Raw genomic sequence first — 56,156 nt, 5'->3', positions numbered from 1 at the left:
AGCGCCGCGCGGGCGGCGCTCGATATCCGCCCCACCACAACACCCAAGCCATACCCCGCCTCTCCCCTCCCTTGCACCCCCTCCGAACAGAACTAAGCTTGTTGCCACAGTGGGCTTCACTCCCGAAGGAGCGAAGCAGACGCGGCGCATAGCCTGGTGCCGTCCCGAAAAAAAGCTTGACCGATCGATCAGAAAAAGGCGAAAAACGGTACACATTACAAATATTTATTTGTGTACAATCGTCCAGACCCGATCACTACGGGACACCAGTGGACGGGCTCGGACACGGGTCGGCGTACCAAAGTTGCGTTGCGGTAACCACGGTGGTTATCAATACTGGCGCCGATTTTTCGACCAACAAGAACATCAAAACCGTGGAACCTTTAGCATGAGCACAGCAATCAGTCCGACTGCTTATAACTACAAGGTCGTCCGCCAGTTCGCCATCATGACGGTGGTCTGGGGGATCCTTGGCATGGGCCTCGGCGTCTTCATCGCCTCGCAGCTGGTATGGCCGCAACTGAACCTGGACCTGCCCTGGACCAGCTTCGGCCGCCTGCGCCCGCTGCACACCAACCTGGTGATCTTCGCCTTCGGGGGCTGTGCGCTGTTCGGCACCAGCTACTACGTGGTGCAGCGCACCTGCCAGACCCGGCTGATCTCCGACAGCATGGCCGCCTTCACCTTCTGGGGTTGGCAGGCAGTGATCGTCGGCGCGCTGATCACCCTGCCGATGGGCTACACCACCACCAAGGAATACGCCGAGCTCGAGTGGCCGCTGGCGATCCTGCTGGCCATCGTCTGGGTCACCTACGGGCTGGTGTTCTTCGGCACCATCGTCAAGCGCAAGACCAAGCACATCTATGTCGGCAACTGGTTCTACGGCGCCTTCATCGTGGTCACGGCGATGCTGCACATCGTCAACCACATCTCGCTGCCGGTTAGCCTGTTCAAGTCGTACTCGGCCTACTCCGGCGCCACCGACGCGATGATCCAGTGGTGGTACGGCCACAACGCCGTGGGCTTCTTCCTCACCACCGGTTTCCTGGGCATGATGTACTACTTCGTGCCCAAGCAGGCCGAGCGGCCGATCTACTCGTATCGTCTGTCGATCGTGCACTTCTGGGCACTGATCACCCTGTACATCTGGGCCGGCCCGCACCACCTGCACTACACCGCCCTGCCCGACTGGGCACAGTCGCTGGGCATGGTGATGTCGATCATCCTGCTGGCGCCAAGCTGGGGCGGCATGATCAACGGCATGATGACCCTGTCCGGTGCCTGGCACAAACTGCGTACCGACCCGATCCTGCGCTTCCTGGTCGTTTCGCTGGCGTTCTACGGCATGTCCACCTTCGAAGGCCCGATGATGGCCATCAAGACCGTGAACTCACTGTCGCACTATACCGACTGGACCATCGGCCACGTCCACGCCGGCGCCCTCGGCTGGGTGGCGATGATCTCGATCGGTGCCGTGTACCACATGATCCCGCGCCTGTATGGCCGCGAGCAGATGCACAGCGTCGGCCTGATCAACGCGCACTTCTGGCTGGCCACCATCGGTACCGTGCTGTACATCGCCTCGATGTGGGTCAACGGCATCACCCAGGGCCTGATGTGGCGCGCCATCAACGATGACGGCACGCTCACCTACTCCTTCGTCGAAGCCCTGCAGGCCAGCCACCCTGGCTATATCGTCCGCGCCCTGGGCGGTGCGTTCTTCGCCACCGGCATGCTGCTGATGGCCTACAACACGCTGCGTACCATACGTGCCGCCAACCCGGCACAGGCTGAGGAAGCCGCCAAGATCGTCGTCGTGGGAGCGCACTGATGAAGCATGAAGCCGTCGAGAAGAACATAGGCCTGCTGGCCTTCTTCATGGTCATCGCCGTGAGCGTCGGTGGCCTGACCCAGATCGTCCCGCTGTTTTTCCAGGACGTCACCAACAAACCGGTCGAAGGCATGAAGCCGCGCACCGCGCTGGAACTGGAAGGCCGCGACATCTACATCCGTGAAGGCTGCGTGGGCTGCCACTCGCAGATGATCCGCCCGTTCCGCGCCGAAACCGAGCGCTACGGCCACTACTCGGTGGCTGGTGAAAGCGTGTGGGACCACCCGTTCCTGTGGGGCTCCAAGCGTACCGGGCCGGATCTGGCCCGGGTCGGTGGCCGCTACTCCGATGACTGGCACCGTGCGCACCTGTACAACCCGCGCAACGTGGTACCGGAGTCGAAGATGCCGTCCTACCCATGGCTGGTCGAGAACAAGCTCGACGGCAAGGACACCGCGAAGAAGATGGAAGTGCTGCGCACACTCGGCACCCCGTACACCGATGCCGACATCGCCGGCGCGCGCGACGCGGTCAAGGGCAAGACCGAAATGGACGCCATCGTCGCGTACCTGCAGGGTCTTGGCACCATCATCAAGAGCAAACGGTGACGCTGATGGATATCGGGATGATTCGCGGCCTGGGCACCGTCGTGGTGATGGTGGCCTTCGTGGGCCTGGCGCTGTGGGTGTTCAACCCACGGCGTAAAAAGGACTTCGACGAAGCGACCCAACTGCCCTTCGCGGATGATCCCGAGGCCAGCAAGCACGTCGAGCAAGCAAAAGCTTCTGGGAGCAAACAACAATGACAACCTTCTGGAGTCTGTACGTTACCGTCCTGACCCTGGGCACCATCTTCTCGTTGACCTGGCTGTTGCTGTCGACCCGCAAGGGCCAGCACGAAGAGGTCACCGACGAAACCGTCGGGCATGCCTTCGATGGCATCGAGGAATACGACAACCCGCTGCCGAAATGGTGGTTCTGGCTGTTCGTCGGCACCATCGTCTTCGCCCTCGGCTACCTGGTGCTGTACCCGGGCCTGGGCAACTGGAAAGGCATCCTGCCGGGCTACTCGTACCTGGATAACGACAAGCAGACCGAGTTCTCCAACGGCCAGCCGGGTTGGACCGGCGTGCACGAGTGGGAAAAGGAAATGGCCAAGGCCGACGCCCGCTTCGGGCCGATCTTCGCCAAGTTCGCCGCCATGCCTATCATCGATGTGGCCAAGGACCCACAGGCGCTGAAAATGGGTGCACGGCTGTTCGCCTCCAACTGCTCGGTGTGCCACGGCTCCGACGCCAAGGGTGCCTTCGGCTTCCCCAACCTGACCGACAACGACTGGCGCTGGGGTGGCGAGCCGGACACCATCAAGGCCACCATCATGGGCGGCCGCCACGGCGTGATGCCGGCCTGGGCCGAGGTGATCGGTGACCAGGGCGTGGCTGACGTGGCGGCGTTCGTGATCAGCAAGCTGGATGGCCGCACACTGCCGGAAGGCGCCAAGGCCGATGCCGAGAACGGCCAGAAAATCTTCGCCGCCAACTGCGTGGCCTGCCACGGGCCGGAGGGCAAGGGTACGCCGGCCATGGGCGCGCCGAACCTGACCCACCCGCAGGCGTTCATCTACGGTTCGAGCTTTGCCCAGCTGCAGCAGACCATCCGTTATGGCCGCCAGGGGCAGATGCCGGCCCAGGAGCAAATGCAGGGTAATGACAAGGTGCATTTGCTGGCGGCTTATGTTTACAGCCTGTCGCATCAGGCTGAGCCGGCCAAGGCCGAGTAAGCAGGCCTGGCCCTTTCGCGGCTAAAGCCGCTCCTACGACGATTGCGATCAATTGTAGGAGCGGCTTTAGCCGCGAAGAGGCCGGCACAGGCACTGCATTTCTCGCAGGCAAATGACCTGGATCAATTGACACCCGCCATAACACGATTCACACCACGAACCCAACGCGACTAAAGGTCGCAGTGCGGTCCCATACTGCCATCAGCGGCGTATCATGGACCGCAGAGCGCTAGCAGATTGCGCGAGACTGCGGCCGGCACGCACTGGCCGCGGCATTTCTCCACTGCCGTGGGACTTGATGATGAGCAAGCAAATTCCGGTACATGACGTCACCCCGCCTGCCAACAAAGGGAAGGATTCCGTCGACCTCTACGCCTCCCGCGAGAAAATCTATACCCGTGCCTTCACCGGCCTGTTCCGGCGCTTGCGCATGGTCGGCGGGGCGATACTGTTCCTGCTGTACTTCGGCACCGTATGGCTGAACTGGGGCGGGCACCAGGCCGTGTGGTGGAACCTGCCCGAACGCAAGTTCTACATCTTCGGCGCCACCATCTGGCCGCAGGACTTCATCCTGCTCTCGGGCATTCTCATCGTTGCCGCCTTCGGCCTGTTCTTCATCACCGTGTTCGCCGGCCGGGTGTGGTGCGGCTACACCTGCCCGCAAAGTGTGTGGACATGGATCTTCATGTGGTGCGAAAAGGTCACCGAGGGTGACCGCAACCAGCGCATGAAGCTGGACAAGGCGCCCATGAGCGGCAACAAGTTCCTGCGCAAGTTCGCCAAGCACAGCCTGTGGCTACTGATCGGTTTCGTCACCGGCATGACCTTCGTCGGCTATTTCTCGCCGATCCGTGAACTAGCCATCGAATTCTTCACAGGCCAGGCCGACGGCTGGGCCTACTTCTGGGTCGGCTTCTTCACCCTCGCCACCTACGGCAACGCCGGCTGGCTGCGCGAGCAGGTGTGCGTGTACATGTGCCCCTATGCGCGCTTCCAGAGCGTGATGTTCGACAAGGACACGCTGATCGTTTCCTACGACCCGCGCCGTGGCGAAACCCGTGGCCCGCGCAAGAAGGACCTGGACTACAAGGCCAAGGGCCTGGGTGACTGCATCGACTGCACCATGTGCGTGCAGGTATGCCCCACCGGCATCGACATCCGTGACGGCCTGCAGATCGAGTGCATCGGCTGCGCCGCCTGCATCGACGCCTGCGACAACATCATGGACAAGATGAACTATCCCAAAGGGCTGATCAGCTACACCACCGAGCACAATCTGTCCGGGCAGAAGACCCACATGCTGCGCCCACGCCTGATCGGTTATGCCGTGGTACTGCTGGTGATGATCATCGGCCTGGCCACCGCCTTCGCCACCCGCTCGCTGGTCGGCTTCGACGTCAGCAAGGACCGCGTGCTGTACCGCGAGAACGCCCAGGGCCGGATCGAGAACGTGTACAGCCTGAAGGTGATGAACAAGGACCAGCGCGACCACGTCTATGTGCTGGATGCCGCCGGCCTGCCGGACCTGAAGCTCGAAGGCCAACGCGAGATCCGCGTGGCAGCCGGTGATATCGTCAGCCTGCCGGTGCAGCTGTCGGTCGCCCCCGAGAAACTGCCATCGACCACCAACGAAATCACCTTCATCCTCAAGAGCGCCGACGACAGCGACGCCCAGGTTGAAGCCAAGAGCCGCTTCATTGGCCCACAGATCCGCTAAGAGAGATAACCAACAATGCCTGCCACCGCCGCCAGCCCCTGGTACAAGCACCTCTGGCCCTGGATCATCATCGGCATCCTCACCACCTCGGTGTGCCTGAGCCTGACCATGGTCAGCATTGCCGTGCACAACCCGGACAACCTGGTGAACGACAACTACTACGAGGCTGGCAAGGGTATCAACCGCTCGCTGGACCGTGAATTGCTGGCGCAGAACCTGGGCCTGAAGGCCAATGTGCACCTGGACGAGCTGACCGGCGAAGTGGACCTGCGCCTGACCGGCAACAGTGACCCGCAGAGCCTGGAGCTGAACCTGATTTCGCCGACCCAGCCGGAGAAAGACCGCAAGGTGCTGCTGAGCCGGGTCGAGGCAGGGCGCTATGTGGGGCAGTTGGAGGACAAGGTCGACGGGCGCCGCTTCGTCGAGCTGCTGGGCAGCGAGGCTGGGCAGGTGTGGCGGTTGTTCGAAGAGGAGAAGGTCGAGCATGGTGTGACCTTGCAACTGGGTGATGAAGCCCTGCAAGGTGCCGAACACCAATAACCGCACCACCTCTCCCTGTGTAGGAGCGGGCTTGCCCGCGAATGCGATAGCTCAGGCAACGTTGTTTCCAGGCCTTACGCATTCGCGGGCAAGCCCGCTCCTACACAGGGTTTGATTCAGGCCGATCGATGTGCAAGGCAATGATGTGATGACCCAACCCACCCCCTGCTACCACTGCGCCCTGCCCATCCCGACTGGCAGCCGCTTCACCGCCGTGGTTCTCGGCGAGCCCCGGCAGTTCTGCTGCCCCGGCTGCCAGGCGGTGGCCGAGTCGATCGTCGCCGGTGGCCTGGAGCACTACTACCAACATCGCAGTGACAACAGCGCCAACCCCGAAGCCCTGCCCAAGCAGCTGCAAGACGAGCTGGCCCTGTACGACCGCAGCGATGTACAGCAAAACTTCGTCCACCATGCTGGCGACTTGGCCGAAACTACCCTGCTGGTCGAAGGCATCAGCTGCGCCGCCTGCGGCTGGCTGATCGAAAAGCACCTGCGCAACCTGCCCGGCGTCGCCGAGGCACGCCTGAACCTGTCCAACCACCGCCTGCTGCTGAGCTGGGACGACCGCCAACTGCCGCTCTCACGCCTGCTCGCCGAACTGCGCCGGATCGGCTACGCCGCCCATCCGTACCAGCCCGACCAGGCCGCCGAGCAGCTGGCCCGCGAGAACCGCAGCGCCCTGCGCCGCCTGGGCGTGGCCGGGTTGCTGTGGTTCCAGGCGATGATGGCGACCATGGCCACCTGGCCGGAATTCAACATCGACCTGTCGCCCGAGCTGCACACCATCCTGCGCTGGGTGGCGCTGTTCCTCACCATCCCCATCGTGTTCTACAGCTGCGCGCCATTCTTCAAGGGCGCGGCACGCGACCTGCGTACCCGCCACCTGACCATGGACGTTTCGGTGTCGCTGGCCATCGCCCTGGCCTTCGGCGCCGGTATCTGGACCGCGATCACCGGCAGCGGCGAGCTGTATTTCGACACCGTGGGCATGTTCGCCCTGTTCCTGCTCACCGGCCGTTACCTGGAGCGCCGCGCCCGCGAACGCACCGCAGCAGCCACTGCGCAGCTGGTCAACCTGCTGCCGGCCTCGTGCCTGCGCCTGGACGCCCTCGGCCGCAGCGAGCGCATCCTGCTCAGCGAGCTGCAGCGCGGTGATACGGTGCAAGTGCTGCCAGGCGCGATCATCCCCGCCGACGGGCGCATCGTCGAAGGCCGCTCCAGCGTCGATGAGTCGCTGCTGACCGGGGAATACCTGCCACAACCACGCCGGGTTGGCGAGCGGGTCACCGGTGGCACCCTGAATGTCGAAAGCACCCTGAACGTGGAAGTAGAAGCCCTTGGCCACGATTCGCGGCTATCGGCCATCGTCCGCCTACTGGAACGCGCCCAGACCGAAAAACCGCGCCTGGCGGAAATCGCCGACCGGGCCTCGCAGTGGTTCCTGTTGTTCTCGCTGCTGGCCGCCGTGGCCATCGGCCTGTGGTGGTGGCACCTGGACCCTACACGGGCATTCTGGATCGTGCTGGCCATGCTGGTGGCGACCTGCCCTTGCGCGCTGTCCCTGGCCACGCCGACAGCGTTGACCGCCGCCACCGGCACCCTGCACAAGCTGGGCCTGCTGGTGACCCGCGGCCATGTGCTGGAAGGTTTGAACCAGATCGACACGGTGATCTTCGACAAGACCGGCACACTGACCGAGGGGCGCCTGACCTTGCGCAACATCCGGCCGCTCGGCAGCCTGCCCGCCGACCGCTGCCTGGCCCTGGCCGCGGCCCTGGAAAACCGCTCAGAACACCCCATCGCCCGCGCCTTTGGGCGTACCGCCACACCAGCGGACGATGTACAAACCGTGCCTGGCCTGGGCCTGGAAGGGCTGGTCGACGGCCACCGCCTGCGCATTGGCCAGGCCACCTTCGTCTGCGCCTTGAGCGGCGCGGAAATCCCCGCCGTACCAGAACCGCGTGGCCAGTGGCTGCTGCTGGGCGACCGCCAAGGGCCACTGGCCTGGTTCGGCCTGGACGACCGCCTGCGCGACGATGCCCCGGCCCTGCTTGCCGCCTGCAAGGCGCGGGGCTGGCGCACGCTGCTGCTGTCGGGCGACAGCTCGCCGATGGTCGCCGAAGTGGCCGCACAGCTGGGCATCGACCAAGCCATTGGTGGCCTGCGCCCGGACGACAAGCTGGACCGGCTCAAGGCGCTGCAGACGGCTGGGCGCAAGGTGCTGATGCTGGGCGATGGTGTCAACGACGTGCCGGTGCTGGCTGCCGCCGACATCAGCATCGCCATGGGCAGCGCCACCGACCTGGCCAAGACCAGCGCCGACGCCGTACTGCTGTCCAACCGCCTGCAGGCGCTGGTGCAAGCCTTCGACCTGGCCCGCCGCACCCGCCGCAACATCCTCGAGAACCTGCTGTGGGCGACCCTGTATAATGGCCTGATGTTGCCGTTCGCCGCGCTTGGCTGGATCACCCCGGTATGGGCGGCCATCGGCATGTCGGTCAGTTCGCTGATCGTGGTGCTCAATGCCCTGCGCCTGACCCGCATGCCTGTAGCGGGCTTGCCCGCGATCGACGCAGCGCAACACGCAAGGAGAACGCCATGCCCGCCCTCTATGTCATGATCCCCGCAGCCCTGCTGCTGGTCGGCGTGGCCGTGTACATCTTCTTCTGGGCGGTGGACAGCGGCCAGTACGACGACCTTGAAAGCCCCGCCCACAGTATCCTGTTCGACGACCAGGACCCGCGCCACCAGGCGGCGGTAAAACCTGACGAAGCCGCGGCCGACGCCGACAAGGAACCACCACCCCGTGCCTGACGTGCTTCCCCTGCTTGGCTCGGCGTTGATCCTTGGCCTGCTCGGCGGTGGCCACTGCCTGGGCATGTGCGGCGGCCTGATGGGCGCGCTGACCCTGGCCATCCCACCCGAACAGCGTGGCCGGCGCTTGCGCCTGCTGCTGGCGTACAACCTTGGGCGCATTCTCAGTTATGCCTGCGCCGGGCTGTTGCTGGGGCTGGCCGGCTGGGCCGTGGCCAGCAGCCCGGCGGCACTGGCACTACGGGTGGTGGCGGCGCTGTTGTTAATCGCCATGGGGCTGTACCTGGCCGGTTGGTGGAGCGGGCTGACTCGTATCGAGGCGCTGGGCCGCGGGTTGTGGCGGCATATCCAGCCAGTGGCGTCGCGCTTGTTGCCAGTGTCCAGCCTGCCCCGGGCGTTGTTGCTGGGGGCCTTGTGGGGGTGGCTGCCGTGCGGGTTGGTGTACAGCACCTTGCTGTGGGCGGCCAGCCAGGGCAATGCCGGGTACAGCGCGGCGTTGATGCTGGCATTCGGGGTAGGCACCTGGCCGGTGTTGCTGGCTACCGGGCTGGCGGCGGAGCGGGTAAACGCTTTGTTGAGACGGCGCAGCGTGCGGGTGGCTGGCGGGGTGCTGGTGATGCTGTTTGGGGTGTGGACCCTGCCGGGGCCGCACCAGCATTGGTTGATGGGGCATTGATGGGGGCCGCTTTGCGGCCCTTCGCGGGCAAGCCCGCTCCTACAGGCGTTCGCGATTCCCTTGTAGGAGCGGGCTTGCCCGCGAAGGGCTGCAGAGCAGCCCCAATGCCCTTGATACAAATCAACACGGCTTCCTACAGACGCCCATAGACTCCGGAACACTGCTGCTCTTTCCGGGGACCGCCCTCATGCTCGACGACCTACGTTGGGATACCGACTTGATCCGCCGTTACGATCTGGCCGGGCCACGCTACACCTCCTACCCGACCGCCGTGCAACTGCACAGCGAGGTGGGCTCGTTCGACCTGCTCCACGCCCTGCGCGAGAGCCGTCGGGCCGTGCGCCCGCTGTCGCTGTATGTGCACGTGCCGTTCTGCGCCAACATTTGCTACTACTGCGCCTGCAACAAGGTCATTACCAAGGACCGTGCCCGCGCCGCGCCCTACCTGCAGCGCCTGGAGCAGGAAATCCAGCTGATCGCCTGCCACCTGGACCCTAAACAGCGTGTTGAACAACTGCATTTCGGCGGCGGCACGCCAACCTTCCTCAGCCATGTGGAACTGCGCCAACTGATGGCCACCTTGCGCCAGCACTTCCACCTGCCGGACGACGATTCTGGCGACTATGGCATCGAGATCGACCCCCGCGAAGCCGACTGGTCGACCATGGGCCTGCTGCGCGAACTGGGCTTCAACCGCGTCAGCCTGGGCGTGCAGGACCTCGACCCGGCCGTGCAGCGCGCGGTCAACCGCCTGCAGAGCCTGGAGCAGACCCGCACCCTGATCGAGGCCGCGCGTACCCTGCAGTTTCGCTCGGTCAACCTCGACCTGATCTACGGCCTGCCCAAGCAAACCCCGGAAGGCTTTGCCCGCACGGTCGAGGAAGTGATCCGCCTGCAGCCCGACCGCCTGTCGGTGTTCAACTACGCCCATCTGCCCGAGCGCTTCATGCCCCAGCGGCGCATCGACAGCAACGACCTGCCCAGCCCGGCCGCCAAGCTGGAGATGCTGCACGCCACCATCGACCAGCTGACCGCGGCTGGCTACCGCTACATCGGCATGGACCACTTCGCCCTACCCGACGACGAACTGGCCATCGCCCAGGAAGAAGGCACCCTGCAACGCAACTTCCAGGGCTACACCACCCACGGGCACTGCGACCTGATCGGCCTGGGCGTATCGGCCATCAGCCAGATCGGCGACCTGTACTGCCAGAACAGCAGCGACCTCAACACCTACCAGGACAGCCTGTCCAACGCTCAGCTGGCCACCCAGCGTGGCTTGCTGTGCAACCACGACGACCGTGTGCGACGGGCGGTGATCCAGCAGCTGATCTGCCATTTCGAGCTGGACTTCGAGCCGATCGAACAGGCCTTCACCATCGATTTTCGCGGCTACTTCAACGACCTCTGGCCAGAGCTGCTGACCTTGCAGCGCGACGGCCTGATCCGCCTGGACGACAAGGGCATCCGCATCCTGCCAGCCGGCCGCCTGCTGGCGCGCTCGGTGTGCATGGTGTTCGACGCCTACCTGGCGATGCACAACCGCCAGCGTTTCTCGCGGGTTATCTGAAAACCGAGTCGTTCAACCGCATGGACAAGTTTCCTTGTCAGGCACACTATGGGCACAGCGAAAGCCCCGGCGCGCACCCGCCTGGGCCTGGCCAGCTCGCACCACAATAGCGCACGCTGGCCTACAACCTACGCCGTGAGTTACCCTTACGTCTTATGTGTGCTTTCCCACAAGGATCGAATGAAAATGTCCGAGCCAGTCAAACTGCGCCCACACAACCAGGCCCATTGCAAGGATTGCAGCCTGGCCCCCCTGTGCCTGCCTCTTTCGCTGAACCTGGAAGACATGGATGCACTGGATGAAATCGTCAAACGTGGACGGCCGCTGAAAAAAGGCGAGTTCCTGTTCCGCCAGGGTGACAATTTCGGCTCGGTCTACGCAGTACGTTCCGGCGCCCTGAAAACCTTCAGCCTCAGCGACAGCGGCGAAGAGCAGATCACCGGCTTCCACCTGCCCAGCGAACTGGTCGGCCTGTCGGGCATGGACACCGAGGCCTACCCGGTTTCGGCCCAGGCTCAGGAAACCACCTCGGTGTGCGAAATCCCCTTCGAGCGCCTCGACGAGCTGTCGGTGCAGTTGCCGCAGCTACGACGCCAACTGATGCGGGTGATGAGCCGGGAAATCCGCGACGACCAGCAAATGATGCTGCTGTTGTCGAAAAAAACCGCAGACGAGCGCATTGCCACCTTCCTGGTCAACCTGTCGGCGCGCTTCCGTGCCCGCGGCTATTCGGCCAACCAGTTCCGCCTGAGCATGTCGCGCAACGAAATTGGCAACTACCTGGGCCTGGCGGTGGAAACCGTGTCCCGGGTGTTCACCCGCTTCCAGCAGAACGGCCTGATTCGCGCCGAAGGCAAAGAGGTGCACATCCTCGACCCGATTCAGCTCTGCGCGCTGGCCGGTGGTGCAATCGAGGCCTGAGGCCGGCGATTAGCGGGTATACTTGGGCATTCGTTTTCCCAGGATACCCGCAACGATGCACAGCGACGCCTTCGACCTCAAAGCCCTGATCCGCCCGGTAGTGGACTTCCCCAAACCGGGTGTGATCTTCCGCGACATCACCCCGCTGTTCCAGTCGCCGCGCGGGCTGCGCTATGTGGCCGACCAGTTCATCGAGCGCTATGTCGAGGCCGAGTTCAGCCACATCGGTGCCATGGACGCACGGGGCTTCTTGATCGGCTCGATCATCGCCCACCAATTGAACAAGCCGCTGATCCTGTTCCGCAAGCAAGGCAAGCTACCGGCTGACGTACTGAGCGAGGGTTACCAGACCGAGTACGGCGAAGCCTTCCTGGAAGTACATGCTGACAGCTTGTGCGAAGGGGATTCGGTGCTGATTTTCGATGACCTGATTGCCACTGGCGGCACCCTGCTGGCGGCGGCCAACCTGGTGCGCCGGACGGGTGCGCAGGTGTTCGAGGCAGCAGCGATCATTGACCTGCCGGAACTGGATGGGTCGCGCCGGCTGCAGGCGGCGGGGGTCCCGACGTTCTGCCTGACCGAGTTTTCTCTCAGCGAATACTGAGTTGGATTTTGGGGCTGCTTTGCAGCCCATCGCCGGCAAGCCAGCTCCCACAGGGACAGCGCTGCCTTCAGGACTGCAGCGATCCTGTGGGAGCAACTGTCTTGTATTGCCTGGGCTGGCCTCATCGCCGGCAAGCCGGCTCCCACAGGTACTGCACAGGGCTTGAGGCCTATGCGGTCGAGGTGGGAGCTGGCTTGCCGGCGATGGGCCGCAAAGCGGCCCCCTGCAATTTCAAATCAGAGCGAAATCGGCCGACGCCCAGCAAAGGCATGGGCCAAGGTCCCGCCATCCACCAGCTCCAGCTCGCCGCCCAGCGGCACGCCATGGGCAATCCGCGATGCCACCAACCCCTTCTCGCTCAACAATTGGGCGATGTAATGCGCCGTCGCCTCCCCCTCCACCGTCGGGTTGGTCGCCAGGATCACCTCGGTAAAGGTGCCCTGCTCCTCGATCCGCGCCATCAGCTGCGGAATCCCGATCGCCTCAGGCCCCAGGCCGTCCAGCGGCGACAGGTGGCCCTTGAGCACGAAGTAGCGGCCACGGTAGCCGGTCTGCTCCACCGCATACACATCGGTCGGCCCCTCGACCACACACAGCTGGGTATCGTCGCGGCGCGGGTCGGCGCATTGCGGGCACAGCTCCTGCTCGGTCAAGGTGCGGCACTGCCGGCAATGCCCAACGCCTTCCATGGCCTGGGTCAAGGCCTGGGCCAGGCGCAGGCCACCGCTGCGGTCACGCTCGAGCAGTTGCAGGGCCATGCGCTGGGCGGTTTTCTGGCCGACACCTGGCAGGATGCGCAGGCCGTCGATCAGTTGGCGGATAAGGGGGCTGAAGCTCATGGGAAAGGCCTGACAATTCAATGAGAGGCGGTTTATACCCAGCGGGGGCAGTGGCGTCAAATCAGCAGGCCCTATCGCCGGCAAGCCAGCTCCCACAGGTATCGCGCTGTATTGGAATTTTACACATGACCTGTGGGAGCCGGCTTGCCGGCGATGGGGCCGGACCTGCTTTCACAAGGTAAAAAAAAACCGCCGCTGTTGTCAGCGGCGGTTTTTTCGCTATCGCAATGCCCTTAGAAAGGCATCTTGAAGCCCGGTGGCAGTTGCATGCCGGCGGTCATGCTGCCCATCTTCTCCTGGCTGTTCTGCTCGACCTTGCGCACGGCGTCATTCAACGCAGCGGCGATCAGGTCTTCCAGCACTTCCTTGTCGTCTTCATCTGTCGACATCAGGCTCTGGTCGATGCTGACGCGCTTCACGTCGTGACGACCGGTCATCACCACGCTCACCAGGCCGCCACCGGCCTGGCCGGTGACTTCGGCGTTGGCCAGCTCTTCCTGCATCTTCTGCATCTTTTCCTGCATCTGCTGGGCCTGCTTCATCAGGCCGGCCATGCCACCTTTCATCATGGGGGTATACCTCGATTGGGTCATGTGATGCGGCCTGGCACCGGGCCGGCCGCATGGTTATCCATTACTGGCCCTGATTGGCCAGGGCTTCTACAGGCTCAATAGTATCCTGCCGGACCTTGGCGCCGAACAGCTTGATCATCTGCTGGATCAACGGATCCTGCTCGATCGAGGTGACGGCATCCTGCTGACGCTCGGCACGCTTGCGCGCGGCGGCCTGGGCCGGGGTTTCCTGCTCGGGCAGGACCAGTTCGATGCGCAGGTTCAGCGTGCGCCCCAGGTGCTGGTTGAGCGCTTCGTTCAGGCGCCGCTGCTGGGTGCTGTTGAACAGCGCGCCCTGGCCAGGGTCCAGGTGCAACAGCCAGTCATCGCCCTCGGCGGCAATCAGCGTACAGTTTGCCGCGATGTTGCCTGTCATCCCGGACACAGGCAACTGTGGGAATAATTCCAGCCATTGCAGGGCCAGGCCAGTGGCCGGCTTGGCCGCTGGCAGCGGTTGCGTTACAGGCTTGGGCGCTTCTTCCTGGACGTGTTCGGCCAGTTCGTCCAGGTAGCTGAAACCGACCGGGTCGCTTTCGCCGCCATAGTAATCCTCGTCCAGCGGCGGCTCATCGTCGCGGTCCATGCCCACGGCTGCATAGGCGGACGGGTCGAAGGGCGGCTCGTCATCGTGCGCCGGGGCGGCCTGCGGGGCTGGGGCTGTCGCTACTGGCGCAGGCGCTGGTACCGGCACAGGCTCGGGTTCAGCCATAACCGGCGCAGGCGCTGGAGCAGGCTCTTCCCAGGGCAGGTCGATCACCTCTGCAGCCGGCTCTGGTTGTGGCTCCGGCTCGGCCTCGATCACTGGGGCAGGCTCAACGACCGGTTGCGGCTCGACAACCGGCTGCGGCGCTGGCTCGACCGGCGCAGGCGCCTGGGCCGGTGGCGCGGCAACCGGTGCAACAGCTTCCACGGCAGCAACGGCTGGCGGCGCCACGGCAACCGCTGGCGCTGCCACCGGTGTTGCAGGATCAGCTGTGGCCTGGCTGATCCCCACCGGCTTTAGTACCGGCTTCGGCGCGTCGTCGGTGTCGGCCGGGCGGAACGCCAGCATGCGCAGCAGGACCATTTCAAAGCCGCCACGCGGGTCCGGCGCCAAGGGCAGGTCACGGCGGCCGATCAGGCCCATTTGGTAATAAAACTGCACGTCCTCGGCCGGCAGCGCCTGGGCCAGCGCCAGTACCCGGTCTCGGTCGCCCTGGCCATTGTCCACCGCCTCTGGCAGTGCCTGGGCAATGGCCACGCGGTGCAGCACATTGAGCATCTCGGCCAGCACGCCAGCCCAGTCCGGCCCCTGCTCGGCGAGATTGCGCACGGCCTCCAGCAAGGCCCGGGCATCGCCTTCGAGCAGCGCCTGCAACACACCGTAGACCTGGCCATGGTCGAGGCTGCCGAGCATGGCCCGCACATCGGCAGCCAGCACCTTGCCTTCGCCAAAGGCGATGGCCTGGTCGGTCAGGCTCATGGCGTCACGCATCGAGCCGTCGGCCGCGCGGCCCAACAGCCACAGGGCATCCGGTTCGAACGGTACGTTTTCGGCGGTCAGCACGTGGCTGAGGTGCTCGACCACCCGCTCCGGGCTCATGTTCTTCAGCGAGAACTGCAGGCAGCGCGACAGGATGGTCGCCGGCAGCTTCTGCGGGTCGGTGGTGGCGAGGATGAACTTGACGTAGGGCGGCGGCTCCTCCAGCGTCTTGAGCAAGGCGTTGAACGAGTGCGTCGAGAGCATGTGCACTTCGTCGATCAGGTAGACCTTGAAGCGCCCACGGCTGGGGGCGTACTGCACGTTGTCGAGCAGTTCGCGAGTGTCCTCGACCTTGGTGCGGCTGGCGGCGTCGATCTCGATCAGGTCGACGAAGCGGCCCTCGTCGATCTCCCGGCACACCGAACAGGTGCCACAGGGCGTGGAGGTGATGCCGGTCTCGCAGTTAAGGCATTTGGCGATGATCCGCGCGATGGTAGTCTTGCCCACGCCACGGGTACCGGTGAACAGGTAGGCGTGGTGCAGGCGCTGGTTGTCCAAGGCATTGATCAAGGCCTTGAGCACATGGGCCTGGCCGACCATTTCGCGGAACGAGCGCGGACGCCATTTACGTGCAAGAACCTGATAACTCATCGAAAAACCATCGTAGCCTGATCGAGCGGAAGATCGCTAATGCTAGCGGAGCGGGGGCAAAATTGCACCCTGCGCGGCTCGTCTAAGCTATGAAACGGGTGCGTATTGTCCAGGGAGGATATGCCTTTGCGAAGACTGCTGGCCTTGCTGTTGGTCTGGGCTACCCAGAGTGTGGCGGAGCAGCCGGTGCTGCGCTTTTCCGTGACCGAAAGCTGGAGCATGCCGCTGGTGCGCATCGAAGGTGACCAGCCGGTGGAAGGCCTGCTGTATGACTTGATGCAGGCGCTGGCCAAGGAAGTGGGCGTATACCCCCAGTACCACGTGATGCCCCGCCTGCGCCTGCAGGAGGCAATGGACAACGGTGATATCGATGTGCGCTGCCATGTCAGCACCCAGTGGTTCAATGACCGCCCGGGGGATTTTGTCTGGAGCATCCCACTGATTCGCCAGCGTGATGTGCTGGTGGGCCGCGTCGGCGACAGCACGCCGAAGCCCCCGGAGCAACTGCCACCCCAGGCTATCGGCACAGTGCTGGGCTACACCTATTCGACCCTGCAACCACTGCTGGACCAAGGCCGCTTGCGCCGCGAAGACAGCCGCAACCAGTTGCTGGTGCTGCAGAAACTGCAAGCCGGGCGCTACCGGCATGCGGTAAGCAACCAGCTGTCGCTGCAGTGGTTCAACCAGGGCCTGCCGGCGCAGCAGCAACTGCAGGCGCTGGCAGTGCTGGAGGAACAGGACTTGGGGTGCATGGTACGCAATGACCCAGCGATACCGACACAAGGGCTGCTGCGGGCGCTGGTACGGATGAAGCAGTCAGGGGAGCTCGAACGGATTTTGCAGCGGTATGGGGGGATGGGCTTTTCGGACCCTATGTCTGTGGCTCGCCCCTGACCCTTGGAATACCGGCAGGCACATCACAGTGGATACAACTACCTGAATCAAATTCAAAGACGGCTCGGTCACTGTGGAAGCAACAGTCTTACTCACTTCTTGAAAGCATACAGCCCAGCCCCCCGTGGGAGCGGGCAAGCCCGCGAACACCGGCAAAGCCGGTGCCATCCACCGAGTTGCCTTCTTCGCGGGCACGCCCGCTCCCACAGGATTGCGCAGTGTATTCATAATCTCTATTGCAAGCTCAACATCACTGGCCTTTGCGCTCAAACGCCAGACTGACAGCATCCGCCTGCCCCACACAATCGGGCACTCCCCACGGCACATTCGCCGCTACTCAATAAGACAGCCCGATGCTTCAGGACGATCGTGAATACCTCGAACTTGAACAGTTGCAAATCGAGAACCGCAAACTCAGAGCCGAGACGCACAAACTCGTCGCAGAAACGCGTAAGCTCGGACGGGAGATGTTTTGGTATCCGCTGGGGGTTGGGGCAGCGATTGTCACGACCATCGCCGGGGTCATGGCTTTGGCCAATAAGCTCTGAGCCTTCATTAATCCGAGATTTAGGACCTGCATATGCCCCGTGCCATTCAAGGTCGCAATGAGCACTTGAAAAGCGAAGCTGAACTGCTCGACGAAGAGTTACGCAAGCTCAGAGCCTTCTCCCCTTGGGAGGCTTTGATCCCGTTCAGCATAGGTGCAGGGTTTGCTCTGGTGCTGCTGATAGCAGGCATGTTGATTGTGCGCTCGCTTTAACCCAGCCCCACCCTCACAGCAACGCTAAAATACCCGCACTCAGAAACAACCCCACGCCAAACACAAAATGCGTGGCCAGGCTCTTCAAGCAGTTACGCGCAGGTGTCGGCGTCTTCGACGCAAAGAACCCCGCCCCCATCACCGGCTGCATGAAGCACAATGGAGCCACGACAGTCACCACACCAACCACCACCGCAGGCACCAAGGTAGGCGCCAGCAACCAGTTCTCCCCCAAAACCCCAACCAACAGCATCGCGAACAGTACGCCGATGGCGTAATGAATCCCCCATCCCAACGCCAGTTCATGCCGCACCGGCTCTGACCTGGCAATCGCCTGATGCCGCACACGTCCTTTCAGCAAATGCCCCGCCCAACGCCCGAGCATGGCGAAGTTCAGCGTGGCAATACCCAGCCGCCTCAGCAGCAGTCCCCACAAATCCATCACCACCGTGGCACCGATGCCAATTGGCAAGGCAGCTGAAAACATCGCAGTTAACGTCATTGAAAAGCCCTCGAAGATTGACGGTAATCACCATACCGCGCAGCATAGAAGTTAAAGTCAACTTCAAGTCAAGGGCCCGAAATGGACATTGCCGACGTCGCCAGACACACAGGCGTACCCGCTTCGACACTGCGCTACTACGAGAAGAAAGGCTTGCTCAAATCACTCGCCGGGCATGGCCAGCGGCGGCAGTTTGCAGCTGATGTGGCAGACAGGCTGGCGCTGATCGCCCTAGGCCAGGCTGCGGGGTTCTCGCTGGATGAGGTGGGGGCGATGCTGGTGGACCTGCAGGTCGACCGGCACAAGCTACTGGCCAAGGCCGACGAACTGGATGCACGGATCAGGCGCCTGCAGGCAATGAGCAAAGGCTTACGACATGCCGCGCAGTGCCCCGAGGAAGATCATTTGGCCTGCCCGAAATTCCAGCGGCTGATGAAGCTATCGGCGGCGGGAACATTGGGCGAGAAGCGGGATAGAACGAAAGCGTTCATTGCTGATTGAGGTTTTCACACCCCAGAAATGGAGGCGGCCCCACCAGCCACACCCCGGCACTCGATGTTCCCGCTATGGCTGCTCCCTTCCGGGCCTGACCAGATCGCATGCAAGCATGCTCGGGAATCAAGGCGGGCCTTATCGGGCAAGGGTTTCAGGCTGATGAGGTAGTTGACCATCGCCCCGTGCAGACACCGAGCACGGTCGCTCAAGGCTCGGGTGTGACCAGAATTGTTCCACTCAATTGGTCCACTTTACTGGTCCACTCTGGTGTTCATTCATGGCCTACATTGTTCGCCGCCAGTCCGTTTACTACCTCAACCTTCGATTACCCAAGCACCTATTCCCCAACCGACACACCCTTCGATTGTCCCTGCGTGTACGTGAACGTCAGGCAGCTCTCTTCCTTGCATCGTCATTAGCTCAGCAGGTTAATCGCCACCTGAGCGAGCACCCGTTAACAGCCCCAGAAACGCTGCGTATGCTGTGTGAGCAGTGGCGTGAAGCGACACCTCAAGTATCGGTCCCGACCGTGTCAGGGGCGGTTCCAGCAGCCATACAGAAGCCAAGAGGTGAAGGCCCTACCCTGGCCACCCTTTCCAAGCTTTATATAGAAGAAGGGAAACGCGGTGGCACATGGCGACAAGGCAGCATCGATGACATTGAGCGTGCCCTAGCCGATCTATTCGAGCTGGTGGGTGATATGCCTGCGATAGCCTTCGGTGCTCAGCAAGCTCGTCTACTAAAGGAACGGCTCAGCCGCTGCCCCCAGTACTTCAACCTACGTCCCGAGTTCAAGGGTAAGACGTTGAAGCAGGTGATTGAGTCAGGCAGCACCTACAAGACCATCACTGCCGTCACGATTAACAACCGCTTACGTAAGCTCACTGCGTTCATGAACTGGTGCAAAGCGAACGGGTACGTCACTGACAATCCTCTGGCTGGCATGAAGGTCATGGCGGGGTCGGCAAAAGAAGCACGACTCTCATTCGACCGCAGCGACTTGGCGACACTGCTGAGTCATGAGGCGCTGCGGCAGGAAGCACGCAAGCACCCGTGGCGTTACTGGTTGCCTTTGATGGGTAGAGCTACAGGGGCACGACTGGAAGAGCTATGCCAGTTGCGGATTGATGACTTCACTGAGCACCAGGGTATTCAGTGCATTCGCATTGATGACAGCCGTGAAGGCCAGAACCTCAAGAACGCCAGCAGCCGACGAGTGCTTCCCCTGCACCCTGTCCTGCTGGACCTGGGCCTGCTTCAGCATGTTGAATCGGTCAAAGCTACCGGCGCTGATCGTGTATTCCCTGAGCTAGAAGCAGTGCGGGGCAAGCTCGGCCATGCTCCGTCGAAGTGGTTCGGTCGCTACAAGACAAGACTTGGTATCACCGACCCCCGCAAGACCTTTCACAGCTTCAGACATACGCTCATCGATGACCTACGTGACGCCGGGGTCCAGGACTCGCTTATCAAACGGATTGCTGGACACGAAGACGGAGCAGTAACGTTCAGCATTTACGGCAGCCGTAGCCCTCTGAAGGCGATGCTGGAGGCTCTGATGCAGATAAATCTGCATGACGACATAGGACACTGAGAGTTTTACGATAGAACTTCTATAGCAGTAGAGCGCTGGCGCTACATAAACTCTATAGCAACAAGGCTTAGTTGCTATAGAAGTTCTATAGTAACTAAGGAAAATGCCACTCGAAAAGCAAAAAATACTCTTCACCAGCTTGACTTCACGCAAAGAAGCTGTACTATTTTCACAAGCCAGAGACACTGGCCACTGCAATGCCCCTACCAGCCCCTTACCTCGCATGTTCAAGCCAATAGGCCACTGAGCAGAGCGGGTTTCGTGCTGCCTGCGAAAAGGCCGATTAATAAAGTTTGTTTGCTGATTAGACGCGAGGTATTGCCCGTAATAAAAACCAATGACAAAGAGACAAGATGAACGAAAGCAACAGACCAACCGACACACGCCTTCTTTCTGTAAAAGAACTTCACGCTTTAGATTCACGAATAGCAACCAACGCCGATCGGTGGCTAATAAAGCAGATCCCAACCACTGAAGAGCCGAGAAAACAAAAGAGCACACGAGGGACTAAGCCAAACTCTATTGCGAATCCGTTCTATGGTTTCATCGGCTGGGGTACGTCATGGGGCCGCTACCCCAGATTCGCAATGGACATTATCGAAGGCATCGCCAGACTTGACTGGCATGACCGGCCTATCGATTCAGACAGCAAATCCACACCGTTATCAGTGCGCAACCTTGCGACGATCCTGGAATATCTTCCATTAATACACAATGAAGCCATTGAAGATTTTCTACATTTAAAACCTAGGCATGCAAGACGCTACTTCAAAGCAGTGAAACTAATAATTCCATGGATGATGAAGAGTCGCCCTAGTTCGCTCACCCATGAAATGAACGGGATTTTATCTGAATCAGTCGCAGCTCCTACAACACAGACTCACGACTGGGAAGACTGCGATGATGCTAACCCTCCAGAACCTGAAGTACTGGAAAAACTGAATTACGATCTACGCACACTAACTCAATTCAAGAGTGCTGAGGAGTATGAAGCAGAATACGAAGCGGAGCTGAACAAGAATATCGCCCAGCCACTAATCGTAGAGGCACAAGGTCGCCTGGCTCATCCGATGAAAGCCAAGGTGATGCAGATGCTAAGGGACGGAGCTCAAGTCAAGCCCATTGCAAAGGAGACGAAGGTTGACCCGAAGACGATCAGGAAGTGGAAAGCCGAGGCAGCAGCGCTGGAAGCCTTGCAGGCAGCATAACCGCCTGCTACGGTTCAGAAGGGGGGGAGTAATACGGCCGCATATATATAAAGGCAAGTGCCAAAGCGGAGCTTTGAGATTATTTACCTCTATGAATTTACCATCGTGGCGTAGCCGCCACAGAGGATAGGCTGTGCCTGAAGCACGGATGGCACTTCTAAGTAGCAGGGACAAGAGACGGGGCAAGCAAGGCCCCTCTCCCGCTCTTGATCTTAACCCTGCTGAGGACTTTGACCGTTGTACAACCTGACGGGACGTCACCATGTATCTACGAGGTTACAGACCAAGATTTGGGGGGCTTTCTCACCCTGCCCCCCTCTAATAGCAATGCCGTGAGGCAAGAATAGAACTCTATGCAGAGGGAAGAAACAAGGGCGAGCAGAGCCCCTTCCCGCTCTGCATCTTGCTGTGCAGAGTGACGCTGTGGCCTCAGCCACAATTGGTCCTCACTAAGAGGTCTTTCACTCACCACCTTAGAAATGAGAGCCGATAGGCGCATTATCAACTCTTCAGAGCGGGGACGGAGGTGTGCAGCACCACCCCGCCCTTAGCTGAGTACAAACTCTATAAACGAAACCTGCACTATATTATGGCGTGACCATGCGTCACAAGTTAACCTTCGAGAGAACATCAAGATTCTCGTGGAGCTATGCCTTCCTGCCCCACTATGAAAGTATAGCCGCCAGGCGCAACATCAACTCTACAGGACAGGGTGGAGTGGTGCACCAACACCCTGCTTGAGTAAGCTTCCCTATCAGGCCTCCTTACACTTAGACCAGGGGCTTTACCAAAGATCCACAGTGCTTGCACTTCACTGCTTGCATCTTTATCAACTCAGCACAGAACGGACATTCTCTCTGGCCACCTACACTCATTACTGGCTGGCCAGTAGAGTGGTCCGACTCAACCACTACTTCTTGCCATCCTTTACGCAGGTAAGAGTTCGCGATGATGCTATTGATGCTGAAGGCGTACACCACAATCGCTATGGGCAAGGCGATAATTATCCCTGGACCACCGGTTGCCAGCGAGAAGCCACCAACCAGTAATAGCCATAGGAAGAAGTGCGCCCAGAGCCCCTTGCTGGCCAAGTACAATGGCCCGAAAAGCACGACTAAACCACTAGCCTCCCTACTAATGGACTCAGTATGCCCGTTTGCTGGATTACGGAAGGTCCTTGCCATTGATAACTCCTTGCGATTCACGGTAATTAGAACGAGATAATATATGCGAATTAAATCACTTGATACCACCAGGATTGAAAGGGCATCCTTGCCCTATTGAATCAGAACCACTCAAAGCTCAACGAATGGTTATATCTGCTTACACGTATTAGGTAAGAGAGGATTGAAGAACGCGATAAGAGTTTCAAAGTCCGAATCAAGGAACACTGAAGGAACGGTCCCGATGAGAAACCCATCCCGCATCGCTTGCTGATCTACTGAATGCACCCATCCCTTCTTGATGACGAGCGCCACTGAATTATCTACCCGATCACGCCTGATGGTTAGGTAGCTAGGCAGCAAGTTAATATCGAGCATGACTCGACGATCACTATCCATTCGCAGCAATAGCAGAATCATAATCCCTACTATTTCTTCGCCAAGCGCGGTGTAGGCAGCAAGAGCCTCGAATGTATACCTTGGGATTTTTACTACTTGACTTTTCCGCTTCATTGAGCACACCCCTCTAGCACGGAAATTTTTTGCGAGTGGAGATGCCTCATCTTGCTGATGACCGGTGACGATGCTGGTCGCTGAATCTTGTTTGGTCATTGTTAAGCTCCTGTATATCAGTAAAAAGTATGTCTTACGGCCTTACTTGACTTACTGACTTACAGGGCGCACCCGCGTACTCCACGTACTAAACGCGCTCCCCCTGCCTACATCATTGAGGACTCAACCTCTCACAGTAGGGTACACCTGGTAGGCTTGGGCTGGGTGGCAGCCTCGGCCGAGGCCAATAATGCCATGCTATAGACAAAATTCACAGCATACTGTGAAGACCCAGGCCACCCTTGAACCGACAGTGCAACCTCATACAGAGGGGGCAAGGTTTGGACGCAGGCTTGGCATTCGGCAAGGTTCTCCGTGAAAGACGGAAGCAGGCAGGATTGACGCAGGAGAAGCTGGCGCTGGAAGCCGATGTGCAACGCAATTACGTCAGTCTTATCGAGAGGGGCGTCCACCAGCCCACCATCAACATCATCTTTAAGCTAGCCTCTGCACTCGGGTGCAAACCGTCTGACCTCGTTGCAGACGTCGAGACGCTCACCCACGATTGACCTTGCTCGCTACGACACCACCCCGGCCGGCTCAACCCGAAACCAGGTAACGCTACTTTGCGCCACAACCCCTTCAGATCAAGCCTTCGTTTACTAGACGCATAACTAATTTCGAACTAATTGTCCAAAGGCATCTTTCCTGGAAATGCGCTGCTCTCATTAGCATCTAAGGCCCAAATTACGTGGCATTGACGGTGAAGGCGCTAAGCAAATGACGCTACACGGCCTTACATCCCGCAATTCGGTGGCATTCAGCCTCCAAGCTGCCTGGACTTTCTCCCAACGTGGAGAAGTAAGCTCCTTCATTGCAGGGGCTAGTGTAGGGCCAGCGAATTTGCTTTCCCCGTTCCCGTTAGCGGCCCTGTGCCCGATGGCTCGCCCCCGGTCGGCAATTCAATAGAGGTAGCCCTAGCAGCTCTTCGCGTGTCATTACGGGTGTACTTGAGGTACCACAGGGTTACCGGGTAAAGCTTGCTTTGATCGTCCTTGAATTCGTGTCATTAAATGACTTTACTGACCCTACGTGACACAGTATTATGTGACACACTCAAAGTGACACAGAGGGGACTACGATGTTTATCCGCGCCTACCTTCGAGCTTCTACTACCGAACAGGACGCAACACGGGCAAAGCAGTCGCTGATCGACTTCGCTGCTGAGCAAGGACACAAGATCGCTGCTTTCTACATCGAGAATGCCAGCGGCGCGAAACTTGAACGCCCCCAGTTGTTCCGCCTTCTGGACGACAGCCACGAGGGTGACGTGCTGTTGATCGAAGGGGTAGATCGGTTATCCAGGCTGAGTCAGGATGATTGGGCACTGTTGAAGACCAGGATCGCGGCAAAGAAGGTGACTGTAGTGTCCCTGGACCTAAGTACCAGCCACGCGGCCTTGAGGCCCACTCAGGGAATGGACGAGTTCACCAAAGGTATGATCGCGGCAGTGAACGGTATGTTGCTTGACATACTCGCTGTTGTAGCTCGTAAGGACTATGAAGACCGACGCCGCCGTCAGGCCCAAGGCATCGCTAAAGGCAAGGCAGAGGGTGTGTACAAAGGCCGTCCAGCTAACCTTGACCTGCATAATCGAATTAGCGAACTGCTGGCGGACGGGAAGAGTATTCGTAAAGTTGCTGAACTGTTGCAGTGCAGCACCACAACGGTGCAGAAGGTTAGGCAACTGAATGCTCTAGACGCGGCCCACGAAGAGTTCAGGAAAGAATACACTGTCCTCGATGAGAAGATTGACCAGTCCCTCAAGGGTAACGGGCCTGACCTCACAGAGGCGGATTTCCAGCCCTGGATGGATGCGAAAGACGCACTGCATAAGGCCGGGCAGGTAACCAACGAGTAACAGTGCTATCACAGCCCCGCCTGCGGCGGGGCTTATCTATGGCCGACCATATTTCTGGATTGTAGGTGGCGAGGGGGCGTAGCCAGAGCAAAGGCGTTAAGCATCGACCCTCATAGGATGAGATTTCAACCGATTGCCCGTTATCTATAAATATTTTCCTCCCTGGAATGCAGGCAAGATTATCGCCCAACCAAGGTGCCGCAGAAAAAATCTTAAGAAATCCCTGCCCTGAAAAAGCGCCTTCCCCCCCTAACCAATATCGTCCTGTAAGCTACCAAGACCGTGCATCACCGCTAGGATAAGGGAATCCCTGATATGGATGACAAGGCCACTGCAACCGCCGATGCCCTAGAGCTTCTGATGATGAACCAGACAGCCCTGAGAGCCGCTATCGAGGAGTTGAGCACCTGGGTTCGTCAGCGTGGGTCTCTAAACGTCCACGACAACGCAATGGTAGCCTTACACGCCCTCGACATAAACGCCGACGCCATAACCTCCGTGATTAACCGCTTACGCTCCTAATCCAACCCAGTCGTTCTTGCGACCAGGTGACAAAGTGCCACCTCTGTTTTATCGTCTGCAAACACTCTGCACGGAGCGCTTATGAGCATCCCTGATCACATATTAGAAACCATCCAGACAACCCCTGAGCAGGCAGCATTGAGCGCTTGCGAATATGCTTTAGAGGCCGTAGAGCAATCCCCAGGTTGGGGTAAGGGCGAGCACGAACAACTTCTAGAGGCTTATGCTTTAATTTCCGCTATGGAGGACGCCAATTTAATCAGGGTGTACGCCTCAGTTGGGAATATTGATGGCGACCGCCCATCGGCCTGCGTAGCACTATCCGAATATCTAAACTCAATATGCGCCGAGATGGAGCAAGAACTTGCAAACAATCGACTTCAAGCAATGAAGTCAAAATTTGCAAACATTGTTTCCAATGGCTTTTCTTACGAATTCACTGAAGGTGATGTTAATCGAATTCAAGTTCTTATCAACGAACTGAGAACATTGATTAGCGACAATACCGAGCTGGAGGACCAGCATAAGCGCCGTTTGCTAAAAAGGCTCGAAAAGCTACAGTCTGAAATGCACAAGAAAATGTCCGACCTAGATCACTTCTATGGTCTGACGGTTGAAGGTAGCGTGATGCTGAAGAAGGTCGGCGGTAACCTGAAGCCTATCGTTGATCGGATCAGTGAAATTACGAAAATTACTTGGGCAACTCAGTCCAGAGCTGAAGACCTCCCATCCGGCAGTGAGCCACCCCTTCTGGGGCACGATGGTGACTCGCACTCGATAGAATAGATTCTGGCTAGAAACACCCAGGGAGAGCAATTGGGCTGCCCCCCTGATTCACCTCTCTGCTGCGAGGGCGCTAGTAGAGCCTCATTTGCAGCTTGATGGCTCCTTGGCGTTATCAAGACAGCAAGATTGCTACGTACAAAAGCTACGTAAAATCCAAAAACGAGAAGGCCCCGCAGACCTTAACCTGCGGGGCTTCACGTATAATCGCGGAGAGATAGAGGTTCTTAGCCAGTCAACTCAGCCGTTCCAATGCTGGGCTACAGGTTGCACGTTGAATGCTGCTCTTTGAGGCTTTATGGGGAATTCTGCTGTGCACCCAGTACAACGGAACTTGCCTCGGGCAGTACGGTTGTCTTGGAGCGGGTGAATTTCCTTCTTGTTGAAGCAGCTTGGACAGACGTAATGGGGCGTTTCATCATTCGAAATGTACACGACTGCACCGCCTGCTGTTTGCGTAAGCTTGTATGTAGCCGCTCGCTGTTGCCACGAGTCAGCAGCATCAAGCTTCTTCTTCAAGTCATCCCGCTCTAGCTGGAGCCTATGCAGGTCTTCCCGCAGATTGAACATCCCATCTTGCACGTCCCCCAGTTTTTCAAGGACTTCACCGATCTTCGCTTTTGCCTCAGCATCCACCTTGCCATCAAACGCAGCCTTGGCGAGTTGCTTGGTTAGGTTGATCGCCTGTACCACGCCGTTGAGTGCTGCAATATCCATGCTGCTGCCCTGTAGTGAATTGGATTTCTAACATTAGAGCAACCGAGCGGACGCGACTAGTGCCCAGGCAGCACGGGCATGAGCCTAGATTGGGGAATTACAGTCGACTAGAATGCCGAGCACGGTGCACCACTTAGGTGTACTACGGTACTGGTCCACTTCGAGATTTTTGAGCGAGAAATCCTTGCAAAATCAAGGACTTATAGAATGGAGGCGGCCCCACCAGCCACACCCCGGCACTCGATGTTCCCGCTATGGCTGCTCCCTTCCGGGCCTGACCAGGTTAACGGGTAATCAATGCGGGGGGACCGATGGGGCCACCACTACATGCCTCGCTGAGCAGCGAGTGGCGCCATTGTACCGGTCTTGGGGGCAGATACAACCTCTGGGTGGAGAAAAAGTCATCATTTCTCAATGACTTGTCCGGGTTGGGGTGGTGTTGCAGGCGAGACTGGCGCGAGACCTGTGGGAGCGGGCGTGCCCGCGAAGCAGGCAACGCGATGGATGGCACCGGCTTTGCCGGTGTTCGCGGGCATGCCCGCTCCCACAGGTACTGCACCGGCCTTGTCGTATGTGCGATCCCTGTGAGAGCGGCCTTGTGTCGCGAAAGGACCGCAGAGCGGTCCCAGGTTTCCAGCTCCGTCGCATAAATTATCGGGGCTGCTTTGCAGCCCGATCGCGACACAAGGCCGCTCCCACAAGGGACGCGCGCAGGGACTTAAATAGTGATGCCCTGGCCGGCCAGGAAGGCGACGAAGGCGTCTTCATCAAGCACCTTCACCCCCAGCTCGCTGGCCTTGGCCAGCTTCGAACCCGCCCCCGGCCCTGCCACTACGCAGTGGGTCTTGCCAGAAACCGAGCCGGCCACCTTGGCCCCCAGGCTTTCCAGCTTCTCCTTGGCAATGTCGCGGCTCATGCGCTCCAGGGTGCCGGTCAGTACCCAGGTCTGCCCAGCCAGCGGCAAGCCTTCGGCGACCTTTTTCTCGCTGCTCCAGTGCATGCCGAACGCCTGCAGCTGCGCCTCGATATCCCGTGCCAGTCGCTGGTTCGCTTCATCCTTGAAGAACTCACGCACCGCTTCGGCTTGCTTGGCCGCCAGGGCCTGGCGCAAGTCGATGCCGTCAGCGGCAATGATCTTGTCCAGGCTGTCGAGCTTGGCCACCAGCTTCTCGGCACCGGTCGGGCCGACCGAGGCGATATCGAGCTTGGCGATCATGCCGGCCAGGGTGGTGCTGGCAGCGAATTCGGCAGCCAGCTCGCCTTCATCCTGCAGTTGCATGCCGCTATCGAGTAGTTGCTTGATGACGCTACGGTTGTGCTCGTCTTCGAAGAAGTTATGGATCTCGTAGGCAACTTCCAGGCCGATGTCCGGTAGGTAGGTGAGTACTTGCGGCAACGCCTGCTGTACACGCGCCAGGCTGCCCAGCGAGCGGGCCAGCACCTTGGCAGTCTCTTCGCCTACGTCCGGGATGCCCAGCGCGTAGATGAAACGCGCCAGGCTCGGGCGCTTGCTGGCTTCAATGGCATCCAGCAGCTTCTGGGTAGAAACCTCGGCGAAGCCTTCCAGGCCGACGATCTGCTCGAACTGCAGCTTGTACAGGTCGGCTGGCGAGCCGATCAGGCCTTCATCCACCAGTTGCTCGACGCTCTTCTCGCCCAGGCCATCGATATCCATGGCACGCCGCGACACGTAGTGAATGATCGCCTGCTTGAGCTGGGCACCACAGGCCAGGCGGCCAACGCAGCGGTACACTGCGCCTTCGCTGGTGGTTTCCTTGCCTTTGCTGCGCTTGACCAACTGGGTGCGCTCGACCTGCGAACCACACACCGGACATTCGCTTGGCACTTGCACCGGACGGGCATCTTCCGGACGGCGCTCGACCACCACCTGCATCACCTGCGGGATCACGTCACCGGCGCGGCGGATGATCACCGTGTCGCCAATGCGCAGGCCCAGGCGGGCGATTTCGTCCATGTTGTGCAGGGTGGCGTTGGACACGGTCACACCGGCTACCTTCACCGGCCTCAGGCGCGCCACGGGCGTTACCGCGCCGGTGCGGCCGACCTGGAACTCGACATCCAGCACCTCGGTCAGCTCTTCCATGGCCGGGAACTTGTGGGCAATCGCCCAGCGTGGCTCTCGGGCGCGGAAGCCCAGCTCGCGCTGGGAGGCCAGGCTGTTGACCTTGAATACGACACCGTCGATTTCGTACGGCAGGCTATTGCGCCGCTCACCGATGTCGCGGTAGTAGGCCAGGCACTCTTCAATGCCCGCGGCATGCTTGAGCTCGCGGCTGATGGGCAGCCCCCAGGTCTTGAGCTGCTCGAGGATGCCGATGTGGCTGTCGCCGATGCTCTCGGACACCTGGCCGACGCCATAGCAGCAGAACTCCAGCGGGCGGCTGGCGGTAATTTTCGAATCCAGTTGGCGCAGGCTGCCAGCGGCAGCGTTGCGCGGGTTGGCGAAGGTCTTGCCACCCGCTTCAGCCTGGGCGGTATTGAGCCGGTCGAAACCGGCCTTGCTCATGTACACCTCGCCACGCACTTCCAGTACTGCCGGCCAGCCCTCGCCCTGCAGCCTGAGCGGAATATTGCGCACGGTACGCACGTTGGCGCTGATGTCTTCGCCGGTGGTGCCGTCGCCACGGGTGGCGCCCTGCACCAGTTGGCCGTCGCGGTACAGCAGGCTCACGGCCAGGCCGTCGAGCTTGGGCTCGCAGCTGTAGTCGACGGCACCAGGCTGGTCGAGGCCATCGACCACGCGACGGCCGAACTCGCGCAGGTCGGCTTCCTCGAAGGCGTTGCCCAGGCTGAGCATGGGCACTTCGTGGCGCACCTGGCTGAACGCTGCCAAGGCCTCGCCGCCGACGCGCTGGGTGGGCGAATCGGGGGTTACCAGGTGCGGGTGTTCGGCTTCAAGCGCCTTGAGCTCGTTGAACAGGCGGTCGTATTCGGCATCGGGCACGCTGGGCTCGTCGAGCACGTAGTAGCGGTAGTTGTGCTGGTCGAGTTCGGCACGCAGTTCGTGGATACGGGTTTCGGCGGTCATGGGGTTTCTTCTCTTGCAAAGCAAAAGAGCAGCCTGGGGGTGATGTGCGGGGCCTGGGTTTGTTGCTACCTGTCCCGGCCCTATCGCCGGCAAGCCAGCTCCCACAGGAGGACAGTGGTACCCCTGTGGGAGCTGGCTTGCCGGCGATGGGGCCGGGACAGGCGATAACAACACCCGAACCGACCAGCACGCCCTCAGGCTGCTCTTTCGTCTGGATCTGTCAGCGCTTCTGGGTCAGCGCACGGCGCTCGAACTCGACGATACGCTGGCGGTAGTGCTCGATGGTTTGGGCGGTCAGCACGCTGCGCTGGTCGTCCTTGAGCTCGCCGTTGAGCTCGTGGGCCAGCTTGCGCGCCGCAGCTACCATCACGTCGAAAGCCTGCTTCGGATGACGCGGGCCCGGCAGGCCGAGGAAGAAGCTCACTGCGCGGGTGCTGAAGTGGTCGATGTCGTCCAGGTCGAACACACCAGGCTTGACCGCGTTGGCCATGGAGAACAGCACTTCGCCGTGACCGGCCATGCTTTCGTGACGGTGGAAAATGTCCATTTCGCCGAAGCGCAGGCCGCTTTCGAGGATGTTCTGCAGCAGCGCCGGCCCCTTGAAGCCGCCCTCGTCACGGGAGATCACGCTGATGACCAACACTTCCTCGGCCGGCGGCAGCTCCTTCACGCTGCTGCTGGCAGACGCCGTACCGCTGTTGCGGGGGGTGTCGGCGGCAAAGTCGTCGTCGCTGTCGGCAAACAGGTCAGGCTCGCGCGGCTCGGCGCTCAGGTTCAGGTCGCCCTGTTGCATATCGGCAGCCGCAGTGGCGCGCTTGCCACGCTTGCTGGCCTTGGCCGGCTTCGGCTCACGTTCACGATCACGCGCAGAGGCGCTGAGCGACGGCAGGTCGCTTTCATCCAGCTCAGGTTCCTTGTGGGTATCCAGCACCCGGGACGGACCAAGCACTTCGGCACCGCCGCCCTCTTCGTCCGGCAGGTTGGAATAACTGCGATCCAGACGGAATTTCAACTTGCCTTTGCCGCCGCGCATGCGGCGCCAGCCGTCGAAAAGAATCCCGGCAATGACAATGATGCCGATGACGATCAGCCACTCGCGCAGACCGATTTCCATGTAATCCCGTGCCTCTATAAAAATATGCTTGAAAACAAAGGGTTCAAAGCCCTTTAACACGTGGCGCCAACTCTATGTTCTGACAGGCGTTTTACCCACGCAAAAAACGAGTGACATTAAGCTAGCACGACCAAAGACAACTTTACACCGTCTGTCGCACATGACGGGGGCATTTCGCTACAGAATGTGCCCCCATCGTCGCACATCAGGCGTCGACCATGGCCATGGCCGCCTCCACATCAACTGCAACAAGACGTGAACAACCGGGTTCATGCATGGTCACCCCCATCAATTGGTCCGCCATCTCCATGGCAATCTTGTTATGGGTGATGTAGATGAACTGCACACTTTCACTCATTTCCTTGACCAGGCGGGCGTAGCGCCCGACGTTGGCATCGTCCAGCGGCGCATCGACTTCGTCGAGCATGCAGAACGGTGCGGGGTTCAACTTGAAGATGGCAAACACCAGCGCCAATGCGGTCAGGGCCTTTTCGCCGCCAGACAGCAGATGGATGGTGCTGTTCTTCTTGCCCGGTGGCCGCGCCATGATCGTCACCCCTGTATCGAGTAGATCTTCGCCCGTCAGTTCCAGATAAGCGCTGCCGCCACCGAAAACTTTTGGGAAAAGTGCCTGTAATCCGGCATTTATCTGATCAAAGGTATCCTTGAAGCGGTTGCGGGTTTCCTTGTCGATCTTGCGGATGACGTTTTCCAGGGTATCGAGGGCTTCGACCAGGTCGGCGTCCTGGGCGTCCAGGTAGCGCTTGCGTTCGGACTGCTGCTGGTACTCTTCGATGGCGGCCAGGTTGATTGCCCCCAGGCGCTGGATACGCGCCTCGAGCTGCTCCAGCTCCTGTTCGGTGCCCTGCTCGGTGACCTCGGCCTCGAGGGTGGCGAGCACACCTTGCAGGTCGTAGCCATCGGCCAGCAATTGTTCCTGCAGGGTCTTGCGCCGCACATCCAGGCCTTGGCACTCCAGGCGCAGTTGCTCCAGCTGGCCACGCAGCAGCTGGGCTTGCTGCTCGGCCTGGGTGCGGCGCTTTTCGGCATCGCGCAGTTCGCGGTCGGCCTCGTCCATGTGCAGGCGGGCCTGGCGCATTTCTTCGTCCACGCTCATGCGCCGCTCCAGCAGCTCTTCGAGCTTCAGGCGCAGCTCTTCGAGAGGCGCCTCGCCCTCCTCCAGGTTCAGGCACAGTTGTTCCTGGCGTTCGGTCAGGCGCGCGGCCTGCTGCTCCAGGCGCTCCAGGGCCTGACGGGTGGAATCGTGCTGGGCACGCAGCGAGCCCAAGCGCACGGCCAGCTGGTGAGCGTGGTCCTTGTGCTGGCGGGCTTCCTGGCGAACGCGATCGAGGCTTTCGCGCAGGGTGTCGCGGCGGGCCATCAACTGCTCACGCTGCTCGGTGTCCTGGGCCATAAGCTCCAGGGCATCCTGCAGCAGCAGGCGTGCTTCGCCCAGTTGCTCGTGCTCCAGGGCGCGCTGCTCGTCCAGTTCGGTCAGTTCTTCCTGCAGGCGCAGACGGCGCAGCTCGACCTGCTCGGCGCGCGCGCGGCTGGCTGACAGGTTGGCGTTCAGCTCGCCATGCAGGCGGTTTTCTTCCTGGGTGCGGCGGCGCAGCTGTTCGCGCTGCTCTTCCAGGTCCAACTGTTGCTCGCGCAGGGCCTGCAGTTGCTGCTCCAGCTGCTCCAGCGCCGCTTCCTGTTCCAGTTGTTCCTGGCCCAGGCGCTCGATCTCCTGGCCGCGCGCCAGCACGCCGCCTTCGGCTTCACCACCACGACGCACCCGCAGGAAATGCCGGCCTACCCAGTAGCCATCACGGCTGACCAGGCTTTGGCCTTCGCCAAGCGACGCGCGTTGCGCCAGCGCCTGGGCCAGGTCTTCCACGGGTTTGACCAGGCCTAGCCAGGGCGCCAGGTCGATACCGCCTTGGACCTTTTCCAGCAGGCTGCCGGGCAATGTCGAACCGGTGCCACTGGCCAGCAGCAAGCGCAACTCGCCCTGCTCCAGGCCGGCAAAATCAAGGCGGCTGAAATCGTCGACCAGCACGGCCTGCAGATCGGCACCGAGCACCGTTTCCACGGCCAGCTCCCAGCCCGGCTCCACCCGCAACCCTTCTGCCAGGCGCGGCTGTTGCTCCAGGCCTTGGCCGTGCAGCCAGCCCGCAGCGCCTGCGCCCGGCTCCAGGGCCGCCTGTTGCAAGGCTTCGAGCGATGCCAGGCGACCGCCCAGGCGCTGCAGGTCGCCCTGCGCCTGCTGCTGAGCCTGGCTGGCCTGTTGCAGTTGCTCGCGCAGGCCCTCCAGGCGCTCGACCACCTGCTCTTCGCAGAGCTGCAGCTCTTCCAGCACCATTTCGCTGCTGGCCAACTGCTCGGCCAACTCGAGCATGGCGGCGTCCTGCGGGGCGCTACCCAGTTGCTCGCGCTCCTCGCCCAGCTTGCGCTGGCGTTCGGCCAACCGCTCAAGACTGGCCTCCAACTGCTGCAGGCGCGCCTGCTGCACTTCGGCCTGGCGGCGCGGCTCGGCGGAGCGGCTATTGAAGTTGTCCCACTGTTCCTGCCAGCCATGCATGCCCAATTCGGCCTCTTCAAGGGCAGCGGCGGCCTCTTCAGCGGCGGCCAAGGTCATTTCCTGCTCGGGTTCAAGCATGGCCAGCTCTTCGCCCAGGGTGGCCAGCAAGGTGCGGTCATGGCCGAGGTGCGATTCGGTTTCCAGGCGCGTGCGCTCGGCTTCCTTGAAGTCGTCCTGCAACTGGCGCAGGCGCTGCTGGCCGTGCTGGATGCTCTGCTCGACCCGGGCAATGTCACCGGCCACCGAGTAGAAGCGCCCCTGCACCTGGTTGAAACGCTCGGACAATTCGTGATGGCCGTCGCGCAGGCGCTCGATGCTGGCGTCGGCATTGCGCTGCTCGGCCACCAGCGCCTCATGGGAAACGTCCTGGTCACCGATCACCGACTCGCGCTGGCGCACCCGCTCATCCAGGTCGCGCCAGCGCAACGCCGACAGGCGCGCCTTCAGCTGGCGTTCCTGGGCCTTGTATTCGCGATACTTCTCGGCCGCCTGGGCCTGGCGCTGCAGGCGTTCCAGCTGGCGCTCCAGCTCTTCGCGCAGGTCGGTCAGGCGCGCCAGGTTTTCCTGGGTGCGGCGGATGCGGCTCTCGGTTTCGCGGCGGCGTTCCTTGTACTTGGAAATGCCGGCGGCTTCCTCGATGAAGTTGCGCAGTTCCTCGGGCTTGGCCTCGATCAGCTTGGAAATCATGCCCTGCTCGATGATCGAGTAGCTGCGCGGCCCCAGACCGGTACCGAGGAAAATGTCGGTGATGTCACGCCGGCGGCACTTGGTGCCGTTGAGGTAATAGCTGTTCTGCCCGTCGCGGGTGACTTTGCGTCGGATCGAGATCTCGGCGTAGGCGGCATATTCGCCGACCAGGGTGGTTTCGCTGTTGTCGAACACCAGCTCGATGCTGGCCTGGCTGACTGGCTTGCGGCCGCTGGAGCCGTTGAAGATGACGTCGGTCATCGACTCGCCGCGCAGGTTCTTCGCCGAACTCTCGCCCATCACCCAGCGCACGGCGTCGATGATGTTGGACTTGCCACAGCCGTTGGGGCCGACCACGGCCGCCATGTTGCTGGGGAAGTTGACCGTGGTCGGGTCGACGAACGACTTGAACCCGGCCAGGCGAATGCACTTCAAGCGCATCGGTCAGCCTCGGGCCAGCGCCGCCAGCACCAGTTCGCAACTGCGCTGGCAATAAGCGGTAAGCACCTCGCGAATGCGCGGCAGGTCGCGGGCGACCACGGCGTCGAGCAAGCGGGCGAACAGTTCGAGGTAATCGTCCGTGCTGGCCTGGCGCTGGTCCAGGGCCAGGTAATAGGCGCGGCTCATGGCCGGCTGCAGGTTTTCCACGGTTTCCTGCAGGTACGGGTTGTCGGCGAACGGGTAGGCGGCACGCATGACCGCGAAGCTGTCGGCAACGAAGGCCTTGATATCCAGCTGGTCATGGGCGTGCTGCAGGCGCTGCTGGATCTCCAGGAACGGGCGCAGGTCGGCATCGGTGCGCCATTTTTGCGCAACCGCGTTGCCCAGCAGAATGTACAACTCGCCCATCAGGGAACACAGGCTGCGCACGCTGTGCTCGTCGAGCTCGGTCACGTGGGCACCCCGGCGCGGCAGGATCGCCACCAGGTGACGGCGTTCGAGGATCAGCAGCGCTTCGCGTACCGAGCCGCGGCTGACGTTGAGTGCCTGGGTGACCTTCTGCTCCTGGATACGCTCGCCTGGCGCCAGCTCGCCACGGATGATGCGTTCGGCCAGGTAATCGGCAATCTGCTCGGAAAGGCTGTCCGGGGCCTTGAACGTCATGGTTTTCCTTCAAAATCATTGAACTGGGCACAAGGGGCGGATTGTAGCGTACTTGGCCGGTTATCGCGCAGAGGGGCCAGGCGGTTTATTTGACCTGCCAGGCCGCCACACGCCCGGCGCGATCTATGCTTGGGATATGGGCAAAGTGTTGGGCCGGGAATGCATACGAGCAATTTCTTGACCTTTGAGTCAGAAAAATATTGACCAGCTGGACAGGTCTTGCTTAGAGTCCGCCCAACAACAATAAAACCATTGCGAGGCTATCCCCGTGATCCAGTTTCTCGTCAACCAGGAGCTGCGCAGCGAGCACGCCCTGGACCCGAACATGACGGTGCTGCAATACCTGCGCGAGCACCTGGGCAAACCCGGCACCAAGGAGGGCTGCGCCAGTGGCGACTGCGGCGCCTGCACCGTGGTAGTGGGTGAACTGACCCAGGACGACCAGGGCAACGACAGCCTGCGCTACCGCAGCCTCAACTCGTGCCTGACCTTTGTTTCGTCCTTGCACGGCAAGCAACTGATCAGTGTCGAAGGCCTCAAGCACCAGGGCCAATTGCACAGCGTGCAACAGGCCATGGCCGATTGCCATGGCTCGCAATGCGGCTTCTGCACCCCCGGCTTCGTCATGTCGCTGTTCGCCCTGCAAAAGAACAGCAGCGGCCCCGACCTGCACCAGGCCCAGGAAGCCCTGGCCGGCAACCTGTGCCGCTGCACTGGCTACCGGCCGATCCTCGACGCCGCCGAGCAGAGCTGTCGCCAGCCGTGCCGCGACCAGTTCGACGCCCAGCAGGCGCAGACCATCAGCCGCCTCAAGGCCATTGCGCCGACCCAGGCCGGCGAGCTGAACAGCGGCGACAAGCGCTGCCTGGTACCGCTGACCGTGGCCGACCTGGCCGAGCTGTACAGCTCGCACCCGGAAGCGCGCCTGCTGGCCGGCGGCACCGACCTGGCCCTGGAAGTCACCCAGTTCCACAAGACCCTGCCGGTGATGATCTACGTCGGCCACGTGGCCGAACTCAAGCGCATCGAAAAAACCGCCAGCCACCTGGAAATTGGCGCCGCCACCCCGCTCACCGACTGCTACGGCGCACTCAACGAGGAATACCCCGATTTCGGCGCCCTGCTGCACCGCTTCGCCTCGCTGCAGATCCGCAACCAGGGCACCTTGGGCGGCAACATCGGCAACGCCTCGCCGATCGGCGACTCACCGCCCCTGCTGATCGCCCTGGACGCGCAGATCGTCCTGCGCCAGGGCGAGCGCCAACGCACCATGGCACTGGAAGACTACTTCATCGACTACCGCATCACCGCCCGCCAGGACAGCGAGTTCATCGAGAAGATCATCGTGCCGCGCGCCAGCGAGGACTGGGCGTTCCGCGCCTATAAAGTGTCCAAGCGCCTGGACGATGACATTTCCGCCGTGTGCGGCGCCTTCAACCTGAGCATCGAAGACGGCGTGGTCAGCGGTGTGCGCATCGCCTTCGGCGGCATGGCGGCGATACCCAAACGCGCCCGCGCCTGTGAGGCAGCACTGCGCGGCAAGCCGTGGAACCAGGCAGCCATCGAACGTGCCTGCCAAGCCCTGGCCGAAGATTTCACCCCGCTCAGCGACTTCCGCGCCAGCAAGGAATACCGCCTGCTGACCGCACAGAACCTGCTGCGCAAGTACTTCATCGAACAGCAAACGCCGCACATCGAAACCCGGGTGACCGCTTATGTCTAACCATCACGTAGCCAAGAGCCAGGCCGAGATGGCCGAACTGTTCAGCCAGGACCTGACCACCGGCGTCGGCCGCAGCGTCAAGCACGACAGCGCCGACAAGCATGTATCCGGCGAGGCGGTGTACATCGACGATCGCCTGGAATTCCCCAACCAGTTGCACGTCTATGCACGCACCGCCGACCGTGCCCATGCGCGCATCCTGCGCATCGACACCACGCCGTGCTATGCCTTCGAGGGGGTGCGTATCGCCATCACCCACGAAGACATCCCCGGCCTGAAGGACATCGGCCCGGTGGTGGCCGGCGACCCGCTGCTGGCCATCGACAAGGTCGAGTTCTTCGGCCAGCCGGTGCTCGCAGTGGCTGCCCGCGACCTCGACACCGCGCGCCGCGCGGCCATGGCCGCCATCGTCGAATACGAAGACCTGGAACCGGTACTGGACTTGGTCGAGGCGTTTCGCAAGAAGCACTTCGTGCTCGACAGCCACACCCACCAGCGTGGCGATTCCGTTGCCGCCCTGGCCAGCGCCCCGCACCGCATTCAAGGCACCCTGCACATCGGCGGCCAGGAGCACTTCTACCTGGAAACGCAGGTTTCTTCGGTGATGCCCACCGAAGACGGCGGCATGATCGTCTACTGCTCCACGCAAAACCCCACCGAAGTGCAGAAGCTGGTGGCTGAAGTACTCGACGTGCCGATGAACAAGGTGGTGCTGGACATGCGCCGCATGGGTGGCGGCTTCGGCGGCAAGGAAACCCAGGCCGCCAGCCCGGCATGCCTGTGCGCGGTGGTCGCGCGCCTGACCGGCCAGCCGACCAAGATGCGCCTGCCGCGGGTCGAAGACATGACCATGACCGGCAAGCGCCACCCATTCTACGTCGAGTACGACGTGGGCTTCGACGACGACGGCCGCCTGCACGGCATCAACTTCGACCTGGCCGGCAACTGCGGTTACTCGCCCGACCTGTCCGGCTCGATCGTCGACCGCGCCATGTTCCACTCCGACAACGCCTACTACCTGGGCGATGCCACCGTGCACGGCCACCGTTGCAAGACCAACACCGCCTCCAACACCGCCTACCGTGGCTTTGGCGGCCCACAGGGCATGGTCGCCATCGAGCAGGTGATGGACCATATCGCCCGCCATCTGGGTCGCGACCCGTTGGCGGTGCGCAAGGTCAACTACTACGGCAAGACCGAGCGCAACGTCACCCACTACTACCAGACCGTCGAGCACAACATGCTCGAGGAAATGACCGCCGAGCTGGAAGCCAGCAGCGACTATGCCGAGCGCCGCGAATCGATCCGCCGCTTCAACGCCAACAGCCCGGTCCTGAAGAAGGGCCTGGCGCTGACGCCGGTCAAATTCGGCATCTCGTTCACCGCCACCTTCCTCAACCAGGCCGGCGCGCTGATCCACATCTATACCGACGGCAGCATCCACTTGAACCATGGCGGCACCGAGATGGGCCAAGGCCTGAATACCAAGGTGGCACAGGTGGTGGCGCAGATCTTCCAGGTTGATTTCAGCCGCATCCAGATCACCGCTACCAACACCGACAAGGTGCCCAACACCTCGCCGACCGCGGCCTCCAGTGGCGCCGACCTGAACGGCAAGGCGGCGCAGAATGCGGCCGAAATCCTCAAGAAGCGCCTGACCGAGTTCGCCGCGCGGCACTACCAGGTAACCGAGGAAGACGTCGAGTTCCGCAACGGCCATGTACGCGTGCGCGACCAGATCGTCAGCTTCGAGCAACTGGTGCAGCAGGCCTACTTCGCCCAGGTGTCGCTGTCCAGCACCGGTTTCTACCGCACGCCGAAGATCTACTACGACCGCAACCAGGCGCGCGGCCGGCCGTTCTACTACTTCGCCTTCGGCGCTGCCTGCGTGGAGGTGATCGTCGACACCCTGACCGGCGAATACAAGATGCTGCGCGCCGACATCCTGCACGACGTGGGCGACTCGCTGAACCCGGCCATCGACATCGGCCAGGTGGAAGGCGGCTTCATCCAGGGCGTGGGCTGGCTGACCAGCGAAGAACTGGTGTGGAACGCCAAGGGCAAGCTGATGACCAACGGCCCGGCCAGCTACAAGATCCCGGCGGTGGCCGACATGCCGCTGGACCTGCGGGTGAAGCTGGTGGAAAACCGCAAGAACCCTGAGGACACCGTGTTCCACTCCAAGGCCGTGGGCGAGCCGCCGTTCATGCTCGGCATCGCCGCCTGGTGTGCGGTCAAGGATGCCGTGGCCAGCCTCGCCGATTATCGCGTGCAGCCGCAGGTGGATGCACCGGCGACACCGGAGCGTGTGTTGTGGGGCTGTGAGCAGATGCGCAAGGCGGTGGCTGTCGCGCAACCTGCCGAAGCGGAACTGGAAACCGTAACCCAGTAACGCCGCCGCTCTGCTTTTTTGTGGGAGCGGCCTTGTGTCGCGAAAGGGCCGCGCAGCGGCCCCAGAAATCTTCAAAGCTGCACAGATCCTGGGGCCGCTGCGCGCCCCTTTCGCGACACAAGGCCGCTCCCACAGGGATCGCGACGCAACATAGAGAGGTTGCATCATGCACCAATGGATCAACGCCCTCGCCGACCACCAGTCCCGTGGCGAAGCCTGCGTGCTGGTGACCATCATCGAGGAGCGCGGCTCGACCCCGCGCAATGCCGGCTCGAAGATGGTGGTCAGCGCCAGCGGCCTGTTCGACACCATCGGCGGCGGCCACCTGGAATACAAGGCCCTGCACATCGCCCGGCAAATGCTCGAAGAGCAGCGCACCACCCCGCACCTGGAGCGCTTCAGCCTCGGCGCCAGCCTTGGTCAGTGCTGCGGCGGCGTCACCGTGCTGCTGTTCGAGCCCATGGCCGCGGTGCAGGCACAGATCGCCGTGTTCGGCGCGGGCCATGTCGGCCGGGCTCTGGTACCCTTGCTCGCCGCGCTGCCCTGCCGGGTGCGCTGGATCGACTCGCGCGAGCAGGAATTCCCTGCCCTGATCCCCGACGGGGTGACCAAGGTGGTCAGCGAGGAGCCGGTAGACGAAGTGGCAGAGCTGCCGCCAGGCTGCTATTGCATCGTCATGACCCACAACCACCAGCTCGACCTGGAACTGACCGCCGCCATTCTCAAGCGCAACGATTTCACCTGGTTCGGCCTGATAGGCTCGAAGACCAAACGGGTCAAGTTCGAGCACCGCCTGCGCGAGCGCGGCTACGACGACGCGGTGATGGCGCGCATGCGCTGCCCGATGGGCCTGGCCGAGGTCAAGGGCAAGCTGCCCATCGAGATCGCCGTGTCCATCGCCGGCGAAATCATCGCCACCTACAACGCCTGCTTCGGCCAGCACGACGCTGCCGCCAATGCCGGCCCCATTGCCCAGTTGCTGCCGCCCTCCCGGCGCAGCCAAGCCATTTGACGAGTGTGTTATGACCGTTACCCGCAAAGCCTACCGTGCCGCCATCCTGCACAGCATCGCCGACCCGGCCGAGGTGGGCCTGGAGGCGTCCCATGAGTACTTCGAAGACGGCCTGCTGGTGGTCGACGATGGCCGCATCAGTGCCGTTGGCCACGCCAGCGAACTGCTGCCGACCCTGGATGCCGACATCCCGGTCGAGCACTATCAGGATGCGCTGATCACCCCGGGCTTCATCGACACCCACATCCACTTCCCGCAGACCGGCATGATCGGCTCCTACGGCGAACAACTGCTGGACTGGCTGAATACCTACACCTTCCCTTGCGAAAAGCAGTTCGCCGATAAAGGCCACGCCGACCAGGTGGCGAAGATCTTCCTCAAGGAACTGCTGCGCAACGGCACCACCACCGCGCTGGTGTTCGGCAGCGTGCACCCGGAATCGGTCAATGCCCTGTTCGAAGAGGCCGAGCGCCTGGACCTGCGCCTGATTGCCGGCAAGGTGATGATGGACCGCAACGCCCCGGACTACCTGACCGACACCGCCGAATCGGGCTATGCCGAAAGCAAAGCGCTGATCGAACGCTGGCACGGCAAGGGCCGCCTGCATTACGCGGTGACTCCGCGCTTCGCCCCGACCAGCACCCCGGAACAGCTGACCCTGGCCGGGCAACTGCTCAAGGAACACCCTGGCGTGTACATGCACACGCACCTGTCGGAAAACCTCAAGGAAATTGACTGGGTCAAGTCGCTGTTCCCCGAGCAGAAGGGTTACCTCGACGTCTACGACCACTTCGAGCTGCTGGGCGAGCGCTCGGTGTTCGCCCACGGCGTGCACCTGTGCGACGACGAATGCCAGCGCCTGGCCGAAACCGGCTCGGCCGTGGCCTTCTGCCCCACCTCCAACCTGTTCCTCGGCAGTGGCCTGTTCAACCTGCCCCAGGCCGAGCGCTTCAAGGTCAACGTGGGGCTGGGCACCGACGTCGGCGCCGGCACCAGCTTCTCGCTGCTCAACACCCTGAACGAAGCGTACAAGGTGATGCAACTGCAAGGCGCGCGCCTGCACCCGTACAAATCGCTGTACCTGGCCACCCTCGGCGGCGCCCGCGCGCTGCGCCTGGACGACCGCATCGGCAGCCTGCGCGCGGGTAACGATGCCGACTTCGTGGTGTTGGACTACAAGGCCACGCCGCTGCTGGACTACCGCATCCAGCAGTCCAACAGCATCGAAGAGACCCTGTTCGTGCTCACCACCCTGGGCGACGACCGCACCGTACGTGAAACCTACGCCGCCGGGCGTTGCGTGCACCAGCGCTAAGGTTCTTTGGCAAGGCCCCGGTACAGCGCGCCGCCGATTGCAGCCCCGATCAGCGGCGCTACCCAGAACAGCCACAGCTGTTGCAGCGCCCAGCCACCGACGAACAAGGCCGGCCCCGTGCTACGCGCGGGGTTGACCGAGGTATTGGTCACCGGGATCGAGATCAGGTGGATCAAGGTCAAGGCCAGACCGATGGCGATCGGGGCAAAGCCAGCCGGCGCCCGCGCGTCCGTGGCGCCCATGATCACCACCAGAAACATCGCCGTCATCACCACTTCACTGACAAAGCCCGCCCCCAGCGTGTAGCCGCCAGGCGAGTGGTCGGCGTAGCCGTTGGATGCCAGGCCCGCGGACAGCTCGAAACCGGCCTTGCCGCTGGCGATGAGGTAGATCACCCCGGCGGCCAGAATGGCGCCGATGACCTGGGCGATCACATAGGGCAGCAGTTCTTTGGCCGGGAAGCGCCCGCCCACCACCAGCCCGAACGACACGGCGGGGTTGAGGTGACAGCCGGAAATATGGCCAATGGCGAAGGCCATGGTCAGTACAGTGAGGCCGAAGGCGAAGGCAACACCGAGAACACCGATGCCGATGGGGGAACTGGCTGCGAGAACCGCACTGCCACAGCCACCGAGGACCAACCAGAAGGTGCCGATCAGCTCGGCCCCCATTCGTGTACCCAGAGACATGGTCATGGACCTTTCCTCAAGTAGTGGAACGCAATGGATGCGCAAGCCCAACTGCTTGATGAAGGTTTGCCCACAAGAATTTAGCAGACGTTTGGCTGATGGCCAGAAATGGCAGGAGACCCTGTGGGAGCGGGCATGCCCGCGAACACCGGCGCAGCCGGTGCCATACGGCGCGGCGCCTGATTCGCGGGCATGCCCGCTCCCACAGATAGGGTGTGAGGCCTGTGCTGTGCCTGAACAGGCAAACGATCAACCCTTGAGCGAAACCTTGGGCTTTTTCAGCAAATGCGAGAACACCGCATGCAGATCGTCCGAGGCACTCTCCTCGTCCAGGTTCAGCTTGCTGTCGATGTGGTCCATGTGGTGCATCATCAGGCTCACCGCCTGCTCGGCATCGCGCGCCTCGATGGCATCGATCAGTTGCATGTGCTCGTCATACGAGCAATGCGAGCGGTTGCCGCTTTCGTACTGGGCAATGATCAGCGAAGTCTGCGACACCAGACTGCGCTGGAAGCTGACCAGCGGTGCATTACCCGCGGCCTCCGCCAGCTTGAGGTGGAACTCGCCGGAAAGGCGAATGCCAGCCCCACGGTCACCGCGCGAGAAGCTGTCGCGCTCTTCACGCACCATCTGCCGTAGCTCGTTGAGTTGCTCGAGGGTGGCATGCTGCACGGCCAGTTCGGTGATGGCACGCTCGACCATGCGCCGCGAGAAGAACACCTGGCGCGCCTCTTCCACCGTCGGGCTGGCCACCACCGCGCCGCGGTTCGGCCGCAGCAACACCACACTCTCGTGGGCCAGGCGCGACAGGGCACGGCGGATGATGGTGCGGCTGACGCCGAAGATCTCGCCCAGCGCTTCCTCGCTCAACTTGGTGCCCGGGGCCAGACGCTGCTCGAGGATAGCCTCGAAAATATGCGCGTAGACGATGTCATCCTGGGTACCACTGCGACCAGCCTTGCCGGCACGCGCAGGTTTTTTCAGAGGTTGCAGCTGTTCGTTCATGGGCTCTCGAGGCACGAAGAGAAAGTATGGCGCCATTGTACACAGGCTGAGGCGATTCCGCAGGAGGCGTTTTACCTATATAGCCGTTGTACGACGTATTGCGCACACAAAAGATAAAACATTATTTGCTTTATTTGTACACAAAAGCATAATCCACCGAGCGACTTCTTGACCTGAAAGTCAACAAACGGTCAGACGTCTGCCTTCCCTCGCGGAGCCGCCAAGTGCATTGCGCAGGAAAATGGCTCCATAACAACAAGAAAGACTTGAGGAGTACTCGCTGTGGAAAGCCGCAAATCCGAAGCCCCTACGCTGGATCTCGCCCCACCGCTCGAAACGAGCTGGCTGGAGCGGATTTTCAAACTCAAGCAACACGGCAGCACTGTCAGGACCGAGCTGATCGCCGGGGTGACCACCTTCATCACCATGGCCTACATCATCTTCGTCAACCCCAACATCATGGCCGACGCCGGCATCGACCATGGTGCCGCCTTCGTCGCCACCTGCATCGCCGCCGCGCTGGGCTGCCTGCTGATGGGCCTGTACGCCAACTGGCCGGTGGGCCTGGCGCCGGGCATGGGGCTCAACGCCTTCTTCACCTACACCGTGGTCGGCACCATGGGCTACAACTGGGAAACGGCGCTGGGGGCGGTATTCCTCTCCGGCGTGCTGTTCATGTTCCTGACCTTGTCGAAAGTGCGCGAATGGTTGCTCAACAGCATCCCGGTCAGCCTGCGCCATGCCATGGGGGCCGGCGTCGGATTGTTCCTCGGGCTGATCGGCCTGAAGACGGCAGGCATCATCGTCGACAGCCCAGCCACGCTGATCAAGCTGGGCTCGTTGCATGAGCCCGGGCCGCTGCTGGCAGCGGTGTGCTTCCTGCTGATCGCCATTCTCAGCTACAAGCGGGTGTTCGGCGCGATCCTGATCAGCATCATCGGTGTCACCCTGGCCGGTTGGGGCCTGGGGCTGGTCAAGTTCGGCGGGGTGATGTCGATGCCACCGAGCCTGGCGCCGACCTGGATGGCCATGGACGTGGTTGGCGTGTTCAACGTCAGCATGATCAGCGTGGTGCTGGCGTTCCTGTTCGTGCATATGTTCGACACCGCCGGCACCCTGATGGGGGTGGCGCAACGGGCCAACCTGGTGGCGCCGGATGGCCGTATCGAGAACCTGTCGCGGGCATTGAAGGCCGATAGCGCCTCCAGCGTGTTCGGCGCCGTGGTCGGCGTACCGCCGGTGACCAGCTATGTGGAAAGTGCTGCGGGCGTGGCCGCTGGTGGCCGCACTGGCCTGACCGCCGTGGTAGTCGGCCTGCTGTTCGTCGCGGCGATGTTCTTCGCGCCATTGGCCGGGATGATTCCGGCCTACGCCACCGCCGGTGCGCTGATCTACGTGGCGATGCTGATGATGGGCAGCATGGCGCACATTCACTGGGACGAGGCCACCGACAGCATTCCGGCGATCGTCACGGTGATCATGATGCCGCTGACCTTCTCGGTTGCCGATGGTATCGCCCTGGGCTTCATCAGCTATGTGGCGTTGAAGGCGGGTACCGGCAAGTACAAGGAAATCTCGGCCAGCCTGTGGGTGCTGTGCGCGATCTTTATTGCCAAGTTCGTGTTCCTCTGACCTCAACCGCACCAACAAAGGGCGCCTCGGCGCCCTTTTGTCATTCCCGGCGCGGCCTCCCTGTGGGAGCGGCCTTGCGTCGCGAAAGGGCTGCGTAGCGGCCCCAGGATCTGTGCCGCGATGAAGATTTCTGGGGCTGCTGCGCAGCCCTTTCGCGACGCAAGGCCGCTCCCACACTGACCGCACCGGACTGACATTTTTGCCAGGTGTGATATTCGTCGGGGCCTGATACAAATACTCAAAACTGCACAGGCGTAATTGCCAGAGACGTCCCAATGCGCATGCTGATGCTCAGCACCTGTGCCTACACCCCTTATGGCTACGCAGCGGCAGGCAAAGGCCGGATTGGTTTCAATGGCGAATTCCGGGACCCGGTTTCCAGTTGTTACCCGCTTGGCAACGGCTACCGCCTGTACAGCCCGACGCAGGGCAGATTCTGCAGCCCAGATAATGTGAGCCCGTTTGGAAGAGGCGGCATCAATGCATACGCCTACTGCCAGGGAGACCCTATCAACCGGGTTGACCGTGACGGGCATTCTATTTGGGAAGTGCTCAAGGGCATGGGCAACACGATCAAGCACATAGTCTCCCCTGGCAATGTGCCTTATGAGCAATTCTCACCGATTCGCAAGCGAGTGCACGAGGAGGTCGATACATCAACGGTATATGGCAGAACCGTTGTTGTGATAAACAAACGTATGGGGGCAAATGGTGACAAGAACCTTCCAGTCTGGAAGGGGGAAAGCTATATCAATAGATCCCAAAGTCACCACCACTTGGGTAATGGCTCCCCTCTCACGCCTGACGCCAGGCCTCTGAGGAGGAGCATCAGCGAATCAAGTATGTTTTTCGAAACAGTCCTTGAATGGTATGAGGTTGCAAAGGAGGCTCATCACAGTGGCTCAAACGAACAAGTAGGGGCTGCAATCGTAGCTATATTTGCAAACATTGCGGGCGGCATAGCTGTCTCGCCCCATGATCATTCTCGCTACAAAACGGGGAGAATACTTCTCTATCCAGGCGATGAAGTGCCAAATATCCGAAAATAAAAAAAGCCCGCCAGTGTGAGAGCGGGCCAAGGACCTACGAAGATTCTTCTAGCGACCAACTAGCTTCCACGATAGGTCGAATAGCTGTATGGCGAGATAAGCAGCGGCACGTGGTAGTGCTCCTGCTGCTCGTCGATGCCAAAGCGCAGCACGACGACATCCAGGAACGCCTGGGCCGGCAGTTGCACGCCGCGGGCACGGTAATAGTCGCCGGCGCTGAACTGCAGTTGGTAAACGCCAGTGCGGTAGTCGTCACCCTGCAGCAACGGCGCGTCGACGCGGCCATCGCTGTTGGTCAGGGCGGTGTTCACCAGCTCCAGCTGCTGGCCTTCGACTCGGTACAGCTCGACCTTGATCGAGCTGCCCGGGCAACCATGCGCGGCATCCAGTACGTGTGTGGTCAAACGTCCCATTGCTTGTCGCCTCTTGTTCAATCTGTGGGCAAAAAATACACGGCCATCATCACGCCAACAGGCCTGCGATGTGCGGGAATGACGCCATTAAGACATTCCACCGCAAAATTGTACACAATTTTTTGATCCCTTCTGCCGCACCCCACGATTCTTGCCCATAACCGACCCATCGGTCGCAAATACAGGGCCAGTGCCGACCCCAATGTCATTAGCTGACCAATCAGGCAGGTTTCTTGCACTGTTTTTCCAGGTCGCTTCGAGGCGACAAAAGGGAAGAAATGCGGAAAAACAGGCTTACAAAAGATTTCAGAAGTTGTATACAATCAGCCCATCCGGTGGTGCGACATACCGACGCGGCCCGCCCACCCCCCGCACTAACGCACAAGAAGGAAGACTGCAGTGAGCGCTGACTACCCTCGCGACCTGATCGGTTACGGCAACAACCCTCCTCACCCGCAATGGCCGGGCAACGCTCGCATCGCGCTGTCTTTCGTCCTCAACTATGAGGAAGGTGGCGAACGCAACATCCTGCACGGTGACAAGGAGTCCGAAGCCTTCCTGTCCGAGATGGTCGCTGCCCAGCCGCTGCAGGGCGCACGCAACATGAGCATGGAGTCGCTGTACGAATACGGCAGCCGTGCCGGCGTGTGGCGCCTGCTGAAGCTGTTCAAGGACAGCGGCGTGCCACTGACCATCTTCGCCGTGGCCATGGCCGCCCAGCGCCACCCCGACGTGATCCGCGCCATGGTCGAAGCCGGCCACGAAATCTGCAGCCACGGCTACCGCTGGATCGACTACCAGTACATGGACGAGGCCCAGGAACGCGAGCACATGCTCGAAGCCATCCGTATCCTCACCGAAATCACCGGCGAGCGCCCGCTGGGCTGGTACACCGGCCGTACCGGCCCAAACACCCGCCGCCTGGTAATGGAGGAAGGTGGTTTCCTGTACGACAGCGACACCTACGACGACGACCTGCCCTACTGGGAGCCGAACAACCCCACCGGCAAGCCGCACCTGGTGATCCCCTACACCCTCGACACCAACGACATGCGTTTCACCCAGGTACAGGGCTTCAACTGCGGCGAGCAGTTCTTCCAGTACCTGAAGGACGCCTTCGATGTGCTGTACGCCGAAGGCGCCGAAGCACCGAAGATGCTGTCCATCGGCCTGCACTGCCGCCTGGTCGGCCGCCCGGCGCGCCTGGCCGCGCTGAAGCGCTTCGTCGACTACGCCAAAAGCCATGACCAGGTCTGGTTCGCCCGTCGCGTGGACATCGCCCGCCACTGGCACACCACCCACCCGTACAAGAAAGAGAACGCCTGATGACCGCCTTCAACACCCTCAAGCCTTCCGCCCTGGACCGTGACGCCTTCGTCAAGGCCTTCGCCGATATCTACGAGCATTCGCCGTGGGTTGCCGAAAAAGCCTACGACCTGGGCCAACTGGGCGAGCTGGACGAGATCGAGGCGCTGCACCAGCGCATGAGCGACATTCTGCTCAGCGCCAACCACGTCGACCAGCTGGCGCTGATCAACGCTCACCCGGACCTGGCCGGCAAGGCCGCCATCCAGGGCGAGCTGACCGAATCGAGCACCAACGAACAGGCCGGCGCCGGTATTCACCAGTGCACCGCCGAAGAGTTCGCCCGTTTTACCGAGCTGAACGACGCCTACAAGGCCAAGTTCCAGTTCCCGTTCATCATGGCGGTAAAAGGCAGCAACCGGCATCAGATCCTCGCCTCCTTCGAAAAGCGCATCCACAACGATACCGATGCCGAGTTCAAGGAAGCCCTGGCGCAGATCAACCTGATCGCCCTGTTCCGCCTGCTGCAGCTGTAAGCGACAGCCGAATCTTTTTCAGTACAACGAACATATAAGAGAGACCCGCATGCGCACCCTGATGATCGAGCCCCTGACCAAAGAAGCCTTCGCCCCCTTCGGAGACGTGATCGAAACCGATGGCAGCGACCACTTCATGATCAACAACGGCTCGACCATGCGCTTCCACAAGCTCGCCACGGTCGAAACCGCCGAGCCTGAAGACAAGGCGATCATCAGCATCTTCCGCGCCGACGCGCTGGACATGCCGCTGACCGTGCGCATGCTGGAACGCCATCCGCTGGGCAGCCAGGCTTTCATCCCGCTGCTCGGCAACCCCTTTCTGATCGTGGTCGCGCCGGTTGGCGATGCACCTGTATCAGGCTTGGTCCGAGCCTTCCGCAGTAACGGCAGGCAGGGCGTTAATTACCATCGCGGCGTCTGGCACCACCCGGTGCTGACGATCGAAAAGCGGGATGACTTCCTGGTGGTTGATCGCAGTGGTTCCGGCAACAACTGCGACGAGCATTACTTCACCGAGGAACAGATGCTGATCCTCAATCCCCACCAATAAGAAAAGGTCGGTCATGCAAAGGCATCGCCCGAGCGGGTGACCGGCAAGAGGTACATACTGTGGAAGCACACCTTCACGAATGGCTGAACCTGAGCATTCGCTGGGTTCACATGATCACCGGTGTAGCCTGGATCGGTGCATCGTTCTACTTCGTCTGGCTGGAGAACCACCTGAACCGAAGCAACCCGCGCGATGGGTTGTCGGGTGATCTCTGGGCGATTCACGGCGGTGGTATCTACCACCTGGAGAAATACAAGCTCGCACCACCGAAAATGCCCGAAAACCTGCACTGGTTCAAATGGGAAGCCTACTTCACCTGGATGTCCGGTATCGCCCTGCTGTGCGTGGTGTTCTACTGGAACCCGACGCTGTACCTGCTGGCCCCTGGCAGCACCCTGAGCGGTGCCGAAGGTGTGGCCATCGGTATCGGCTCGCTGATCGCCGGCTGGTTCATCTATGACTTCCTGTGCGACTCGCCCCTGGGCAAGAAGCCAGCGCTGCTCGGTGGTGTGCTGTTCGTGCTGATCATCGCCGCGTGCTGGGGCTTCAGCCTGGTGTTCAGCGGCCGTGGTGCGTACCTGCATACCGGCGCGATCATCGGCACCATCATGGTCGGTAACGTGTTCCGCATCATCATGCCGGCCCAGCGCCAGCTGGTGGCGGCGATCGAGAACAACCAGACGCCCGACCCGGTACTGCCGGCCAAAGGCCTGCTGCGTTCGCGCCACAACAACTACTTCACCCTGCCGGTGCTGTTCATCATGATCAGCAACCACTTCCCGAGCACCTACGGTAGCCAGTACAACTGGCTGATCCTGGCTGGCATTGCAGTAGCCGCGGTGCTGATCCGCCACTACTTCAACACCCGCCACGACAGCAACAAGTACGCCTGGACCCTGCCGGTCGGCGCCCTGGCGATGATCTGCCTGGCCTACGTCACCGGTCCGAAACCGATGGCAGTCAGCCCAGAGCAAGCTGCGGCGCAGATCGAGTACCAGCCGTTGCCTGCTACCGCTGTCGGTGGCAAGACCGCTGCCGAGCAGCGTGCCGAGGACGTAGCCAAGGCTGCCGAAGCACCTGCCGCGCCGGCTGAAGCCCCTGCCCAGGCCACGGCCAAGGCTGGCGGCGACAGCTTCGACAAGATCCACAATGTCATCCAGGAACGCTGCACCGTGTGCCACTCGTCCAAGCCGACCAGCCCACTGTTCAGCGCCGCGCCTGCCGGCGTGATGTTCGACACCCCGCAGCAGATCCAGGCCCAGGCCGCGCGCATTCAAGCGCAAGCGGTCGCCAGCCAGATCATGCCGCTGGGCAACATCACCCAGATGACCACCGAAGAGCGCAAGCTCGTCGGCGACTGGATCGCCAAAGGCGCCCCGGTCAACTGATAGCACCTCGCCAGGCAACCCGCGCCAAGGGGGACCACCCTCCCCTGTAGGAGCGGGCTTGCCCGCGAAGAGGCCGGTAAATCCGCCCTCAAGCTCCATGTGTTACGTAACAAGCAAGCATCGAGCGTCAGGCTCCAACGCGGAAAACCAAGCTTTTACTTGAAGCTTGCCGCCTGGAGCTTGCCGCTTGGATCCGAGAATAAAAACAAAACTCGAGGTGCTGCATGTCCGAGTCACGCAAGGCGTATATCCCCATTGCGCCGCCGCGAGAGCCTCTGCCCTTGTTCCAACTGATCCTGGTTGGCCTGCAACACGTTCTGCTGATGTACGGCGGCGCCATCGCCGTGCCGTTGATCATCGGCCAGGCCGCCGGGTTGTCCCGTGAAGAAGTCGCTTTCCTGATCAACGCCGACCTGCTGGTCGCCGGCGTCGCCACCATCGTCCAGTCGTTCGGTATCGGCCCGGTGGGCATCCGCATGCCGGTGATGATGGGTGCCAGTTTCGCCGCCGTCGGCAGCATGGTAGCCATGGCCGGCATGCCCGGCGTGGGCCTGCAGGGGATCTTCGGCGCGACCATCGCCGCCGGCTTCTTCGGCATGCTGATCGCGCCGTTCATGTCCAAGGTCGTACGCTTCTTCCCGCCACTGGTCACCGGTACGGTGATCACCTCGATCGGCCTGTCACTGTTCCCGGTGGCGGTCAACTGGGCTGGTGGCGGGCATGAAGCAGACAGCTTCGGCTCACCGATCTACCTGCTGGTAGCCGGCCTGGTGCTGGCGGTAATCCTGCTGATCAACCGCTTCATGCGCGGCTTCTGGGTCAACGTTTCGGTGCTGGTGGGCATGGGCCTGGGCTACATCCTGGCCGGTTCCATCGGCATGGTCGACCTGTCGGGCCTGAACGACGCGCCGTGGCTGCAAGTGGTGACCCCACTGCACTTCGGCATGCCGACTTTCAGCCTGGCACCGATCCTGTCCATGTGCCTGGTGGTGGTGATCATCTTCGTCGAGTCCACCGGCATGTTCCTGGCCCTGGGCAAGGTGACCGATCGCGAAGTCACACCAGGCATGCTGCGCCGCGGCCTGCTGTGCGATGCCGGCGCGTCGTTCATCGCCGGCTTCTTCAACACCTTCACCCACTCCTCGTTCGCCCAGAACATCGGCCTGGTGCAGATGACCGGGGTGCGCTGCCGCTACGTCACCATCGTGGCCGGCGCGCTGCTGATCCTGCTCAGCCTGCTGCCCAAGGCGGCCTTCCTGATTGCCTCGATCCCGCCTGCGGTACTGGGCGGCGCGTCCATCGCCATGTTCGGCATGGTCACCGCCACCGGGATCAAGATTCTCCAGGAGGCGGACATCGGCGACCGCCGCAACCAGTTGCTGGTGGCGGTGAGCGTCGGCTTCGGCCTGATCCCCGTGGTACGTCCGGAGTTCTTCGCGCAGATGCCGCAGTGGATGGAACCCATCACCCACAGTGGCATCGCCATGGCTACGGTCAGTGCCTTGGTGTTGAACGTGTTGTTCAACATCCTCGGTGGCGCCGACCGCGCGGCACATAACAACGCCTGTCACCAACATTGAGCCAAGGGGGCGGCGCAACGCCGCCCCTGCCTCGCCTCGCCGTAAACGCGACACCGTCGGCCCGCCGGAATGGGCCGCCCGGGGCGCCTGTGCGCCAAAAAAACCCTACAAAAACAATAAGTCCGGGAACCACAACATGAAACGCATCACCTCGTCCCTCTTGCTGGGCAGCAGCCTGCTGGCCACTCTCCCCGCCCACGCCGGCGAATGGCTGCTGTGGCACGGCGAAAGCCTGACCTACCTGTATGGCAAGGACTTCAAGGTCAACCCCAGCATCCAGCAGACGGTGACCTTCGAGCACGCCAACAAATGGAAGTACGGCGACACCTTCATGTTCGTCGACAAGATCTTCTACAACGGCAAACCCGACGCCAGCAAAGGCGGCACCACCTACTACGGTGAATTCAGCCCGCGCCTGTCGTTCGGCAAGATATTCGACCAGAAGCTGGCCTTCGGCCCGATCAAGGACGTGCTGCTGGCCATGACCTACGAGCGTGGCGAGGGCGACAACGAGGCCTACCTGATCGGCCCTGGCTTCGACCTGGATATCCCCGGCTTCAACTACTTCACCCTCAACTTCTACGTGCGCAACACCGAGGGCAGCCGCCCCGGTGACAATGTCTGGCAGATCACCCCCGGCTGGTCGTACACCATTCCTGTGGGCAAATCCGACATTCTGATCGACGGTTACATGGACTGGGTCACCGACAACGACCGGACCCGCCGCGGCACCTATCACGCCAACCTGCACTTCAACCCGCAGGTCAAGTACGACCTGGGCAAGGCGCTGAGCCTGGGTGCCAAGCAGCTCTACGTGGGCTTCGAGTACAGCTACTGGAAGGACAAGTACGGTATCGACAGCCGCGGCAACCTGGACAGCAACCAGAGCGTCGCCAGTGCCCTGATCAAGGTGCACTTCTAATAAGCTGACCAAACGCACAAGTTCGTAGCACCACGCTCCAGGACGGAGCGCTTGAGGCCCGGCGCGCAAGCCAGTAATCTGCGCGCCCCCTCGATCAGGGCAGAAAGGATTCTGCCTGCGTTTACTGACCGCTCAGTCAATGAATTCGGGCGGTTGGCCAACGTGTTGCCAGCCTGAAAGACCCTTTTCATCCGTTCAGAACGAAGTCGAGCAGGAACGTTTTGCCAACCCGGAAAAGTTGGCTCAACCCTTGCCAAACAGCTATGGCCTATCGAAAAAAGCTGACTCGAAAGACAAAAAAGCGCCTACACAGAGCGCTGACAACAGATCAACCAAGGGAGCGACACTCGCAATGCGTACCATCAATAGCCTGATCCTCGCCGGCGGCCTGCTGGCCTGCGGCACCACCTTCGCTGGCGACCTGCTGCAATGGCAGAACAACAGCCTGACCTACCTGTGGGGCAAGAACTTCAAGGTCAACCCTGAAATCCAGCAAACCGTCACCTTCGAGCACGCCGACGGCTGGAAGTACGGCGATAACTTCATCTTCGTCGACAAGATCTTCTACCAGGGCAAGAAGGACGCCAACAACGGCCCCAACACCTATTACGGCGAGATCAGCCCGCGCCTGTCGTTCGGCAAGATCTTCGACCAGAAGCTGGAGTTCGGCCCGATCAAGGACGTGCTGCTGGCCATGACCTACGAGTTTGGCGAGGGTGATACCGAGTCCTACCTGATCGGCCCCGGCTTCGACCTGGCCATCCCCGGTTTCGACTACTTCCAGCTGAACTTCTACCAGCGCACTACCGACGGCAGCCGCCCGGGTGACAACGTGTGGCAGATCACCCCGGTGTGGTCGTACACCATCCCGGTCGGTTCGTCCGACGTGCTGATCGATGGTTTCATGGACTGGGTGGTGGACAACGACGAGAACCGCCGTGGCACCTACCAGGCCAACCTGCACTTCAACCCGCAGGTCAAGTATGACCTGGGCAAGGCGTTGCACCTGGGCGAGAAGCAGCTGTACGTAGGTATCGAGTACGACTACTGGAAAAACAAGTATGGCATCAAGGACAGCGATGCCTTCACCACCGACCAGAACACCATGAGCTTCCTGGTCAAGGTTCACTTCTGACCTGAGCAAGGGGCCGCGCTGCGGCCCATTCGCGGGCTTGCCCGCTCCCACAGGTTCAGGACATTCACTGTACTGTGGGAGCGGGCAAGCCCGCGAACCGGGGCAAAGCCCCGGCCATACAACTCAGGCCGCTGGCCGCAGAGCCCGCCACAACTTCCCGGCAACCGCCACCACTGCCAGTACCACGGCACCTGCCACCACCCCGGCCAGGCCGTTGAGCAGCGCCCCGGTCAACGCCCCACCACGCCCTGCGCTGAACGCTTCGATGGCATGATGCAGCGGCCCGATGCCATGCACCAGAATCCCGCCGCCCACCAGGAACATGGCCGCCGTACCAATCACGGACAGGCTCTTCATCATGTACGGCGCTGCCCGCAGAATGCCGTTACCGAACGCCTGGGCCAGGCGTGACGCCTTTTGGGTCATCCACAACCCCAGGTCATCCAGCTTGACGATTCCGCCCACCAGCCCGTAGACACCGATGGTCATGACAATGGCTATCCCCGACAACACGATGATCTGCTGAGTCAGCGGCGCATCGGCCACAGTGCCCAGAGTGATGGCGATGATTTCCGCCGAAAGGATGAAGTCGGTACGTACCGCGCCCTTGATCTTGGTTTTCTCGAAGGCCACCAGGTCGATATTGGTATCGGCCACTGCCTCCTTGCGCGCTTCATGCTCGGCCTCATCCTCAGCCTTGCTGTGCAAGAACTTGTGCGCCAGTTTCTCGAAGCCCTCGAAGCACAGGTAGGCACCACCAAGCATCAGCAACGGCGTCACCGCCCAAGGGATGAACGCACTGATCAGCAGCGCCGCCGGCACCAGGATGGCCTTGTTCACCATCGAGCCCTTGGCCACCGCCCACACCACCGGGATTTCGCGCTCGGCACGCACGCCAGTGACCTGCTGGGCGTTCAGCGCCAGGTCGTCGCCCAGCACGCCCGCGGTCTTTTTCGCCGCCACCTTGGTCATTACCGAGACGTCATCGAGCACCGTGGCGATGTCGTCGATCAGCACCAGTAGACTGCTTCCTGCCATATTTGCCTGCATCCAGATGAGTGAGTGCCTCGGATTCTAGCCCAAAGCCGCTGCCTTGAGCGCCCGTCGAGCGCGGTGCTACCATGCCCGATCCCTCTTAGAGGTGGCCAGACACGAGGAAGATCCCTGACCATGAGCACCATTCGCGAGCGCAACAAGGAACTGATCCTGCGCGCGGCCAGCGAGGAATTCGCCGACAAGGGCTTCGCCGCCACCAAGACCAGCGATATCGCGGCCAAGGCCGGCCTGCCCAAGCCGAACGTGTATTACTACTTCAAATCCAAGGACAACCTCTACCGCGAGGTCCTGGAGAGCATCATCGCGCCGATCATGCAGGCCTCGACGCCATTCAATGCCGACGGCGATCCGAAGGAAGTGCTGAGCGCGTACATTCGCTCGAAGATCCGCATCTCACGCGACCTGCCGCATGCCTCCAAGGTATTCGCCAGCGAGATCATGCACGGCGCCCCGCACCTGTCACCGAACCAGGTGGAGCAGTTGAACGAACAGGCTCGGCACAACATCGAGTGCATCCAGCGCTGGATCGACCGCGGGCAGATCGCCCATGTGGACGCGCATCACCTGATGTTCAGCATCTGGGCGGCGACCCAGACCTATGCCGATTTCGACTGGCAGATTTCTGCAGTGACCGGCAAGGCCAAGCTGGCCGACAGCGATTATGACGCGGCGGCCGAGACCATCATCCGCATGGTACTCAAGGGCTGTGAGCCTGAGGTGGCCTGACAGGGCCAGTGGGGCTGCTCTGCAGCCCATCGCCGGCAAGCCAGCTCCCACAGGACCTCCACAGATCCTGAACGCTGTGGTT

At 61.3% G+C, this 56,156-nt stretch carries 49 protein-coding genes, 1 other RNA gene and 1 pseudogene; 35 read left to right on the top strand and 16 right to left on the bottom strand.

Features of this window, described 5'->3' with window-relative positions:
• Positions 1 to 388: 388 nt before the first annotated feature.
• The 12 genes from ccoN to TZ03_RS24920 all read left to right on the top strand — a co-directional run bounded on the left by ccoN (position 389) and on the right by TZ03_RS24920 (position 12,452).
• The gene (gene ccoN / locus TZ03_RS24975; protein ID WP_051101052.1) at positions 389 to 1,831 is read left to right on the top strand and encodes a cytochrome-c oxidase, cbb3-type subunit I; all 1,443 of its coding nucleotides are present in this window, start codon (positions 389 to 391) and stop codon (positions 1,829 to 1,831) included.
• Positions 1,831 to 2,439 carry a cytochrome-c oxidase, cbb3-type subunit II gene (ccoO, locus tag TZ03_RS24970; protein ID WP_003254286.1) on the top strand — a complete coding sequence of 203 codons (609 nt, stop codon included), beginning with the start codon at positions 1,831 to 1,833 and terminating at the stop codon, positions 2,437 to 2,439. The genes ccoN and ccoO overlap by 1 nt, the downstream gene beginning before the upstream one ends.
• Positions 2,440 to 2,444: 5 nt before the next feature.
• Positions 2,445 to 2,636 (top strand): CcoQ/FixQ family Cbb3-type cytochrome c oxidase assembly chaperone, encoded by a 192-nt coding sequence (locus tag TZ03_RS24965; RefSeq protein ID WP_051101055.1) that lies wholly within the window; start codon positions 2,445 to 2,447, stop codon positions 2,634 to 2,636.
• Positions 2,633 to 3,610, top strand: a complete 978-nt coding sequence (gene ccoP, locus TZ03_RS24960) for a cytochrome-c oxidase, cbb3-type subunit III (protein WP_051101051.1) — start codon at positions 2,633 to 2,635, stop codon at positions 3,608 to 3,610. Before TZ03_RS24965 ends, ccoP begins: the two co-directional genes overlap by 4 nt.
• Positions 3,611 to 3,911: 301 nt before the next feature.
• A complete protein-coding gene (ccoG, locus tag TZ03_RS24955; RefSeq protein WP_051101050.1) occupies positions 3,912 to 5,327 on the top strand; it encodes a cytochrome c oxidase accessory protein CcoG in 1,416 nt (471 codons plus the stop codon).
• A gap of 15 nt (positions 5,328 to 5,342) precedes the next feature.
• Positions 5,343 to 5,867: a FixH family protein gene (locus TZ03_RS24950; RefSeq protein ID WP_051101049.1), complete on the top strand. Its 525-nt coding sequence runs from the start codon at positions 5,343 to 5,345 to the stop codon at positions 5,865 to 5,867.
• 148 nt (positions 5,868 to 6,015) lie between these two features.
• A complete protein-coding gene (locus TZ03_RS24945; protein WP_051101048.1) occupies positions 6,016 to 8,487 on the top strand; it encodes a heavy metal translocating P-type ATPase in 2,472 nt (823 codons plus the stop codon).
• Positions 8,466 to 8,681 carry a cbb3-type cytochrome oxidase assembly protein CcoS gene (gene ccoS / locus TZ03_RS24940; RefSeq protein WP_051101047.1) on the top strand — a complete coding sequence of 72 codons (216 nt, stop codon included), beginning with the start codon at positions 8,466 to 8,468 and terminating at the stop codon, positions 8,679 to 8,681. The genes TZ03_RS24945 and ccoS overlap by 22 nt, the downstream gene beginning before the upstream one ends.
• Positions 8,674 to 9,357 (top strand): sulfite exporter TauE/SafE family protein, encoded by a 684-nt coding sequence (locus tag TZ03_RS24935; RefSeq protein WP_051101046.1) that lies wholly within the window; start codon positions 8,674 to 8,676, stop codon positions 9,355 to 9,357. Before ccoS ends, TZ03_RS24935 begins: the two co-directional genes overlap by 8 nt.
• A gap of 187 nt (positions 9,358 to 9,544) precedes the next feature.
• Positions 9,545 to 10,927, top strand: coding sequence for an oxygen-independent coproporphyrinogen III oxidase (gene hemN, locus TZ03_RS24930; protein ID WP_051101045.1), 1,383 nt, complete (start codon positions 9,545 to 9,547; stop codon positions 10,925 to 10,927).
• Positions 10,928 to 11,113: 186 nt separating this feature from the next.
• Entirely contained in the window at positions 11,114 to 11,848 is a 735-nt protein-coding gene (gene fnrA / locus TZ03_RS24925; RefSeq protein ID WP_016711709.1) for a Crp/Fnr family transcriptional regulator FnrA, read from the top strand.
• A 55-nt stretch (positions 11,849 to 11,903) separates the two neighbouring features.
• Positions 11,904 to 12,452: an adenine phosphoribosyltransferase gene (locus TZ03_RS24920; RefSeq protein ID WP_009683910.1), complete on the top strand. Its 549-nt coding sequence runs from the start codon at positions 11,904 to 11,906 to the stop codon at positions 12,450 to 12,452.
• Positions 12,453 to 12,688: 236 nt separating this feature from the next.
• Here TZ03_RS24920 and recR read toward each other — a convergent pair whose 3' ends face one another.
• The 3 genes from recR to dnaX all read right to left on the bottom strand — a co-directional run bounded on the left by recR (position 12,689) and on the right by dnaX (position 16,015).
• Positions 12,689 to 13,291, bottom strand: coding sequence for a recombination mediator RecR (gene recR / locus TZ03_RS24915; protein ID WP_051101044.1), 603 nt, complete (start codon positions 13,289 to 13,291; stop codon positions 12,689 to 12,691).
• 233 nt (positions 13,292 to 13,524) lie between these two features.
• Positions 13,525 to 13,860, bottom strand: a complete 336-nt coding sequence (locus TZ03_RS24910; RefSeq protein ID WP_051101043.1) for a YbaB/EbfC family nucleoid-associated protein — start codon at positions 13,858 to 13,860, stop codon at positions 13,525 to 13,527.
• Between the two features lie 64 nt (positions 13,861 to 13,924).
• Complete coding sequence (gene dnaX, locus TZ03_RS24905; protein WP_051101042.1) at positions 13,925 to 16,015, bottom strand: DNA polymerase III subunit gamma/tau; 2,091 nt, start codon at positions 16,013 to 16,015, stop codon at positions 13,925 to 13,927.
• Positions 16,016 to 16,135: 120 nt separating this feature from the next.
• Here dnaX and TZ03_RS24900 point away from each other — a divergent pair, with 120 nt between their 5' ends.
• The 3 genes from TZ03_RS24900 to TZ03_RS24890 all read left to right on the top strand — a co-directional run bounded on the left by TZ03_RS24900 (position 16,136) and on the right by TZ03_RS24890 (position 17,669).
• Positions 16,136 to 16,909 (top strand): substrate-binding periplasmic protein, encoded by a 774-nt coding sequence (locus tag TZ03_RS24900; RefSeq protein ID WP_051101041.1) that lies wholly within the window; start codon positions 16,136 to 16,138, stop codon positions 16,907 to 16,909.
• 353 nt (positions 16,910 to 17,262) lie between these two features.
• Positions 17,263 to 17,457, top strand: a complete 195-nt coding sequence (locus TZ03_RS24895; protein WP_051101040.1) for a hypothetical protein — start codon at positions 17,263 to 17,265, stop codon at positions 17,455 to 17,457.
• 32 nt (positions 17,458 to 17,489) lie between these two features.
• Positions 17,490 to 17,669 (top strand): hypothetical protein, encoded by a 180-nt coding sequence (locus tag TZ03_RS24890; protein WP_051101039.1) that lies wholly within the window; start codon positions 17,490 to 17,492, stop codon positions 17,667 to 17,669.
• Between the two features lie 13 nt (positions 17,670 to 17,682).
• Here the strand turns inward: TZ03_RS24890 and TZ03_RS24885 are convergent, their stop codons facing one another.
• The gene (locus TZ03_RS24885; protein WP_051101038.1) at positions 17,683 to 18,171 is read right to left on the bottom strand and encodes a DUF2938 domain-containing protein; all 489 of its coding nucleotides are present in this window, start codon (positions 18,169 to 18,171) and stop codon (positions 17,683 to 17,685) included.
• Between the two features lie 81 nt (positions 18,172 to 18,252).
• Here TZ03_RS24885 and TZ03_RS24880 point away from each other — a divergent pair, with 81 nt between their 5' ends.
• The 3 genes from TZ03_RS24880 to TZ03_RS24870 all read left to right on the top strand — a co-directional run bounded on the left by TZ03_RS24880 (position 18,253) and on the right by TZ03_RS24870 (position 21,465).
• Entirely contained in the window at positions 18,253 to 18,672 is a 420-nt protein-coding gene (locus TZ03_RS24880; protein ID WP_051101037.1) for a helix-turn-helix domain-containing protein, read from the top strand.
• 271 nt (positions 18,673 to 18,943) lie between these two features.
• Entirely contained in the window at positions 18,944 to 20,257 is a 1,314-nt protein-coding gene (locus tag TZ03_RS24875; RefSeq protein WP_051101036.1) for a site-specific integrase, read from the top strand.
• Positions 20,258 to 20,610: 353 nt separating this feature from the next.
• Positions 20,611 to 21,465 carry a hypothetical protein gene (locus tag TZ03_RS24870; protein ID WP_051101035.1) on the top strand — a complete coding sequence of 285 codons (855 nt, stop codon included), beginning with the start codon at positions 20,611 to 20,613 and terminating at the stop codon, positions 21,463 to 21,465.
• A gap of 770 nt (positions 21,466 to 22,235) precedes the next feature.
• On the opposite strand, the gene TZ03_RS28010 is transcribed toward TZ03_RS24870, so the two are convergent.
• Entirely contained in the window at positions 22,236 to 22,649 is a 414-nt protein-coding gene (locus TZ03_RS28010) for a DUF2628 domain-containing protein (RefSeq protein ID WP_053388462.1), read from the bottom strand.
• A gap of 129 nt (positions 22,650 to 22,778) precedes the next feature.
• Positions 22,779 to 23,240 (bottom strand): hypothetical protein, encoded by a 462-nt coding sequence (locus TZ03_RS24860; protein ID WP_051101034.1) that lies wholly within the window; start codon positions 23,238 to 23,240, stop codon positions 22,779 to 22,781.
• A gap of 281 nt (positions 23,241 to 23,521) precedes the next feature.
• On the opposite strand from TZ03_RS24860, the gene TZ03_RS24855 reads away from it, so the two are divergent.
• The 3 genes and pseudogenes from TZ03_RS24855 (at position 23,522) to TZ03_RS24840 (ending at position 26,409) form a co-directional block, all read left to right on the top strand.
• Complete coding sequence (locus TZ03_RS24855) at positions 23,522 to 23,749, top strand: helix-turn-helix domain-containing protein (RefSeq protein ID WP_051101033.1); 228 nt, start codon at positions 23,522 to 23,524, stop codon at positions 23,747 to 23,749.
• A gap of 572 nt (positions 23,750 to 24,321) precedes the next feature.
• Positions 24,322 to 24,924: pseudogene (locus TZ03_RS24850) on the top strand (recombinase family protein); the annotation flags it as partial.
• A gap of 780 nt (positions 24,925 to 25,704) precedes the next feature.
• On the top strand, positions 25,705 to 26,409 hold the full coding sequence (locus TZ03_RS24840; RefSeq protein WP_051101031.1) for a hypothetical protein: 705 nt from the start codon (positions 25,705 to 25,707) through the stop codon (positions 26,407 to 26,409).
• Positions 26,410 to 26,646: 237 nt separating this feature from the next.
• Here the strand turns inward: TZ03_RS24840 and TZ03_RS24835 are convergent, their stop codons facing one another.
• The 6 genes from TZ03_RS24835 to TZ03_RS24815 all read right to left on the bottom strand — a co-directional run bounded on the left by TZ03_RS24835 (position 26,647) and on the right by TZ03_RS24815 (position 35,643).
• A complete protein-coding gene (locus tag TZ03_RS24835) occupies positions 26,647 to 27,123 on the bottom strand; it encodes a hypothetical protein (RefSeq protein WP_051101030.1) in 477 nt (158 codons plus the stop codon).
• A gap of 217 nt (positions 27,124 to 27,340) precedes the next feature.
• Positions 27,341 to 27,437: signal recognition particle sRNA small type (ffs, locus tag TZ03_RS29300), an RNA gene on the bottom strand.
• Between the two features lie 404 nt (positions 27,438 to 27,841).
• Entirely contained in the window at positions 27,842 to 30,172 is a 2,331-nt protein-coding gene (ligA, locus tag TZ03_RS24830; protein ID WP_051101029.1) for an NAD-dependent DNA ligase LigA, read from the bottom strand.
• A gap of 220 nt (positions 30,173 to 30,392) precedes the next feature.
• Positions 30,393 to 31,286, bottom strand: a complete 894-nt coding sequence (gene zipA, locus TZ03_RS24825; protein ID WP_051101028.1) for a cell division protein ZipA — start codon at positions 31,284 to 31,286, stop codon at positions 30,393 to 30,395.
• Between the two features lie 205 nt (positions 31,287 to 31,491).
• The gene (gene smc / locus TZ03_RS24820) at positions 31,492 to 34,980 is read right to left on the bottom strand and encodes a chromosome segregation protein SMC (RefSeq protein ID WP_051101027.1); all 3,489 of its coding nucleotides are present in this window, start codon (positions 34,978 to 34,980) and stop codon (positions 31,492 to 31,494) included.
• A gap of 3 nt (positions 34,981 to 34,983) precedes the next feature.
• Positions 34,984 to 35,643, bottom strand: a complete 660-nt coding sequence (locus tag TZ03_RS24815; protein WP_051101026.1) for a GntR family transcriptional regulator — start codon at positions 35,641 to 35,643, stop codon at positions 34,984 to 34,986.
• Between the two features lie 268 nt (positions 35,644 to 35,911).
• Between TZ03_RS24815 and xdhA the strand changes: the two genes are divergently transcribed.
• From xdhA to guaD, 4 genes are all read left to right on the top strand, one after another.
• Entirely contained in the window at positions 35,912 to 37,366 is a 1,455-nt protein-coding gene (gene xdhA, locus TZ03_RS24810; RefSeq protein ID WP_051101025.1) for a xanthine dehydrogenase small subunit, read from the top strand.
• A complete protein-coding gene (gene xdhB / locus TZ03_RS24805) occupies positions 37,359 to 39,758 on the top strand; it encodes a xanthine dehydrogenase molybdopterin binding subunit (RefSeq protein ID WP_051101024.1) in 2,400 nt (799 codons plus the stop codon). The genes xdhA and xdhB overlap by 8 nt, the downstream gene beginning before the upstream one ends.
• Positions 39,759 to 39,924: 166 nt before the next feature.
• Positions 39,925 to 40,770, top strand: a complete 846-nt coding sequence (xdhC, locus tag TZ03_RS24800) for a xanthine dehydrogenase accessory protein XdhC (protein WP_051101023.1) — start codon at positions 39,925 to 39,927, stop codon at positions 40,768 to 40,770.
• Positions 40,771 to 40,780: 10 nt separating this feature from the next.
• Positions 40,781 to 42,085 (top strand): guanine deaminase, encoded by a 1,305-nt coding sequence (gene guaD, locus TZ03_RS24795; RefSeq protein ID WP_051101022.1) that lies wholly within the window; start codon positions 40,781 to 40,783, stop codon positions 42,083 to 42,085.
• On the opposite strand, the gene aqpZ is transcribed toward guaD, so the two are convergent.
• Together aqpZ and TZ03_RS24785 are read right to left on the bottom strand one after the other, a co-directional pair.
• Positions 42,082 to 42,780: an aquaporin Z gene (gene aqpZ / locus TZ03_RS24790; protein ID WP_051101021.1), complete on the bottom strand. Its 699-nt coding sequence runs from the start codon at positions 42,778 to 42,780 to the stop codon at positions 42,082 to 42,084. The genes guaD and aqpZ overlap by 4 nt on opposite strands.
• A gap of 243 nt (positions 42,781 to 43,023) precedes the next feature.
• Positions 43,024 to 43,779, bottom strand: coding sequence for a GntR family transcriptional regulator (locus tag TZ03_RS24785; RefSeq protein ID WP_051101020.1), 756 nt, complete (start codon positions 43,777 to 43,779; stop codon positions 43,024 to 43,026).
• Between the two features lie 282 nt (positions 43,780 to 44,061).
• Here TZ03_RS24785 and TZ03_RS24780 point away from each other — a divergent pair, with 282 nt between their 5' ends.
• Both TZ03_RS24780 and TZ03_RS29290 read left to right on the top strand, forming a co-directional pair.
• A complete protein-coding gene (locus TZ03_RS24780) occupies positions 44,062 to 45,411 on the top strand; it encodes an NCS2 family permease (protein ID WP_051101019.1) in 1,350 nt (449 codons plus the stop codon).
• A 275-nt stretch (positions 45,412 to 45,686) separates the two neighbouring features.
• Positions 45,687 to 46,460 (top strand): RHS repeat-associated core domain-containing protein, encoded by a 774-nt coding sequence (locus tag TZ03_RS29290; RefSeq protein WP_082056719.1) that lies wholly within the window; start codon positions 45,687 to 45,689, stop codon positions 46,458 to 46,460.
• A gap of 59 nt (positions 46,461 to 46,519) precedes the next feature.
• On the opposite strand, the gene uraH is transcribed toward TZ03_RS29290, so the two are convergent.
• Positions 46,520 to 46,873, bottom strand: a complete 354-nt coding sequence (gene uraH, locus TZ03_RS24775) for a hydroxyisourate hydrolase (protein WP_003259496.1) — start codon at positions 46,871 to 46,873, stop codon at positions 46,520 to 46,522.
• A 399-nt stretch (positions 46,874 to 47,272) separates the two neighbouring features.
• On the opposite strand from uraH, the gene puuE reads away from it, so the two are divergent.
• The 7 genes from puuE (at position 47,273) to TZ03_RS24740 (ending at position 54,292) form a co-directional block, all read left to right on the top strand.
• Positions 47,273 to 48,199: an allantoinase PuuE gene (gene puuE / locus TZ03_RS24770; protein ID WP_051101018.1), complete on the top strand. Its 927-nt coding sequence runs from the start codon at positions 47,273 to 47,275 to the stop codon at positions 48,197 to 48,199.
• Positions 48,199 to 48,714, top strand: coding sequence for a 2-oxo-4-hydroxy-4-carboxy-5-ureidoimidazoline decarboxylase (uraD, locus tag TZ03_RS24765; RefSeq protein ID WP_051101017.1), 516 nt, complete (start codon positions 48,199 to 48,201; stop codon positions 48,712 to 48,714). The genes puuE and uraD overlap by 1 nt, the downstream gene beginning before the upstream one ends.
• Positions 48,715 to 48,763: 49 nt before the next feature.
• On the top strand, positions 48,764 to 49,267 hold the full coding sequence (locus tag TZ03_RS24760) for an ureidoglycolate lyase (RefSeq protein ID WP_012315446.1): 504 nt from the start codon (positions 48,764 to 48,766) through the stop codon (positions 49,265 to 49,267).
• 59 nt (positions 49,268 to 49,326) lie between these two features.
• Positions 49,327 to 50,655 carry a urate hydroxylase PuuD gene (locus tag TZ03_RS24755; RefSeq protein ID WP_051101016.1) on the top strand — a complete coding sequence of 443 codons (1,329 nt, stop codon included), beginning with the start codon at positions 49,327 to 49,329 and terminating at the stop codon, positions 50,653 to 50,655.
• 224 nt (positions 50,656 to 50,879) lie between these two features.
• Entirely contained in the window at positions 50,880 to 52,235 is a 1,356-nt protein-coding gene (locus tag TZ03_RS24750) for a nucleobase:cation symporter-2 family protein (RefSeq protein ID WP_051101015.1), read from the top strand.
• Between the two features lie 136 nt (positions 52,236 to 52,371).
• The gene (locus tag TZ03_RS24745) at positions 52,372 to 53,157 is read left to right on the top strand and encodes an outer membrane protein OmpK (protein WP_051101014.1); all 786 of its coding nucleotides are present in this window, start codon (positions 52,372 to 52,374) and stop codon (positions 53,155 to 53,157) included.
• A 352-nt stretch (positions 53,158 to 53,509) separates the two neighbouring features.
• Positions 53,510 to 54,292 carry an outer membrane protein OmpK gene (locus TZ03_RS24740; RefSeq protein ID WP_051101013.1) on the top strand — a complete coding sequence of 261 codons (783 nt, stop codon included), beginning with the start codon at positions 53,510 to 53,512 and terminating at the stop codon, positions 54,290 to 54,292.
• 123 nt (positions 54,293 to 54,415) lie between these two features.
• On the opposite strand, the gene TZ03_RS24735 is transcribed toward TZ03_RS24740, so the two are convergent.
• Positions 54,416 to 55,330: a DUF808 domain-containing protein gene (locus TZ03_RS24735; protein ID WP_051101012.1), complete on the bottom strand. Its 915-nt coding sequence runs from the start codon at positions 55,328 to 55,330 to the stop codon at positions 54,416 to 54,418.
• Between the two features lie 132 nt (positions 55,331 to 55,462).
• Between TZ03_RS24735 and TZ03_RS24730 the strand changes: the two genes are divergently transcribed.
• Positions 55,463 to 56,074 carry a TetR/AcrR family transcriptional regulator gene (locus tag TZ03_RS24730; RefSeq protein WP_014590197.1) on the top strand — a complete coding sequence of 204 codons (612 nt, stop codon included), beginning with the start codon at positions 55,463 to 55,465 and terminating at the stop codon, positions 56,072 to 56,074.
• Positions 56,075 to 56,156: the final 82 nt, after the last annotated feature.

Origin of the sequence: Pseudomonas sp. 10-1B, assembly GCF_000935045.1 — a bacterium.
In the GTDB taxonomy this organism is placed as follows: Bacteria; Pseudomonadota; Gammaproteobacteria; order Pseudomonadales; family Pseudomonadaceae; genus Aquipseudomonas.
Note: the sequence above shows the minus strand (reverse complement) of the source record. Positions and strands in the feature narration are given on the sequence as shown.

What these genes read in the sequence shown, in the direction of transcription:
- ccoN (WP_051101052.1), top strand. Translation starts at nt 389, where the DNA reads ATGAGCACAGCAATCAGTCCGACTGCTTATAACTACAAGGTCGTCCGC.
- ccoO (WP_003254286.1), top strand. Translation starts at nt 1,831, where the DNA reads ATGAAGCATGAAGCCGTCGAGAAGAACATAGGCCTGCTGGCCTTCTTC.
- TZ03_RS24965 (WP_051101055.1), top strand. Translation starts at nt 2,445, where the DNA reads ATGGATATCGGGATGATTCGCGGCCTGGGCACCGTCGTGGTGATGGTG.
- ccoP (WP_051101051.1), top strand. Translation starts at nt 2,633, where the DNA reads ATGACAACCTTCTGGAGTCTGTACGTTACCGTCCTGACCCTGGGCACC.
- ccoG (WP_051101050.1), top strand. Translation starts at nt 3,912, where the DNA reads ATGAGCAAGCAAATTCCGGTACATGACGTCACCCCGCCTGCCAACAAA.
- TZ03_RS24950 (WP_051101049.1), top strand. Translation starts at nt 5,343, where the DNA reads ATGCCTGCCACCGCCGCCAGCCCCTGGTACAAGCACCTCTGGCCCTGG.
- TZ03_RS24945 (WP_051101048.1), top strand. Translation starts at nt 6,016, where the DNA reads ATGACCCAACCCACCCCCTGCTACCACTGCGCCCTGCCCATCCCGACT.
- ccoS (WP_051101047.1), top strand. Translation starts at nt 8,466, where the DNA reads ATGCCCGCCCTCTATGTCATGATCCCCGCAGCCCTGCTGCTGGTCGGC.
- hemN (WP_051101045.1), top strand. Translation starts at nt 9,545, where the DNA reads ATGCTCGACGACCTACGTTGGGATACCGACTTGATCCGCCGTTACGAT.
- fnrA (WP_016711709.1), top strand. Translation starts at nt 11,114, where the DNA reads ATGTCCGAGCCAGTCAAACTGCGCCCACACAACCAGGCCCATTGCAAG.
- TZ03_RS24920 (WP_009683910.1), top strand. Translation starts at nt 11,904, where the DNA reads ATGCACAGCGACGCCTTCGACCTCAAAGCCCTGATCCGCCCGGTAGTG.
- recR (WP_051101044.1), bottom strand. Translation starts at nt 13,291, where the DNA reads ATGAGCTTCAGCCCCCTTATCCGCCAACTGATCGACGGCCTGCGCATC.
- TZ03_RS24910 (WP_051101043.1), bottom strand. Translation starts at nt 13,860, where the DNA reads ATGATGAAAGGTGGCATGGCCGGCCTGATGAAGCAGGCCCAGCAGATG.
- dnaX (WP_051101042.1), bottom strand. Translation starts at nt 16,015, where the DNA reads ATGAGTTATCAGGTTCTTGCACGTAAATGGCGTCCGCGCTCGTTCCGC.
- TZ03_RS24900 (WP_051101041.1), top strand. Translation starts at nt 16,136, where the DNA reads ATGCCTTTGCGAAGACTGCTGGCCTTGCTGTTGGTCTGGGCTACCCAG.
- TZ03_RS24895 (WP_051101040.1), top strand. Translation starts at nt 17,263, where the DNA reads ATGCTTCAGGACGATCGTGAATACCTCGAACTTGAACAGTTGCAAATC.
- TZ03_RS24890 (WP_051101039.1), top strand. Translation starts at nt 17,490, where the DNA reads ATGCCCCGTGCCATTCAAGGTCGCAATGAGCACTTGAAAAGCGAAGCT.
- TZ03_RS24885 (WP_051101038.1), bottom strand. Translation starts at nt 18,171, where the DNA reads ATGACGTTAACTGCGATGTTTTCAGCTGCCTTGCCAATTGGCATCGGT.
- TZ03_RS24880 (WP_051101037.1), top strand. Translation starts at nt 18,253, where the DNA reads ATGGACATTGCCGACGTCGCCAGACACACAGGCGTACCCGCTTCGACA.
- TZ03_RS24875 (WP_051101036.1), top strand. Translation starts at nt 18,944, where the DNA reads ATGGCCTACATTGTTCGCCGCCAGTCCGTTTACTACCTCAACCTTCGA.
- TZ03_RS24870 (WP_051101035.1), top strand. Translation starts at nt 20,611, where the DNA reads ATGAACGAAAGCAACAGACCAACCGACACACGCCTTCTTTCTGTAAAA.
- TZ03_RS28010 (WP_053388462.1), bottom strand. Translation starts at nt 22,649, where the DNA reads ATGGCAAGGACCTTCCGTAATCCAGCAAACGGGCATACTGAGTCCATT.
- TZ03_RS24860 (WP_051101034.1), bottom strand. Translation starts at nt 23,240, where the DNA reads ATGACCAAACAAGATTCAGCGACCAGCATCGTCACCGGTCATCAGCAA.
- TZ03_RS24840 (WP_051101031.1), top strand. Translation starts at nt 25,705, where the DNA reads ATGAGCATCCCTGATCACATATTAGAAACCATCCAGACAACCCCTGAG.
- TZ03_RS24835 (WP_051101030.1), bottom strand. Translation starts at nt 27,123, where the DNA reads ATGGATATTGCAGCACTCAACGGCGTGGTACAGGCGATCAACCTAACC.
- ligA (WP_051101029.1), bottom strand. Translation starts at nt 30,172, where the DNA reads ATGACCGCCGAAACCCGTATCCACGAACTGCGTGCCGAACTCGACCAG.
- zipA (WP_051101028.1), bottom strand. Translation starts at nt 31,286, where the DNA reads ATGGAAATCGGTCTGCGCGAGTGGCTGATCGTCATCGGCATCATTGTC.
- smc (WP_051101027.1), bottom strand. Translation starts at nt 34,980, where the DNA reads ATGCGCTTGAAGTGCATTCGCCTGGCCGGGTTCAAGTCGTTCGTCGAC.
- TZ03_RS24815 (WP_051101026.1), bottom strand. Translation starts at nt 35,643, where the DNA reads ATGACGTTCAAGGCCCCGGACAGCCTTTCCGAGCAGATTGCCGATTAC.
- xdhB (WP_051101024.1), top strand. Translation starts at nt 37,359, where the DNA reads ATGTCTAACCATCACGTAGCCAAGAGCCAGGCCGAGATGGCCGAACTG.
- xdhC (WP_051101023.1), top strand. Translation starts at nt 39,925, where the DNA reads ATGCACCAATGGATCAACGCCCTCGCCGACCACCAGTCCCGTGGCGAA.
- guaD (WP_051101022.1), top strand. Translation starts at nt 40,781, where the DNA reads ATGACCGTTACCCGCAAAGCCTACCGTGCCGCCATCCTGCACAGCATC.
- aqpZ (WP_051101021.1), bottom strand. Translation starts at nt 42,780, where the DNA reads ATGACCATGTCTCTGGGTACACGAATGGGGGCCGAGCTGATCGGCACC.
- TZ03_RS24785 (WP_051101020.1), bottom strand. Translation starts at nt 43,779, where the DNA reads ATGAACGAACAGCTGCAACCTCTGAAAAAACCTGCGCGTGCCGGCAAG.
- TZ03_RS29290 (WP_082056719.1), top strand. Translation starts at nt 45,687, where the DNA reads ATGCGCATGCTGATGCTCAGCACCTGTGCCTACACCCCTTATGGCTAC.
- uraH (WP_003259496.1), bottom strand. Translation starts at nt 46,873, where the DNA reads ATGGGACGTTTGACCACACACGTACTGGATGCCGCGCATGGTTGCCCG.
- uraD (WP_051101017.1), top strand. Translation starts at nt 48,199, where the DNA reads ATGACCGCCTTCAACACCCTCAAGCCTTCCGCCCTGGACCGTGACGCC.
- TZ03_RS24760 (WP_012315446.1), top strand. Translation starts at nt 48,764, where the DNA reads ATGCGCACCCTGATGATCGAGCCCCTGACCAAAGAAGCCTTCGCCCCC.
- TZ03_RS24750 (WP_051101015.1), top strand. Translation starts at nt 50,880, where the DNA reads ATGTCCGAGTCACGCAAGGCGTATATCCCCATTGCGCCGCCGCGAGAG.
- TZ03_RS24745 (WP_051101014.1), top strand. Translation starts at nt 52,372, where the DNA reads ATGAAACGCATCACCTCGTCCCTCTTGCTGGGCAGCAGCCTGCTGGCC.
- TZ03_RS24740 (WP_051101013.1), top strand. Translation starts at nt 53,510, where the DNA reads ATGCGTACCATCAATAGCCTGATCCTCGCCGGCGGCCTGCTGGCCTGC.
- TZ03_RS24735 (WP_051101012.1), bottom strand. Translation starts at nt 55,330, where the DNA reads ATGGCAGGAAGCAGTCTACTGGTGCTGATCGACGACATCGCCACGGTG.
- TZ03_RS24730 (WP_014590197.1), top strand. Translation starts at nt 55,463, where the DNA reads ATGAGCACCATTCGCGAGCGCAACAAGGAACTGATCCTGCGCGCGGCC.